We start from the raw sequence: 55918 nt of genomic DNA on the forward strand, positions 1-55918 counted from the left end.
CTTGCTGCAGCACTTCGTCGGCCAGCTGGAACGCTTCCTTGAAGGTGGTTTCCGCCTTGGCGACCAGGAACAGGTTCTGGTTGGGAATGACCAGCAGGGTGTCGACGTTCTTTTGCAGCTCGTCGATGCCCGACTCCGCGGAACGCATGCGGCGGGTGCCTTCGAACAGGAACGGCTTGGTCACCACACCGACGGTAAGGATGCCCTTGCCGCGCGCGATCTCCGCGATCACCGGCGCAGCGCCAGTGCCCGTGCCGCCGCCCATGCCGGCGGCGATGAAGACCATGTTCACGCCTTCGAGCGCGCGTTCGATCTCTTCGATCGTCTCTTCAGCGGCAGCGCGGCCGACTTCAGGCCGCGAGCCCGCACCAAGACCGCGGGTGATGTCCGGACCCAGCTGGATGCGGTGTTCCGCAATCGAGTTGTTGAGTGCCTGCGCGTCGGTATTGGCGACGATGAAGTCGACGCCTTCGATCTCCGCCTCGATCATGTTGGATATGGCGTTGCCGCCAGCGCCGCCGACACCGATCACGGTGATCCGCGGACGCAACTCCTCCACCGACGGAGGACCGATATTGATGCTCATTCCCTGCTCTCCTTGGGGAGGCGTTGATACAATCCCATGGCACGCTTGTGCCACAAAGCGATTCGGCGGTGCAAAAGGTATATGGAACTATCCACAGCCCCGCGAAAACCCCAGCAAACCCTTAAAAATACTCTCTCATCGCGCGCCAGACACGCTGTACCTGCGCGAAACCCGAGGCACGATGGCTTGTTTGGAAGCGCGAACCGACTGATCGAATATCGATCGGGTCCTCCGCCGCATAGAGTACCAATCCGGCCAGAGTGGCAAATCCGGGCACGGCGTGAGCCTCTGGAAGGGCCTTCATTTGCGGTGGCCGGCCAATCCTGACGGGCCGTCCGAGCGCTGACTGGGCATAGTCGGCAAGGCCCGCGAGCTCTGCACCGCCACCAGTGAACACCACTTGGCGGCCGTGACGGCCCGAATAGCCCATGGACTCTAGCGCGCGCCCGATGTCGCTCACCAGGCGGTCGAGCTCTCCGGTGATCACGCCGATCAGTTCCGCGCGCGGAATGCGGTTGTTCTCGTCGGCACCCCTGGCGACAGGCCCGGCGCGATCGTCGCCCGGACCGTTGACCGGGATCATCTCACGGTGATCGGCCGGGCTGGCGATGGCCGAACCATAAACACACTTGAGCCGTTCGGCCTGAAAGCGGCGGATGCCGAGCGCACTTGCGATGGAGTCGGTGATATCGGCCGATCCGCAAGGGATCGTCGTCAGCCCGACGAGCATGCCCGCCATGTAGACCGAGACGTTGGTCACCTGGGCGCCAAACTCGACCATCGCCACGCCCAGGTCCCGCTCTTCCGCGGTCAGGCAGGCGTATCCGGTAGCCAGCGGCGACGCGACGATGCCTTCGACCTCGAGGTGGGCGTTCTGCACCGCCTCGGTCAGGTTGCGCATGGCTGCGCCTTCGGCGAGCATCACGTGGATATCGACGCGCAACCGCTCGGCATGGAGGCCTTTCGGGTTGGCGATCCCTTCGGCCCCGTCGAGGAAGTAGCACGCCGGTTGCGCGTGGAGCACCATGCGGCCGTCGGGCTCGATGCTGCTGCGCGCCGAGACCAGCAAGTGCTCGATGTCTTCCTCTTCGATCCGGCGGCCGCCGATGTCGATGTCGACCGGCGTGATCTGGCTGGCGAGCCCGGCGCCGGTGCAGCCGATCCACACGCTGGCGACACTCGTCCCCGCGTGCTTTTCCGCCCGCTCGAGCGCATCGCGCACAGCATAAGTCGCCGCGGCCATGTCAGTGACATAGCCACGTCTAATGCCCTCTGAGGCACGGTGCCCGCTGCCGAGCACGACCATCTCGCCGCTCTCAGTGAGACCGGCGATCATGGCCGAAATGCGAAACGATCCAATGTTGACCGCGCCAAACACGCGCGCGATGCGCGGGCTGTTTCTAGGCTGGCTGGCCATTAAGTTCCCCCGGTGTTTGATGCCTCTTGCGCGCGCCCCGGCACCCGCATGTAAATGCGTTCCGGATTGCGCATATCGAACGCGGCCACTTTACCCCCGAGCAGCCGGTTCACTCCGTCTAATCTGGCGAAACTCATGAGTGCGCCGGCAGATTCTTCCTCGCCCTGCGGCAAGGCCAGCACCTGGCCGGTCTTGAACGTCAGGTTCCAGCGCCGGTTGCCGACCCATTCGGCGGCAGAGACCTGCGGACGCAAGGCCGGTGCCGCATCGAGCAGCGCGCTCAACTCTTCTACTCGTACCTGCGCGCCCGGACCCGAAATCTGGAGCATGCCCTTAGCCGCCGCGCGCGAGATTGGCTCCAACTCGTGCCCTTGCGGATCGATCAGTACCAGCCTGTCCGGCTTCTTGAGCACCGCGTGAGGCTGGCGCTCGACGATGTCGACCACGATCTTGTCGGGAAGCTGGCGCGAGACCCGCGCGTCCTTCACCCACGGCAGCTCGATCAGCTGGCTACGCAGCGCATGGAGGTCGACCAAGGGCATGGCCCGGTCCTTCTCTCCCAGCACCCGCTCGTAGACCTTGAGCTCGTTCATCCGCTCGACCCCGCGCACTTCCACGCGGTTGACCTCATAGCCCGCATCGCCCGCCGCGAGGGCCAATTGCTGACCGGCCAGTACCGTGAGCCCAGCGGTGCTGGCGACGATCCACGCGATCGCCACGGCGGCGGCAAGGATCAGGACCAGGAAGATCTTGTGCAGTTGCTCTTCGGTGAAGGGCAGGATGCGCATCAGCGCGTCGACCAGCGAATTGGTCTTCTGCCTGGCCTTGCGGACCTTGGTCTTGGAAGCCTGCGCTCGCGCCTGCCTGCGTACCGGCTTGGCATTGCGGCGGATGGTCTGGGCCATCAGGCAGGCCTTTCCAGCTTGCCGAAGTGGACCAGCGCATCCTCGATGACGATTTCGACCAACTCGGCATAGTCGATCCCGCAATGCCGCGCCTGTTCGGGCACCAGGCTAAGGGGAGTCATGCCGGGCTGCGTGTTGGTCTCTAGCAGGAACAAGCCCTCCTCGCCCTGCTCATCGTCCCAGCGGAAGTCCGACCGGCTAGTGCCGCGGCAGCCGAGCAAGCGATGGGCCTGAAGCGCGTATTCGAGGCACAGTTTCTCGATCTCCGGCGGGATCTGCGCGGGGCAGACGTGCTCGGTCATGCCGTCGGTGTACTTGGCGTCGAAATCGTAGAAGCCCGATTTCGGGACCAGCTCGGTCACCAGCAGCGCGCGGTCGCCGAGAACCGCCGTGGTCAGCTCACGACCGCGGATGTAGGGCTCGGCCAGCAATTGGTTGAACTCTTGCCACGGCCCCCTGACATCGCGCCGGATCGGGTTGCCGTAGTTGCTCTCGTCGGTAACAATGGCGACGCCAACCGACGATCCCTCGTTGACGGGCTTGAGCACGTAGGGCCGTGCCAGTGGGTCGGCCTGGTAAAGCTCCTCCGACTTGACGATGCGCCCACCCGGCATCGGAACACCGTGCGGTACGAGCGCGTGCTTCGTCAGCTCCTTGTCGATCGCGATCACCGAGGTCGCGAGGCCCGAGTGGGTATAGGGGATGCCCATCAGGTCCATCATGCCCTGCACCGTGCCATCTTCGCCTGGGACGCCGTGGAGCGCGTTGAACACGACATCGGGAGCAGCTTCGGCGAGCCGTGCGGCGACCTGGCGATCCATATCGATCCGCGTGACGCGATGCCCGCGCGATTCCAGCGCCTTGGCCACGCCCTCGCCGCTCATCAGCGAGACAGGCCGCTCGCTCGCCCATCCGCCCATCAGGACGGCCACGTGGAGTTTGGGTAGCCGGCTCATGCAATCCTCCCCGGCACGGGGAGGGGGACCATGCGAAGCATGGTGGAGGGGCACGGGCGGTTGATCATGACTTCGGACGTTGGGAACGCTCGCGCGTGCCCCTCCACCACCCTGCGGGTGGTCCCCCTCCCCATCCTGGGGAGGATCTTTTCTGCAGCTATTACCACCGGCCCACTCGCTTGATTTCCCATTCCAACGTCACGCCCTGGCTTTCCGAGACACGACGACGAACCTCTTCGCCAAGGGTTTCGATGTCGGCGCTAGTGGCCTCGCCGGTGTTGATGAGGAAATTGGCATGCTTCTCGCTGACTTGTGCCCCGCCGATCTTGAGCCCCCGGCATCCGGCCGCGTCGACCAGCCGCCAGGCCTTGTCGCCGGCTGGGTTCTTGAAGGTCGAGCCGCCCGTCTTGCTGCGCAGCGGCTGGCTCTCTTCGCGCGCCTGGGCGATGCGATCCATTTCGGCGCCGATGACTTTCGGATCGCCGGGCGTGCCTTTGAAGCGCGCCGAGACGACGATCGCGCCCTCCGGCAAGTCCGAATGGCGATAGGTGTAATGGAGATCTGCCGCTGGCACGGTGATCAGCGTGCCGTCAGGCAGCGCCACGTCGCAATCGATCAGGATATCCGCCACCTCTCGCCCGTAGGCGCCACCGTTCATGCGCACGAAGCCACCGACTGTGCCAGGGATACCGCGCAGGAACTCGAGCCCCGCAATACCCGCGTCGCGCGCAGTCGAGGATACGAGGATTCCACTAGCGCCGCCGCCGCACTCGAGGACCTGATCGCGCAGCACTTCGACGGTCGCGAAAGCCTTGCCCAGCCGCACGACCACGCCCGGGATGCCGCCGTCGCGTATGATCAGGTTAGAGCCAAGACCAAGCGCCATGACAGGCGTGCCTTCGTCGAGGCGGCACAAGAACGAGACCAGGTCGTCGGTGTCGGCCGGCTCGAACAACCAATCCGCCGCTCCACCGCTCTTGAACCACACGAGCTTGTCGAGCGGTGCGTCTTCGGAGAGCTTGCCGCGCACTTCGCTCGGCACCCAGCCGTCAAAGGTGCGGTCGGAATCGGAACCCGGCGCGGCACATTCGGAATGTTGGCTGTCGGGCTGGCGGGTCATACCGCCCCCTCGACCACCGCGCCGGCTTGGCGCGCGGAAACTTCCGCTGCCAGGCCTGCTGCCCACTTGGTGATGTCACCGGCACCGAGACAAACCACGATGTCACCGGGCTGGACCAGGCCTGCGAGGCGGTCGGCCAGGTCAGCGGGGCCGGAAACCTCGGCTGCCGAGCGATGGCCCAGATCCTTCAGGCCCTTGACCAGCGCCGAGGCATCGACACCCGCAATCGGTGCCTCGCCGGCCGTGTAGACCGGGGCGACGAAGACCACGTCGGCGTCATTGAAGCAGCTCTGAAACTCACCCATCAGGTCGCGCAGCCGCGTGAAGCGGTGCGGCTGTGCAACCGCGATCACACGCCCCTTCGCCGCCTCGCGCGCCGCCGAAAGCACGGCGCGGATTTCCACCGGATGGTGCGCATAATCGTCGATCACCGTCGCGCCGGAGACTTCACCGACACGGGTAAAGCGCCGCCGTACGCCCCCGAAGCGGGAGAAGCCGGTGCGAATGACTTCGTCATCGCAACCAAGTTCGTTGGCAACGGCGATGGCTGCCAACGCGTTCTGCACGTTGTGCCGCCCCGGCATCGGCAAGGCGATGTCGGCGATGCGCCGGCGATTGCCGTCACGGTCGGTGTGGATGGCGTCGAACAGGTTGCCGATGCCGGAGTCCTGCTGGCGAATGTTCTCGGCCGACCAGTCTGCCTGAGCCGAGAAGCCATAAGTCACGACGCGCCGGTCGCGAACGCGGGCAATGACCTTCTGCACTTCCGGATGATCGACGCACAGCACCGCGGCGCCGTAGAAGGGCACGTTCTCGATGAACTCGACGAACGCCTCTTTCACAGCGTCGAAGCTGCCGTAATGGTCGAGATGCTCGGGATCGATGTTGGTTACCACCGCGATCGTGCCGTCGAGGCGCAGGAAGCTGCCGTCGCTTTCGTCGGCTTCAACCACCATCCACTCGCTGTCGCCGAGCCGGGCGTTGGAGCCGTAGCTCTCGATGATCCCGCCGTTGATCACAGTCGGGTCGACACCGCCGGCATCAAGCAAGGCGGCGACCATGGAGGTTGTCGTGGTCTTGCCGTGCGTACCCGCGACGGCAACCGTACGCTTTAGGCGCATCAGTTCGGCCAGCATTTCCGCACGCCGCACGACTGGGACGCGCGCGTCGAGCGCCGCGGCGACTTCCGGATTGTCGCGCTTCACTGCGGTCGAGGTGACCACGACCGCCGCACCGCCGAGATTGGCGGCGTCATGGCCGATCATGACCTTGATCCCACGCGCGCGGAGCCGTTCGACCGAGGCGCTCTCCGAAATGTCCGAGCCCTGCACCGTGTAGCCGAGGTTGTTCATCACTTCGGCGATGCCGGACATGCCGATGCCGCCGATGCCGACGAAATGGATCGTGCCGATGTCGGTCGGCATCCGCCCGCCGCTGGACTGTCGGAGAGCGCGGTTCATGCCAGCGCCTCCCGCCCTTCGTGAACCCCTTCGCCGGCCGCGCGGATCACATCCTGGATCGGCGCCGCACCGAAGCTCTCGACCAGGTCGGCCAAGTCGCTCGCCGCCTTGGGACGGCCGCAGTTCCACGCCGCGTGCGCCGCGTTGGCCAGGGTTTCCGGATGCTGCGCCATGGCGTTGATCTGCTTGGCCAGTTCCTTGGCGGTGAAGTTGTGCTGCCGGATCGAGCGCGCGCCGCCGGCCTTGACGATCTCGCGCACGTTGGCGGCCTGATGGTCATCGGTCGCGATCGGCAGCGGGACCAGGATCGCGGGCCGGCCTACCGCTGTCAGTTCGGCAATGGTCGAGGCTCCGGCCCGGCCGATGAACAGATGCGCATCGGCAAGCCGCACGTGCATGTCTTCGAAATAGGTTCCAAGCTCTGCCGGGATGCCATGGTTGGCATAACGGTCACGCACAGCGTCGAGATCTTCGGCGCGGCATTGCTGGATGACCTGCAGGCGCGAACGCAGCGCGGGGGCGAGCATCGAGAGACCGTCAGGCACGATCTCCGACAGAACCCGCGCACCCTGGCTGCCGCCGGTCACCAGCACGCGCATCAGACCTTCGTCGGTGAAGGCCGGAAACGGCTCGTCGCGCAGGGCGAGAACCGCGGGCCGTACCGGATTGCCGACGAGGTGGACCTTCGGCAGGTACTTCGGCTTGAGCCGGTCGACGTCCGGATAGGCGGTAGCGATCGCGCTCACACGGCCGGCCAGCAGCCGGTTCACCCGGCCGAGGACCGCGTTCTGTTCGTGGATCACCGAGGGAATGCCTGCCGACCGCGCGGCCAGTAGCGCAGGCAACGCCGGATAGCCGCCGAAACCGACCACAGCGCTAGGCTCAAAGCTATCGTAAAGGCGCAGCGCCATGCGCCGCCCTTCGAGCACGGACGCAATCGCCGACGGCCAACGCAGCGGGTTCTTGCCGAACCGCCCTGCGGGCAGGACGTGCGCCGGCAGGAAATCGGGCTTGCCCGGAATCTCGGCGCCGCGCTCGTCGGTGATCAGCGCCACGTGGTGGCCGCGCCGTTCGAGCTCATGCGCAAGCGCGAAGGCGGGCGTCAGGTGCCCGCCGGTGCCTCCTGCTGCGAGAACATAGTGCCGCGAAACCGGGCTCATCGCCGAACCTCCCCATCGGCGCGACCGAGTGGGCTGATCTCGATAGCACCGCGCCAGTCAAACTTTTCACGGCTCAGATAGGGGTTGCGGCGAGTGATGGCTAGCAACAGTCCGACCAGGAAACACTGGGCGATCGTCGACGAGCCGCCATAGCTGACCAGCGGCAAAGTCAGGCCCTTCGAAGGAAACAGCTGCAGGTTGACCAGAATGTTGACGAACGCCTGTCCGCCGAACAGCGCGGTAAGGCCGGTGGCGGCCAACAGGATGAACAGGTTGTCCTCGTCCACCAGGCGGACGAGCACCCGAACCACGATCGCGAGATAGATCAACACCACAACGGCGCAGGTCAGCAGGCCGAATTCCTCACCGATGACCGAGAAGATGTAGTCGGTATGGGCTTCAGGCAGGATCATCTTGCGCGTGCCCAGCCACAGGCCGGAGCCGGTCCAGCCCCCAGCCATCAGAGTCCGGCTGGCGAGGTCTACCTGGTCGAACGCCGTACCGCCGCCGAGGAAGGAATCGATGCGGTGGCGCGCGTTGTCGTAGAACGTATAGGCCAGCGCGAGCCCGCCCACGCCCACGCCGAAGAGCACGCCAACGCGCTGCATCGGCAAGCCGGCCAGGACCACCAGCACGAACCAGCAGCCAACGAACAGGATCGCGTCGCCAAGGTTCGGCTGGATCATCAGCAGCACCACCACGGTGCCGACGAAAATCGCGCTAAGCGGGATGACCGGCAATTCCGCGTCGCGAGCGCGCCAGGACAACACCCAGGCGCATGCCACTGCGAAGGCCGGCTTGAGGAATTCGCTCGGCTGGAAGCGAATGCCGAGGTCGAGCCAGCGGCGCGCGCCATTCACCTCGGTGCCGATCATGGGCACGAGCAGCATGGCAAAGATCATTGCCGCGCTCATCAGGATCGAGCCCCGCCGCACAAGCTCGCGCGGCATGAGCGAGGTCCCGAGCAGCACGATAAGCCCGAGGAACTGCCAGCGCAGATGCAGCCAGAAGAAGTACAGATCGGGCAGGTGCGCCGTGCCCGAAAGGCGGCGCGCGCTGGCGGGTGACGCGGCAGCGACCGAGATCGCCCCGACCGTCATCAACGCCAGGACCAAGGCCAGCAGGACGCGGTCGACCTCGCGCCACCAAACCTTCAGCTGGCGCTTGCGGCTCTGCGGGAATTGCGCGGGAGGAGCGGACCTTTCGCCCGGCCGCGGAACGTAGGGACGTACCGGGGTCATGCCGGGGAATTCGCTGTGCAAGGCTCTCCGTCGGCTTCAGCGTCACCAGTCAGCTGAGCGACGAGTTTCCTGAAAGTGTCGCCGCGCGTCTCGTAGTCGCGAAACTGGTCGAAGCTGGCGCAGGCCGGAGAAAGCAGGATGACATCGCCAGGCCGTGCCGCGGCCATCGCACGAGTGGTGGCCTCGCACAGCATCTCGCAACGCTGGACCTGCATGAACGGTTCGAGAAGCTCGGCAAAGCGCGGCCCGGCCTCACCGATCGTGTAGGCAGCCGCGACATTGCCGAAGTTCGGGGCGCACTCGTCAAGATCGTCGCCCTTGGGCAGGCCGCCGCAAATCCAGTGCACGCGCCGGTCCGGATTGGGCGGGAATGCGGCGAGCGCCGGGGCGGTAGAGGCCGGATTGGTCGCCTTGCTGTCGTTGATGAATAGCACGCCATCGAATTCGCCCAGGCGCTCCATCCGGTGCGGCAGGCCGCGGAAGCTGGCGAGACCGGCCAGTATCTGCTCGAGACTGAGCCCCAGGTCGAGCGCCATGGCTCCGGCGATAGCGGCGTTCTGCAGGTTGTGCGGGCCTTGCAGCGAGGGCCAGTTGCTCTGGCCTTCCTTCCAGAACGGTATGCGCGCGCACACCGCCCGGCCCTGCGGCCGCCGAAGCACTTCCTGCCGCTGGATCGCGGTTGTCGGAGCATCCGCGCAACCGAAGATCGCGAAATTGCCCTCGCTCTGCATCGCAAACAGCTTGGCCTTTGACGCGGCGTAGGAGGCAAAGCCGTCATACCGGTCGAGATGGTCGGGCGTGATGTTGGTCAGCCCGGTGGCTTCGCAATCGAGCGAGAAGGTGATGTCGATCTGATAGCTCGACAGCTCGAGCACGTAGACGCCGCCTTCGGGCAGCGGATCCTGCGCCAGGATGGGCAGGCCGATGTTGCCGCCCATGCGCGCCGGCAGGCCAGCGGACTCGATCAGGTGATGGAGCAGCGCCGTCGTGGTCGACTTGCCGTTGGTTCCGGTGATTGCCGCTACGCGGTGCGGCGGCAGGTCGCCGCGCGCCTGCGCGAACAGCTCGACATCGCCGATCAACGGCACACCGGCCGCCTGGGCGCGAGCCACGATCGGGTGGGTGTTGAGTGGGACTCCAGGACTGACGACGACGCCGTCGAAGCCAGCAAGGTCGATCAGCAGCGGGTCGGCAATGGTCGCCCGGCCTGCCAGTTCGTCCCGCGGGCCCTCGCGGCGATCCCAGGCGGTTACCTCCGCCCCGCTCGCCAGCAGGCTCTCGACAGTCGCCATGCCCGAGCGCGCCAGCCCCAGCACGACATAGCGTTTGCCGCGGAAGGCGCTGCTGACGATCATCGGACTTTCAGCGTGGCGAGGCCCAGCACGGCGAGCACGATAGCGATGATCCAGAAGCGGATCACCACGGTCGACTCTTTCCAGCCGAGTTGTTCGAAATGGTGGTGGATCGGAGCCATGCGGAAGATCCGCTTGCCGGTGCGCTTGAACCAGAAGACCTGGATGATCACGCTGGCCGTCTCGATCACGAACAGCCCGCCGATGATGAGCAGCACGATCTCGTGCTGGGTCGCCACGGCGATTGCGCCGAGCGCGCCACCCAATGCGAGCGAGCCGGTATCACCCATGAACACCGCCGCTGGTGGCGCATTGAACCACAGGAAGGCGAGGCCCGCCCCCATGATCCCGGCGCAGAGTATCGCCAGTTCACCCGCACCAGGCACGTGCGGAATGCCGAGGTAGCTCGAATAGTCCACGCGGCCGACGAGGTAGCAGATCAGCATGAACGCGCCCGCGGCGATAACCACTGGCATGGTCGCCAGGCCATCGAGGCCGTCAGTCAAGTTCACCGCGTTGCCGAAGCCCACGATCACCGTCGCCGCGAAGACGTAGTAGAGCGGGCCGAGCGGGATGTACCGACCCGTCAGGAACGGGACGTAAAGGTTCGTGCTCACCTGATCGATGATGATCCAGGCCGCCACGCCGGCGACGATGAATTCCAGCAGCAGCCGGACTTTGCCCGAAACACCCTTGTGGCTGCGCTTGGTGACCTTGTCGAAATCGTCGAGGAACCCGATCAGGCCGAAACCGCCGGTTACCGCGAGGCACGCCCACACGAGCGGGTTGCGCGGATCCATCCAGATCAGCATCGAAACGACCAGTGAGGTCAGGATCATCAGCCCGCCCATCGTCGGCGTGCCGACCTTGGCGAGGTGCGTCTGCGGACCGTCGGTTCGGATCGGCTGGCCCTTGCCCTGGCGCACGCGCAGCAGGTTGATGAACCGCGGACCGATCAGCAGGCCCAGCGCCAGCGCGGTCAGCATCGTCGCCCCGGCACGGAACGACTGGTAACGAACCAGGTTAAGCAGACCTTCGAAATTGAGCCATTCAGCTAGCAGATACAGCATTCGAGCGGCTTAGCCCTCTCTGGCGGTGAAATGAGCAACGACCCTGCCCAGCCCCACTGAATTCGACCCCTTAACTAGCACTGCGTCGCCACTGGCAAGGCCGAATTCCTCGAGCGCGGCAATCGCTTCCCCGGGGTTTTCGCAATGAGCGTAGGTGATCGGATTGCCAAGCACTCCGTGCCCGCCTTTCCCCAACTCCCGCGCAAGGGCCTTCATTTCTTCGCCAACGAGCACGGCAAAGTCGACATTCGCGTGCAAAAGGGGTTCGACAAGCTGCGCATGGAAGCCGGCGGCGAAGTCGCCCAGTTCCTTCATGCTGCCGAGCACCGCGATCCTGCGGCTGGCCGGAGTGGCGCCAAGCTGGCCGAGCGTGGCCCGCATCGAGGCCGGGTTCGCGTTGTAGCTTTCGTCGATCAGCAGCGCATGACCGCCGGGTACGCGCAAACGATGGCGCGCGCCGCGGCCCTTGAGGCCACCCATCTCCGCCAGGGCGAGCCCGGCCGCGCCGAGGTCGCCGCCCGCAGCGTGGACCGCGGCCATGACGCAAAGCGAGTTGGACACCCAATGATCGCCCGGCTCGGCAACCGAGTAGCACAGCCGACGGTCGTCGATTGCAGCAGTGACCAGCGATCCGCCGTTCGCCGCTGGAATGGCGTCGAGCAGGCGAACCTGAGCCTCAGACGACTGTCCGAAGGCCAGGACCCGAGCACCGCGAGCCTCCGCTGCCGCGCGCAGCCGAGCGAAGTGCGGGCTGTCGGCGGGAATGACAGCAGTCCCTCCGGTTTCAAGTCCGCCGAAGATTTCCGCCTTGGCGTCGGCAATCGCTTCCTCGCTCCCGAGGTTCTCGATGTGGGCCGGGGCAATGGTGGTGATGACGGCAACATGGGGACGCACCTGAGCCGTCAGGCCAGCGATCTCGCCGGGGTGGTTCATGCCCATCTCGAACACGCCGAAGCGGCTGCGCGAAGACATGCGTGACAGGCTGAGAGGGACGCCGACATGGTTGTTGTAGCTGCGGACCGAACGGTGCGCCGCACCCTTGCTGGTACGCTCCAGCGACGCGAAGATCGCCTCCTTCACACCGGTCTTGCCGACCGAACCGGTGACCCCGATCACACAGGCCGACGCACGGTCTCGGGCCGTTTTTGCAAGAACCTCAAGCGCCCTTGAGGTGTCTTCCACAAGCACGTGCGGCTGCTCGATCGGACGGTCGACGATGGCGGCCGTCGCTCCGTTCGCGAAGGCCTTGTCGAGGTAGAGATGCCCGTCGAGGCTTTCGCCCTTGAGGGCAAAGAACAGGTCGCCCGAACGCACGTCGCGCGAATCCATTTCCACCCCGGCGACCTGGAAATCGCCGCTGGCCGTTCCGCCCGTTGCGTTGGCAATCTCCTCGGCAGTCCAGAGGGCGAGGCGCTGGCGGTCCCGCCCTTCGTTGGGCCAGCGAAGGGTCTTCAGCAACGCATTCATCCATTGGCTCCTGCCAGCGCGGCGGCACATTCACGCGCCACGGTAACGTCGTCGAACGGCAAGATCCGCATCGTCTCACCCGAGCCGATGATCTGCCCCTGTTCATGCCCCTTGCCCGCAATCAGGACGATGTCATCGCCCCGGGCTTCGTCGATAGCCGCGGCAATCGCATCGCGCCGATTGCCGATCTCGCGCGCAGCGGGTGCGCCGGCGAGGATCTGCAAACGGATCGCGGCGGGATCTTCGCCGCGCGGATTGTCGTCGGTCACGATAACCAGTTCAGAATGCCGCGCTGCGACTTCGCCCATCTGGGCGCGCTTGCCGATGTCGCGGTCACCACCGGCGCCGAAGACGGTAATCAGTCGCCCGGCCAGATGCGGGCGAAGCGCGTCAATAGCCGCGCCGAGCGCGTCAGGGGTATGGGCATAGTCGACATAGACCGGTGCGCCCGCTGCCGTGATCGCCGCCCGCTCAAGCCGCCCCCGCACAGGCTGCAACCGTCCGAGCGCATCGAACACGGCACCGGGTTCTCCACCCGTCGCCAGGACCAGTCCGGCGGCGACCAGCGCATTGGCCACCTGGTAGGCACCGATCAACGGCAGGGTGACCTTGCGGCGCACACCTTCATACTCAAGCTCAAGTTCCTGGCCTAACTGGCCGGGTAAGCGGGAGAGCAGGCGGATCCCCTCGCCTTGCTCTCCCACCATGAAGAGGCGCAACCCCCGGGTCCGCGCCGCTTCCTGAGCCTTTTGGCTCCACGCATCGTCTGCCCAGATGACCGCCGTCCCGCCTTCGTCCACGACTTCGGTGAACAGGCGCATTTTGGCGGAGAAGTAGTCGTCCATGTCCGCGTGGTAATCGAGGTGATCGCGGGACAGGTTGGTGAAGGCCCCGGCGACAACCGGGAGGCCCTCGTTGCGATATTGCGAGAGCCCGTGGCTCGAAGCTTCGTAGGCGACGTGAGTCACGCCTTCGCGCGCGAGGCCGGTCATGTTCGACAGGAAAGTGACGATGTCGGGAGTCGTCAATCCGGTCGAGACACTGCCGTCCGGGGTGGTCACGCCAAGCGTTCCGATCGACGCCGCGCGTTGGCCGCACATGCGCCAGATCTGCCGGGTCATCTCGACCGTGGAGGTCTTGCCGTTGGTGCCGGTCACAGCAATCACGGTTTCCGGCACGGGGCGGAAGAACTGCGCGGCTAGGCGAGCGAAGGCCTGGCGTGGCTGGGCGTCAGCGAAATGGGCCGCGCCGCTCACCTCGGCTTGCGGCCTCGCGACGACAGCAATTGCGCCGGCGGAAACCGCTGCCGGGATGAAATCTTCGCCGTTGACGACCGAGCCCTGGAAGGCGCCGAACACGGTACCAGGAGCGACTTTGCGGTGATCGATCGCAAAGCCGGTAACCTCAAATTCACCATAACCGCCCGCGTCGAAGCCGGCGGCGGCGGCTAGGCGGGCGAGTTTCATTCCTCGGACCCGATAAGCGGCTTGAGATCGGTGAGGTCGATGTCGCGGGTATCGTCAGGATACACCCCGAGGATCGGGCCGATCCGCGGCACCAAGCGCCTGATTACCGGCGCCGCGTTCCACGCTGCTGTGCGCTGGAACGAACTGGCCGCGACAGCTTTGGGCTCGTCCATCATGGAGATGATGACATAGCGCGGCTTGTCCATTGGAAAGGCCGCGGCAAACGTGGCAACCACCGAGGTACGGTTATAACCGCCCGAACCCGGCTTTTCGGCGCTTCCGGTTTTACCGCCTACCCGGAACCCCGGAGCATCTGCGTGCCGACCCGTGCCGTAGAGCGCGATCATCCGCAGCAGCTGGTTCATGCGAGCGCTGGTGCTTGCCTTGAACACGCGGCGGCCGCGGTTGGCTTGCCCGGGCTCGACCTTGTGCAGCGTGGCCGGGCGCCAGATACCGCCGTTGACCATCGCGGCATAAGCAGTCGCGAGGTGCAGCGGCGTGACCGCAATGCCGTGACCGTAGCCGACCGTCATCGCGCGTAGGCGCGGCCATTCGCCGCTTGCCCAGATCGGGAACCCGCGGGCGGGAAGCTCGATGTACGGACGCTCGTTGAAGCCCAGATCGGCCATGACCTGCTTGAGGCGGGCGGCGCCCAGGTCGTCGACGATGTGTGCGGTGACGATGTTTGACGAGTGGATCAGCGTCTCGGGCACGTTGAGCGTGGCACCAAGCGGGTGGCTGTCCTTGATCGTGAATCCGCCGATGTGGATCGGCGTGGCGGAATAGCGGCGCGACAGGTCGGTCACCGTGCCCGCATCAATGGCAGCTGCCACGGCCAGCGGCTTGAAAGTCGAACCCAGCTCGTAGACCTGGTTGGTGACCTTGTTGAAGACGAACTTCTGGCCGTCCTGGTCGACTTTGTTCGGGTCGAATTCCGGCAGCGAGGCCAGTGCCAGGACTTCGCCCGTGTCGACGTCAAGTACGATGCCCGCCGCGCCGACCGCGTTGACCGAGAGCATGCCACGGCGCAGCTCGTCTTCGAGCGCGCCCTGAACGCGCGCGTCGATCGAGAGCGCTACCGGCGCTGCGCGAAGCGCAGGGTCGAGCAAACGGTCGTTGAGCGCGGACTCCATGCCGACGTGGCCCTTGCCGTCTTCATCGACGTAGCCGAGCACGTGGGCCGCCATCGAGCCCTGCGGATAGTGGCGGTCGGTTTCACGCGGCAGCTCGAGCGCCAGCTCTCCGAGAGCCATCACCTTGTTGGCGTCTTCGGGCAGGATGCGCCGACGCAGGTAGCCGGACTTGCCGGAGGCCAGCTTGTGAGCGACCTCGGTTTCGTCGAGATCGGGGAAGATCTGCTTGAGCCGGTGAGCCACGGCCTTGGCGGACTGGACCAGCGGCGGTCCTCCGTCGTCCATCGCGGTCGGATTGAACCATAGCGCATAGGCCGGGAAGGCGCGGGCCAGCGGCACCCCGTTGCGGTCGGTAATCTCGCCGCGCGAAGGTAGCAGGGCATCGGCCATCGACCGCTGGCTTGGAGCCGGCTGGACCACACCGAGGTAGGCAATGCGCAACAGCGCGGCAGCGGCCAGGGCCAGGAACGCCGCGCCAATCAGCAGGACCCTCAGCTGAGCAAGGAGAAGAGCCTTGCGCCGGATATCGACCAGATGGATCCGGCCGGGTGCCTGGGGTGCGCTAATCGCGTAAGCGTTCATTCCCCGATGCTCGCGATCGTGGCGCGCAGCGGAATGCGCATCGCGCCGCCATCCGGCCTGGCATCAGCTAAGGTCTCGACGCGCTCGGGCTCGATCAAAGCCGGATCGACCGCCTTGCCGGTGATCGGCGAAACGAACTTGGGAAACTCGGGCGCATCGCCATCGACTCCGGCCACGCGGATCGGCTCGGGCGCGCCGATGCCCCGCGGGGTGCCAAAGCTGGCAAGCTGGCGCTCGCTCCCGATGAACTGGGCGGCGGTCGGGGCGGTATAGCCGAAGTCGACCTGGTTCCAGACGGCCAGTTGCAGCTGGTTGGAGCGTGTTTCGAACTCGGTTTCCAGCAGCAGCTTCTGCTGCTCGAGCGCGACAATCTGCCGCTCGGCCCTGACGACGTCGCTCACCACCGCGTGCACCTTCAGGTGCAGCGTCAGATAGAGCCCGGTGCAGATCGCCAGCGTCATCAACCAGCCGATCCGGCGCATGCGATCCTGCGGAGTCATGCTGCCTCCCTCGCTGGAGCAGAAGTCCGGACAGCGGCGCGCAAAGTCGCCGAGCGGGCCCTGGGATTGCGCAGGGTTTCGGCATCGGACGGGCGGATGCCCTTCGACACCTTCTCAAACGTCGGCACCTCGCCTGCGCCGACTTCGGGCAGATGGCGGCTAGCCCGCGCGGTCGCGCCGGCGGCTTCGCGCAGGAAGCGCTTTACGATCCGGTCTTCGAGGCTGTGGAAGCTGACCACTGCAAGCCGTCCGCCACTCTTGAGCAGTTGCTCGGCGCCCCGGAGCCCCTCGTCGAGCTCGTTGAGCTCCCCGTTCACGTGGATGCGGATCGCCTGGAAGCTGCGGGTCGCCGGATCCTTCGGCGCACCAGCGCGATAGCCGAGAGCCTTGCGGACCACTTGGGCCAGCTCGGCCGTGGTCGACAGCGGACGCGCTGCAACGATTGCGCGCGCGATGCGGCGGCTCTGACGCTCTTCGCCGTAATGCCACAGCACATCGGCGATCTCGGCTTCGTCTGCACCGTTGAGGAAGTCGGCGGCGGTCGGCCCCTCGCGGCTCATCGTCATGTCGAGCGGCCCGTCAGTCGAGAACGCGAACCCGCGCTCCGCCTGGTCGAGCTGCATCGAGGAAACGCCGATATCCATGGCGACGCCATCGACACGGGCGATTCCAGCCTCGGCGAGCGCGCTGACCATCTCGGAAAAGCGGCGCGGGTGCAGGATCAGCCGCGGCGGATTGTCGCGCGTCTCGGGAAAGTTAGCACCAGCGGCGATAGCATCCGGATCGCGGTCGAAGGCATGGACCGTCGCCCCGGCGTCGAGGATCGCACGCGTGTAGCCGCCGGCGCCAAACGTCGCATCGACGATCACGTCACCAGGCCCAGGAGCCAGGGCTTCCATCACCTCATCGAGGAGGACGGGAATGTGCGGGCCGAAGCTCACTTGCCCTTCCCCTTAGCCGCAGCGTCGGCTTCCAGCTTGCGGCACACGGCCTTCTGACCGTCCCAGGCCGGATCCATCGCGTAGAGCTGTTCGGGCGACCACAGGGTGAAGAACTGGCCGCCGCCGAGAACGCAGATACCCTTCTCGATCGAGCACAGTTCGGCGAGGTGGTCCGGCAGGACGAAACGGCCGCTGGCGTCGAACGGGACTTCGGAGAAGGTCCACAGCTGGATCGAGCGCAGTTCGCGGTCGAATTCCTTGCCGAGCTTGACGGCGTTGTCTTCCTCGCGCTCGAGCAGCGAGTCGAACGTGGCGGTGCGATCGAGCCCGAAACCAGTCAGGCAGTTCCAGCGATCGTGCTTGGCGAGGCAGAGGACGCGCGGGTCGGTGTCGGCAGGCGCGATGGCTTTGCGGAACGCAGGCGGCAGGACGTAGCGGCCCTTTTCGCCGCGGGGCGAGAAGCCCTGTCCACTATAGCCTGCAACCTTAAGCACCGTCCGAAATTCCCCCGCATGGCAAGCCCTGAGCCAAACCGGACACGCCTTCCCCGCGCAGCCACGCGTAAGTGCGCGAGACCGTCATCCCCTTTCAGGAATGCAACACGGGTGGTTTGTCCGATGGATTCACTATGTAACGCGGGGAGATGCGGGAGAAAAGGGGAAATTGCGGGATTACGTGGGCAAACTCGCTTTTTTCCGCGCAGGATTCGGGGGTTATCGGGCGCATTGCACACGGATGCGAAGCGTAAGGGCTCTCTGATACCCCTCTTAATACCTTGATTTATATCTATTTTATCAGATTTGCAGAGCTGTCCCGCTATTTCCCGCTTTCGGGAAATGCCTCGCCCGCCAACCACCCGAGCGCCGCGGCCGCTTGAGGGTGCGGATCGTACAGATCGAGCACTGCTGCGTCCGCCAGCAGAACGACTCGGCCTGCCCCGATGCTGCAACTGGCAAGCACGGCCTCCGCAGCAAGGGTACAATTGGCTGCGGATTCAGCCGTGACGATGGATCCGGGGCGGTTGATCGGAATGGGCGGGCCGGCTGCCTCGACCAATGCAAAGCCTTCCGGTCGTTCGACATCGAACTGCAGCTCGAGGCCCCAGTGGCGCAGAATGGGGGACAGCAGGATAACGTCCTGGGGGCGACGGCGGTCGCCTATGGGGAACTTGGATTCGCCGGTCAGCATCGGATCGGCGAAGAGCAGCAGATGCCCCCCGCCACGGACCCAGTTGTCCAGCGCGACGTTCTCCGAGCCGCTGAGGGCTCTGGGCTGAGCGAGCAGCAGGAACTTGATTTCGGTGAGACTCTCGGGAGTGAGGGCATCGAGCGGGTGCAGGCGGTAGGACTTTTCGAGCTCAGCCCGCGCCCAGTGCGACGCGCCGTCTCCGCCGAGCAATTCATTCACATTGCCGGCCTCGCCCCAATAGATCGGGATCGAGCCCATCAGACCAAGGTTGGGAAGCTCCGAAGCAGCAGGCGGCGCCTGCTGGGCGCTGCACCCACCAGGCAGCCACGACAACGCGACTGCCAGCGCGAGGCTACGGTACGTCAGGCGCGGTCCCGCCCTGCGCCCCGTCGGCTTGTGCCTTCTGGACGGGTTCCTGCACGGACGGCATGTCCGGGACAACACCGGCTTCGGCCAGCGGATCGCTCGCTTGTTCGACCTTCGGCTGTGTGGCTGTCGTCGGCGCTGCCTCGGGAACCACGCGCGCCTGATTGCGGTCGGCGTTGTTGATGAGAATGTTGGCCAGGCCAACCAGCAGCACCATGGCGGCAAGGCCGAACAGGCCGATCTGCAAGCGCTGTACCGCCTGCGAGCGGCCATTGCCCAAAGGTGCGAACGCCACGGGATCAGCGCCCTGCGCGGGCCGGAGTATCTGGGTCGGATCGAGCGACATGGTGCCAGTCTAGTCCCGCAAGATTAACGCAGCCAGTCGAAAACCGGCAGACCCTTCGCCTCAAGCCATTCGCGGTTGTAGAGCGAAGACAGGTAGCGGAAGCCGGTGTCGCACAGGATCGTGGCCACGCGCTTGCCCGGCCCAAGCTGCTTGCCGAGCGCCACTGCGCCCGCAACGTTGATGCCCGACGACAGCCCCAGGCACAGCCCCTCTTCCTTGAGCAGGCGGGCGACCCAGTAGAGGCCTTCCTCGTCGGAGATGCGGAACTGGGTGTCGATCGGCGCGCCTTCGAGATTGGCGGTGATCCGGCCCTGGCCGATGCCTTCAGCGACCGAGTTGCCCTCGGCCTTGAGTTCGCCATTGGCGTAGTAGTTGTAAAGCGCCGCGCCGTGCGGATCGGTCAGTGCGATTGTGCAGTTCTCGTCAAACGCCTTCAAACCCATCGCCACGCCGGCCAGAGTGCCGCCAGTGCCGACCGCGCAAGTGAAGCCGTCGACGCGGCCTTCCATCTGTTCCCAGATTTCCGGCGCCGTGGCTTCGATATGGGCCTTGCGGTTGGCGATGTTGTCGAACTGGTTGGCCCAGACCGCGCCCTCAGTCTCTTCCGCGAGACGGCGGGAGGTGTGCACGAAGTGGTTGGGATCGGCGAACTTGGTCGGCGGAACCAGAACCAGCTCCGCGCCGAGCGCGCGCAGCGTGTCCATCTTCTCCTTCGACTGGTTGTCCGGCATCACGATGATCGTGCGATAGCCAAGGGCATTGGCCACCAGCGCGATGCCGATGCCGGTATTGCCGGCGGTGCCTTCGACGACAGTGCCGCCCTGCTTGAGTTCGCCACGCGCTTCGGCGTCACGAATGATCCACAGCGCCGCGCGATCTTTTACCGAGGCGCCGGGGTTGTCGAATTCGCATTTGCCCCAGATTTCACAGCCGGCCGCCTCGCTCGGTCCCTTGAGCAGGACCAGGGGCGTGTTGCCAATGAGATCGAGAGTGCTTCCGAGGGCGGCAGGAGCGGTCATTCGCGGGGAGTTAAGGCGACGAGCGGTTCGGCGCAACACAATCCTCCCAGCGGTGGGGAGGAGTTAATCTTCCTCGGCGATACGGACGCGCAGCCCATCGAGCTCGTCGGTGAGTGGGAGCTGGCACGACAGGCGCGAGTTCGCATCGCGATCATCGCTCGAATCGAGCAGGTCGTCCTCGTCCTCGGTCATCTTGGGAAGCAGGCCCAGGAACTCGTCATCGACGTGCACATGGCAAGTCGCGCAAGAACAGCAGCCGCCGCACAGCGCCAGCAGCTCGTCGAAGCCGTTGTCGCGGATCGCCTCCATCACGGTGAGGCCCGCCTGGGCTTCGACTTCGCGTGTTTCGCCTGAGCGAGTGGTGACGATCAATCTGGGCATCGATGGGCGTTCCTTTCCGGCGCCGGGCTGCTACGGACTGGCGCCCGATTTGGCAAGCTGACGGTGACTTGGAGCAGACAATGGGTTTGACGGCAGAGCAATTGACGCAAGGCCTCGACAGCGTTGCCGCCGGCGAGCCCGCCATCGCCTCCGCCCTCGCCCGCGCCGGCTATCCCGAGCCGCGTATCCGCGAGACCGGCTATCGCACCCTGCTCCGCACGATCGTCGGTCAGCAAGTCAGCGTCGCGGCCGCGTCGAGCATGTGGCGCAAGCTGGAGGCTCAGCTGGGCGAGGACATCCCGCCTCTACTGCTGCTGGAACAGGACTTCGACACGCTGCGCGCCTGCGGCCTGTCGCGCCAGAAGCAGGGCTATGCCCGCTCGCTGTGCGAGCTCGTCGTCAGTGGCGAACTGGACCTGTCGAATCTGCCGGCCGATGACGAGGAGGCGATCGCCCTGCTTACCCGGATCAAGGGGATCGGTCGCTGGTCGGCGGAGATTTACCTGCTGTTCGCCGAGGGTCGGGCAGACATCTGGCCAGCGGGCGATCTGGCGGTGCAAGTCGGCATCGGTCGCATCCTCGGAATGGAGGAACGGCCATCCGAAAAGGCCACTCGCGAATTGGCCGAAGCCTGGCGCCCGCATCGTGGGGCCGTCGCCATCCTGACATGGCATTGCTACAACAACCCGGCGCTTTGACCGGTCGGAAAATACCATTTTCCTACACGCCCTCTTGTGGGCATGGTGAGCCAGAATCATATTCTTGAACTAGCTCGATAAGACCCCCCACATCTCGCCTTGCCGGACTTGCCGCTTGTGCCCGGCCCAATGGCGAGTGTATTGCAAGACTAATACAGCTGAGGATGCCCCGATGACCGATGCCGCCACCGCCCTCCCCTCTGCCGCCGAGCGCGTCCGCGAAACGCCGCTGATCCCGCGAGAGGCGCTGTTCGGCAACCCTACTCGCTCGGGTGGGCAGATCAGCCCGGACGGACAATGGTTGGGGTGGATGGCTCCGCAGGACGGCGTGATGAACGTCTGGCTCGCCCCCGCGAGCGATCCTGCCGCCGGGCGACTGATGACGCATTCGACCGATCGGCCGATCCCGACTTACTTCTTTGCCCCGGATTCGCAGAGCCTGCTCTACATCCAGGACAAGGCCGGCGATGAGAACTTCCTGCTCTATCAGGTCAACCTCGCCAGCGGCGAAGAGCGCTGCCTGACTCCGTTCGAGAACACCCGCGCCCGCCTGATGGGTTCTTCTCACGCGATCAAGGACAAGGTGCTGGTCGGCCTGAACAACCGCGATGCGCGGTTCCACGACGTCTACCTGCTCGATCTCAATTCGGCCGAACTGACCCTGGTCATGCAGAACGATGCCTATGCGGGCTTCGTCGCCGATGACACCCTGACACTGCGTTGGGCGATCCAGCAGAATGCCGGGGGCGGCACCGACATGTTCGAGATCGTGGACGGCAAGGTCGCCACGGACCCGAGCGAAAGCACCGGGCTGGAGGACGCGCTGACCACCGGCGTCGCCGGCTACACCGCCGACGGCAAGACCCTGTACTGGTACGACAGCCGGGGCCGCGACACTGCTGCGCTAATCGCCCAGGACACCGCCACGGGAGAGCGCAAGGTCCTCGCCACCAGCGACAAGGCCGACATCGGCGGCACCTACCGGCATCCCGTTACCGGCCTGGTTCAGGGCTACACCGTCAACTACCTCAAGACCGAGAAGATCGTCTTCGATCCCAAGGTGAAAGCCTCTATCGATTGGCTGGCCGCACGCCTGCCAGGCGAGTTCGGCTTGAGCGGCCGGACTGAGGACGACAGCAAGTGGGTGGTCTGGAACGACCCGCTGACCGGCCCGTCAGTTGCCTATCTCTATGACCGGGCAGCGCAGGAACTGACCGAGTTCTACGTCACCCGGCCAGAGCTTGAAGGCGCTCCGCTGCTGCCGATGCATGCCCTCGAACTGCGCTCTCGCGATGGGCTGGTGCTGCCGAGCTACTTGACGCTGCCGCCCGAGAGCGACCCCGAAGAAAGCGGTGTGCCGCTTGGGCCGGTCCCGATGGTCCTGCTGGTTCACGGTGGCCCCTGGGCACGCGACGGGTTCGGCTTCAACCGGGCCCATCAATGGCTCGCCAATCGCGGCTATGCCGTGCTCAGCGTCAATTTCCGTGGCTCCACCGGGTTCGGCAAGGCCTTCGTCAACGCCGCCAACCTCGAATGGGGCGCGAAGATGCATGACGACCTGATCGACGCGGTCGAATGGGCGGTGCAGCAGGGCGTGGCCGAGCGCGACAAGGTCGCGATCATGGGCGGGTCCTATGGCGGCTATGCCACGCTCGCCGGGCTCGCATTCACACCAGAGGTGTTCGCCTGTGGTGTCGACATCGTCGGCCCGTCCAACCTGGAAACGCTGCTCGAGACGATCCCTCCCTACTGGGAACCGGTGGTGAAGCAGTTCCACGAGCGCATGGGCAATCCGGGCACGCCCGAAGGCAAGGCCATGCTGGTCGAGCGCAGCCCGTTGCACCAGGCCGACAAGATCTGCCGCCCACTGCTGATCGGCCAGGGCGCCAACGACCCGCGCGTCAAGCAGTCGGAAAGCGACCAGATCGTCGGGGCGATGCAGAAGCACGGCATCCCGGTGACTTACGTGGTGTTCCCCGACGAAGGTCACGGCTTCGCCAAGCCAACCAACAACATCGCCTTCAATGCGATCGTGGAGAATTTCCTCTCGACGATCCTGGGTGGCCGGGCGGAAGCGATCGGTGGAGAGGTTGAAGCCTCGACAGCGCAGATCGTGACCGGGGCGGAACTGCTTTAACGGGTGTTGCGCCCAGGAAGCCCTCTCCCCTTGGGAGAGGGTTGGGTGAGGGTGAGAAGCACAGAGTAGCGGACCCTCACCCTCCGCGCCTGACGGCGCTCCCCCCTCTCCCACGGGGAGAGGGTAAAGTGTCTACTCCCCCACCACGTTCCCCGCCGTCGCCTCAAGCGAGATCGGCCCCACCAACGAAGCGACGATCCCCGGCCCAGCCTGATCCGGCCGACGGGCGTCCATCCGCATCTCGTTCATGGCAATGTTCGCCTTCACGTGGCGGTTGAACGGCAGCACGGTCCCATCGCCCCAATCCTGGTGGACGATGTCGAACTCCAGCGTATCCCCGCTGATCTTGAAGTTCTCCAGCGCACCAAAGGTATAAGGATTGTCGCATCGTCCGCAGGCCAGGCCGAACAAGCGATCGCCGTCCTTGCGGATGACGAAGTACTGCTTCTCCATCCCAACCCCGAAGCCAAGCCACACGCCGACCACGTCGTTCGCGGAGATGCGCCTCCAGTGCGCCGGCTGAACATAAGGCGCAGGCGGCGGACCGGCCGGACCAGCGGCCCTGGGCAGGATCGGAACAGGCGGGGCGTTCGGCGGCAGGATCGACTGCTGATACGGTCCTGGCGTCGGCCCGCGCGGGTCCTTGATCGTGGTGTGTTCGAAGTTCAGGCCCCCGGTCCCGCCGCGCTTGCCGCTGACCACCAGCTTGCCATCGACGAGTTTGGCCTGGAGCCGGTCCGTCGAAGCGGGCGAGCCGTCGAGCTTCAGGTGTCGGATCTTGAACGTCAGCCCGTCGGTTTCGCTGAACGTCCCCTCGATCGGGGCGAGCGTGGTGCCGTCGGCGCAGTGCGTGCAGTAGACGCCGGTAACCTCGCTACCCTTGATGACGAACTGATAGACATGCGGCTCCCCGCCATCGGTCCGCCACCCGCCGCGATAGTAATCGGCATCCTCGGCGCTCGCGCTCGAAGCCAAAGCCAGCGACGCGCCCGCCAGGGCCGCCCATGCAAACGATCGAAAGGTCATCCCCAAGCTCTCTCCCCGTTCCGCCTTTTGGCGGGACCTTGATGCTAGCATCAGCGCGGCGGTTCACAACCGGCTCTATCTGCGCTAGCTGCGCCGCGATGCGCCGCGCCTTGCACCTCCTGCTCCTTCTGGCCGTGCTGTGGTGCGGTATCCATGTCGGTGAGCCGGCCATGGCGCATGACGAGACGCTCCACCACCAGTTGGCCGCCGCGGACGACAGTTCGCGCGACGCCGGTGGCGAGAAGCAGGACGGCGTGTTCGATGCCGCCCATGTTGGCCACCACCATTGCCCTATGGCCCCGGCCTGCAATGACGGCGCGGCATCGTCGACCGGCCTGACCGATGGTGCGCCCGTGTTCGCGGCCGCCGTTGCGCCGCTAGCCTCGCTGTCACAGGCTCCCCCGCTGGAGCCGCCAGCCGCCTGAACCTTCGCACACCGTGCGGGCCCAAGCGCCCGCCTTGGCGATCGATTGTGTTCAGGAGCATTTCTACATGTCATTCAAGTCGCGTGCGGCCCTCCTTGCGGGGGCTGCCTTCCTTATGCCGAGTCCGGCGCTCGCTCAGGCTGAGCAGCCCGAGCCGGAAACCACCGTCTCCACCGTAGAGGACGAAGAGGGCGAGCCCATCATCGTCCAGTCCACCCGCTCGGGCCGCCGTGTTCAGGACGAGCCCGTGCGGGTCGAGGTGATCAACCAGGAGGAGATTGAGGAAAAGATCCTCATGCGCCCCGGGAATATTGCCACGATCCTCAGCGAGACTGGCGGTCTGCGCGTGCAGGTCACTGCGCCGGCGCTCGGGTCAGCCAACATCCGCGTGCAGGGGATGGACGGACGGTTCACCCAGCTGCTCGCCGACGGGCTACCGCTCTATGGCGGGCAGGCCTCTTCGCTGGGCCTGCTGCAGATCCCGCCCACCGATCTCGGCCAGGTCGAAGTGATCAAGGGCGCTGCCTCGGCGCTTTACGGCCCTTCCGCCCTGGGCGGGGTCATCAACCTCGTCTCCCGCCGACCGCGCGATGAGGCAGAGGCCGAAGTCCTGCTCAACGCCACGACCCGCAACGGACAGGACGTGACCGGCTACGCCGCCACGCCGCTGGGCCCGGACTGGGGCGGTTCGCTCACCGGTGGGTACCACCGCCAGAGCACTCAGGACCTCGACGACGATGGCTGGATCGACATGCCGGGCTACGAACGCTGGACCCTGCGCCCGCGCCTGTTCTGGGAGAACGCCGACGGCGCCTCGCTGTTCGTCACCCTCGGCGCCATGGCCGAAGAGCGCGTTGGCGGCACCCTGCCAGGCGCGACAGTTCCCGACGGCACGCTCTTCCCGCAGACCCAGGACACCGAGCGGTTCGACATGGGCCTGGTCGCCGCAATGCCGGTCGAAGGTCTCGGCACGCTTCACCTCCGCGGCTCGGGCATGACGCAGGACCACCAACACCTCTACGGCGAAGTGCTGGAGGACGACACGCACGACACCCTGTTCGCCGAGGCCTCGATCTCCGGTGAAAGCGGCGCGACGACCTGGGTCGGCGGGGTGGCGTACCAGGAGGACGGCTTCCGCTCGGACACCTTCCCCGTGTTCGACTACACCTACCGCGTGCCCGGTCTCTTCGGTCAGGTCGAGCACGAACTCTCGCCCGACCTGACGCTTGCCGGCAGTGCGCGGGTGGACTTTCACAACGAGTTCGGGACGCAATTCAGTCCGCGCCTGTCGCTGCTCTACAAGCCCGGCCGCTGGACCATCCGCGCTTCCGGCGGGCGCGGGTTCTATGCCCCGACACCGTTCGTGGAGGAGATCGAGGCGGCGGGCCTGTCTCAACTCGAACCCCTCGGCGACCTGGAAGCCGAGACGGCCACCACGGGGTCACTCGACGTTGGTTACTCGCGTGGGCCGATTGAAACGAACGTGACGCTGTTCGGGTCCGACCTGCAAGACACGACCCGGCTCGATCCCGTCGCTCCGGATCGCGTGCAGCTAGTCAACGTCCCGGGGAAGACCCGCATCCGGGGCTCGGAGCTGCTCCTGCGCTATCGTTGGGAGGCGTTCGTGGTGACCGGTAGTTACGTCTTCGTCGATGCCACCGAGCCCGATCCCTCGGGCACCGGCCGGCGGACCAAGCCGCTGACGCCCAAGCACTCGGCCAGCCTGGTGGCGATGTGGGAGAAGCACGACAAGGGCCGCCTGGGCCTGGAGATCTACTACACCGGCGAGCAGGCGCTCGACGACAATCCCTATCGGACAGAGGGCAAGCCCTACTTCGAAGTAGGGCTGCTGGGCGAGATCGTCCTCGGCAAGGCCCGGCTGTTCCTCAATGCCGAGAACATCTTCAACACCCGGCAGACGAAGTACGATCCGCTGATCCGCCCGACTCGCGCGCCCGATGGCCGCTGGACCGTCGACGTCTGGGCACCGACCGAGGGCTTCGTTCTCAACGGCGGCGTGCGCTTCAAGTTCGGAGGAGCGCACCAAAGTCCTTCGACAAGCTCAGGACGAACGGAAATGGAGTAATCGGTCCAGAGCCCCTCCCCGTTCGTGGTGAGCCTGTCGAACCACCTACTAAGCGTAGCGTGATGCGGGGCGGACAGTGGCAATTCCGTCCCGCATCATGTGCTTGCGAAACCGCTGGCCTGAAACCGGACAAAGTCATAGAGAATGACGCAAAATATGCTGGAAGAGAGGAAACCGGCCTGATGACCTGCAATCGTTTCGCTTCACGACTGTTCACTGCAGCCACTGCCCTTGCGGCGGTGCTTGCGACGCCGACCGGTGTCGCCGCGCAGGAACGGCCGGCCGACCTGACCGAGCTTCCGCCGGTGCCGACCGACTACACCCCGGAAAAGACCGCGTGGGGCGATTACAACTTCAGCCACACCTACCAGATCGAATACCTCAACAACGCCCGCATCCTGTTCCAGCGGCCCAAGGTGTTCGGCAACCGCGTGTGGATCAATGACGAGGAATTCGCCCGCCGCGTGTCCGCGGCTGAGCGTTCGGACTCGAACTACGCACCGGCTTCCGAAAACGGCGTCGGCACGCCGGGCACCGAAGGACTGAGCGAATGGGTCAAGACCTCCTCGTTCGGCAAGCGCACCTCGATGCTGGTGAGCCCGGCCGACGGTCAGCTTCCCGCGCTGACCCCGCAGGCCCAGGCGCTCTACAAGGCCGGCCGTTCGGGCTGGGTGCCGCTGCAGGAATACGACTGGGTCGACGATTTCGACAGCTGGGACCGCTGCGTCAGCCGCGGCTATCCCGCGTCGATGTACCCGTTCCGTTACAACAACGGCATCCGCATCTTCCAGGCGCCGGGCTACGTCATCATCAACCTGGAGATGCTTGGCACCCGCGTGGTCCCGATCGGCGACCAGCCGCATTGGCCGAGCGAAGTCGAAGCGTGGATGGGCAACAGCCGCGGTCACTGGGAAGGCAAGACGCTGGTCATCGAGACGACCAACATCAAGTCCGGCGACAGTGTGACGCATGACATCTACGCCCGCGCCGCATCGCCGCTGAACATGGCGACGCAGCACGTGCCCCCGTTCAACACGATCCCGACCAGCGCCAAGGCCAAGACGGTCGAGCGCCTGACGATGACCGGCCCGAACACGCTCGTCCACGAGCTTACCTATTCGGATCCCGAGGTCTTCACTCAGCCCTGGACCACCCGCGTCGAGTGGATCCGCGACGATGACTACAACTTCTTCGAATACGCCTGCCACGAAGGCAACGTGCAGGTGAGGAACTACATCACCGCCTCGCGCGCCCATCGCCAACAGATCGCCGCAGGTGCCGAAGCGCCTTCGATCGAGGGCGATGACCGTTCGCGGTTCGCGAACCAGTTCGACTACGATCCGGCCGCCAATGACCGGCCGGCCCCTCCGGGACCGCCGCCGGCCGCCGCCGCGCAACCGGCTCGCAGCGGAGCGCGCTAACGAAGTGAGACGCGGGCGGTAGCGGACCAATTTTGGTCCCTGCCGCCCCTCTCCGGCCCATTAATCCACAAAAATCAGCGTTTGATGCCGAGAAGTTACTGATCCCTGTCACGGTAATTCGTTACAGTAGCTTCACGAAAGAGGGACTCAGTCCTTCGGGTCGTATAAAAAGAGCGCGCGAACAGTCGTGCAGAGATGGGGGAAATGAGAGATATCGCCAGCCTGGCGTCGCGCCTTCGTCGCCTCTCGCGTGCATGCACCCGACCAATTCCTGCGGGCCTTCAGACTTCAGCACTGGACGGCGCAATGATTGGGGGTGCCGATTGAACATGCCCCTCATTCGGGTCGTAATCGTCGATGATCACGACATGGTTCGCAGGGGACTTCGCGGACTGATCGAATCCAGGCTCCGCTACGAAGTAGTGGGCGAGGCCTCAGACGGTCGGGAGGCGCTTACAGTTGTCGGCGATGCCCTGCCCGACATCGTCGTGCTCGACTACTCGCTCCCTCTCCAGGACGGCCTCTCGGTAGCGAGGAAGCTCAAGGAGCTTCATCCGCGGGTCGAGATCGTGATGTTTACCCTGTTCGAACAGGAACGGGTCGTCACCGAAGCGATCGAGATCGGTGTCCTCGGTTTCGTGCTGAAGTCCGAAGACGAGAGGTTCATGCTCGAGGCGCTGGAATTCGTGGCGCTCGGACGGCAGTATTTCACACCGACCCTGGCGAAAGCCCGCAAGGAAACGCCCCACATCTCGAGCGCCTCGATCGGTCTATCCGCTCGCGAGCAGGAGATCGTCCAGCTGATCGCAGAGGGCCTGGTCCAAAAGAATATAGCTTACAAGCTAGGCATCAGCATCAAGACGGTCGAAACCCATCGCACCAACGCCTTGAACAAGCTGGGACTTGCCACGACGGCCGATCTCGTCCGCTATGCTATGCGGAACAATCTCGTCTCCGAATGACGGGCATCTGCCGCTGATTTTGCCCCGTTTATCGGAACTCAAGCGGGGTTAGAGTCATTATGGGTCTGTAGAGACCCTTAACATACGGCAATCACAATGAAGCACATCGCCCTCGCCCTTGCGCTTGGGGGAGCACTGACGCTCGCGGTCCCGTCCGCCCCAGCCTTTGCGACCATAGAAACAGCTGAAGCCAGGCTAGCCGCCGTCGAGGCGGCCGAGCAGGCGCGCGACGACATGCGCGACGTCTTCGGCAAGGAGTCCCTCAAGAACGGCCAGTTCGTCTGGAAAGACGGCAAGCAAACCGGCGCGGTAACTCGCGTGGTAATCAGCCTGTCCGATCAGATGGCCTACGCCTATCGCGGAGACGAACTGGTGGGGATCTCGACGATCTCCAGCGGTAACAACAAGAAGCCGACGCCAACCGGTATCTTCCCGATCCTTGAGAAGAAGCGGTTCCACCGTTCGATCAAGTACGAGAACGCCCCGATGCCGTTCATGCAGCGCCTCGACAGCTACGGCATCGCGATGCACGCGGGCCATCTGCCGGGTTACCCTGCATCACACGGCTGCGTCCGGCTTCCCTCCCAGTTCGCTTCGCGGCTGTTCGCCTCGACCGAAGTGGGCACCGAAGTCCTGATCGGCGCTTGAGCTGGGTTCGCCCGCCCCCTCGTCATCCTCGCCCTACCCCTTCGTCATCCCCGCGAACGCGGGGACCCAGTCGGCTCTCTTGCGCTGTTCCGCTCTGGGTTCCCGCGTTCGCGGGAATGACGAAAATGAGAGGACAGGGGGCACGCTCTTGCTTCGGCCAGCGCTCCAATGTCCCAGCTCGATTCAGCCACCTCGCAAAAGAGCGAGCCCCGCCCTGCCCTCGGCGTCGAGGAACGGGGCGAGGGCGCTCCACTCTACCAGCACCGGGACGATGCACGGCGTCGCCACGTGCGGTAGGTCCGGCCTGAACACCAGGCCGCCCCCCGCCAGGCCGATCGACCAGTAACTCGCCTCCGCCACATATTCGCGGCATTCGGAGGCGTCTTCGTCTTTAGGCCAGTTCGCCATGACGAGGTCACGCAGCGCGTCGGGGATGACCGAGTCCTCGCCGTCGATGCGTTCGTCGCCGATCCAGCCGAACAGGTCGACTTCCTCGCCCGATTGCCGATCGAACGTGTGGACGATGGTGTAGTAGTTCGGGTGAGCGCCGCCGCAGAATGAGCCGGACTCCTGTTCGGCCACCAGGAAAGCCTTGTTGACCAAGGTCGGCTTCACCGAGAGCGAGTAGTCTCCGTCGATCCCCAGTGAGGCGATCGACCCGGCCAGGCACTCCATGAAGTCGTCCTCGACTGTTTCGCGCGGAAGGTCGGCCGCAAGCACTTCGAGGATCGCCTTGTCGCCTGGCCGTTGCGGGACAAAATCGAACGTCTCGATCGAGACATCCTCCGCGAAGAACTTGGCTGGCCGATAGGTCTTGCGGGTGTACTTCCAGCCCTCAAGCTCGGCGGCGTCGGATGCGATCGATCCCTTGCCGGTCCTCGGCCCCAGAAACGCTGCGGAGCTGCACGGGCCGCCCCACTCTCCCTCGGTCCAGGCCACCGGCTTCAAGTCGATCGGCAAGCTGCGGCTGCCCTGGCGCCAAGTCCCACGCACGCGGTTCGACGTAAGCTCGGCCAGCTCCCAAGTCGCCTCCGCATCACCGCCGGGCGCGCGTTCGACCCACCCGCCCTCGCCGTCCTCTTCGCTGATCGAAATCGGCTCGAGCGCCGACAGGTAGTAGTACGACCCCCGCCCGGGTCCGTCGCCAAAGCTCTCCAGGCAAGCGCGAACCGGGTACGTCCCGATCTGGCCCTCCCACACGCTCACCCATGCCGGCTCATCCTGCGCAAACGCCGGCTGCGCGACGATCCCGAGCGTGAGCAAAGCAGCCAAGCTCAACAAAAATGATCGTGCGGATGTCATCGTGTCCAATGCTCCTGGCGGCCCAAATCGCCATGCCAAGAACTCGGCGAAATCCTACTTATCAATACGTAGATTCCCGCGTTCGAACCCGTCCAACTCACGCGACCAGCTTGTCAATCGCTCGGGCCAGCTTCGTGTCCCGCTCTGAGAGACCACCGGCATCGTGCGTCGTCAGCGTGATCGCCACCCGGTTGTAGACGTTGGACCACTCCGGATGGTGGTCCTGCTTTTCCGCCAGCAGCGCCACGCGCGCCATGAAGCCCCAGGCTTCGCTGAAGGTGCGGAACTTGAATTCGCGCTCGATCGCCAGGCCATCGGCCCGCAGTGTCCATTCGGGCAGCACGGCCAGCGCCTCAGCGCGTTCGGCTTCGGTGAGTTGCGGCACGGGCATAGGCTCGCTCCCTCGCTTGTCGGCCCGTGCCTTCTGCCCTAACCCGCGCATCCATGGAAGCCGCCCGGCCCCTAGATTCACGACTGGCCGCGACGGACCTTGCCTGCCGCCGCGGCGAACGGCTGTTGTTCCGCGGGCTTTCGTTCGAGTTGAAGTCCGGAGAGGCGCTGCAAATCTTCGGCCAGAACGGAACGGGCAAGTCGAGCCTGTTGCGAATTCTCGCCGGACTGATGCGCCCCTTGGCGGGAACGGTCGAACGCAACGTCGCCGTGGCACTGCTCGACGAACGCCTGCCGCTTGATGGACACCTGCCGCTGGGCCGAGCGGTGGCCTTCTGGAGCCGCCTCGAAAGCGGGCGCAGCGACCCGCAGCTCCTCGAGGCCAACGGGCTCGACAGGTTAGCCGACGTGCCAGTGCGCTATCTCTCGACCGGCCAGCGCAAGCGCGCGGCCATCTTGGCTTCGAATACGCACAACGCCGGTCTGTGGCTGCTCGACGAGCCCCTCAATGGCCTCGACGTCAACGCGGCCGCCGATTTTCAGCGGCATGTGGCGGACTATCTCGCCCAGGGCGGAATGGCCGTGATCGCCTCGCACCAGCCGTTCGACGTGCCGGGCCTGTGCGGGATCGCGCTCGAGGATTTCGCCCCGTGAGCCTGTTCAGCGCCCTACTCCTGCGCGATCTCGGCCAGATGTTCGGCGGGGGGCGGCGTGGCGCGACCATGCTGCCGGTTCTGTTCTTCATCGCCGTCGCCATGCTCTTCCCGTTCGCCGTCGGACCGGCCCCGGAGCTGCTTGCCCGAACCGGCGGCGGAGTAATCTGGGTCGCGGCCCTGCTCGCCTCGATCCTGCCGCTCGACCGACTGTTGCAGAGCGACGTCGAGGGTGGGTTCTTCGACCAGCTCTATTTGCGCGACATCTCGGAGGAGCTGGTGGTCATGGTGCGCCTGCTCGCCCACTGGCTAAGCTTCGGCCCGCCTTTGATGGTCGCCGCAATTCCTGCGTCTGCCCTGCTCGGGATCGACGGCCAGACCCTGCGCACTGTCGAGCTCGGCTTGCTTGCGGGCACGCCCGGCCTCGCCGCGATCGGCCTGATCATCGCCGCCCTGACCGTGGGAATGCGCGGCGGCGCGGCGCTCTCGGGCCTGCTCCTGATCCCCCTCGCCGTGCCGCTGCTGGTCTTCGGTGCCGGAGCGCTCTCGACCGGCGGCGACAGCGGCATCGCCCTTACCGCTGCGATCAGCCTGCTATTGGTAGCCATCACCCCGTTCGCCGGCGGCGCGGCCATAAGGGCAGCACGGGAAGGCTGAGGCCAACAACTGACCGTCTCCCTCTACCTTGCCCCCGAAGCCCGCGTTACATCAGTTCAGAATTCTGGCCTTTTGCGTCGCGAATTCCTCGTCGGTCAAAATGCCGGCTTGATTCAATTCCGCCAGCTTCTGAAGCTGCTCGATCGCTTCGTTGGACAAGCTTGCCGGCGCTTCAGGCTGGCCCGGTGCTGCCGGGGCCGCCGGTTCGCCCTGCCGGCCCGCAACTTTGTTGGAAACCGCGGTGGCAGTCCCCGCGATTAGGGCGGTGCGAGCTGCCGTGTTCACCGCGCGTCCGAGCAGGCCGGAACTGCTTCGCCTTCTGACCATCTGATCTCTCCTTGTTCGAGACTTGCCGGCACAGGCCGCCATCACGTCGAGCCGCTCAACCGCCGAGCGCTCGCTTCGCTGATTCCAAGCATCGATCATTCGCCTAGAATCGCAATCAGGCGACATACCCATGCCAATGCGGGTTTACCCGAATGGTCGCCCGGTGTGGGGCCAGCTTGAACGTCAGCCGGGGCGCAGGGATCACGATGTCACGCTGGCTGAAGATAGTCCTAGGCTCGATCGTCGCGCTTGCTGTCGCGGCTTACGGCGGGCTTTGGCTTTACGCTCAGCGCACGACGCCTTTGTCGGTCTCTTTGACCGATCGAGCCGCGGCAGTCGCCAACGCCGATCGCGTCATCGAACTGGGTCCAGAACCTGAAAGGTGGCCCGTGCGCCTGTTCGTCCCTGCAAGGACGCTGCAGGACGTGGCCGACACCGTCATCGGCACCAAATACCGGATCCCGTTCGGTGGCGCGGGCACGGAAGGGCCTGACGGTTTCCTGGTCGCAGAGATCGAAAAGATCACGTTTGTCCCAAGCGACTTCCTGCTCCGCGCAAAGGCGGAGATGAAGGTGACCTATGCTCCCGTCACCCGAACCCCCTGGTGGGGTGGCGCGACAGTGCGGTTTGTGGCGGAGGCCGACATGCTGCCGGTTCGCGGCGTGAACGATGATCCGGGTGCGCTCTATTTCCGTCTTGTTCCGACGAGCTTTTCGCCTCGCGTCCGCTGGGGGCCGCTCAACTACGCGGCATCGGAGCTAATGTCGCAGGTCGCGGCGTCGCGTCTGCTCGAAGACTTCGGGCAGAATCTGCTGATCCCCCTTCCGCCGCTCAAGGCGTCGATCGACCTCGAACCCGGCCTTCTCACGACGCAAGAAGGCGAATTTCCGGTGGACGGCAGCTACAAGATGACCGCCAACTTCGAGGGCCGGCCCGTTCGCGGAGAGATTTCAACCGATCACCTGCTGATCGTTTCAAGCGGCGTGTGGCTTCTCGGCGGATTGCCGGACGCGTCCGATCCTTCGCTCGGGCCAGAGACTACTTCCCGCCCCTCGCGTCGCGAGGACAACGACCAGGCCGCACTCGACGCCCGCATTGCCGCCACGGCAGCTAGGCTCAAGCCTTTCGAGCGGAAGTCCAGCGAGGCCGAAGGGCATCTTCCGATCGCCCCGGTCCTGGACCTCGTAAGCGGGAATTCGCCGCCCAACACCGACAGCCCGCCAGCGGGCGAATATCGCGGTGTCAGTGCGGTAATCACCGAAGCGACAGGCACTTTGTTCAGGACGAAACTGGCCAGCAATCCCCTTGCCGGTGACATCAACCTGGCCGTTTCTCCCGCGTCGCAGGACTTTGCCACCGGCAGGCTGACTTTTGCGCCGCCCGTATTGCAGTGGGTAAAGGGGGTTGGTCTCACGGGCAGCCTCGACGCAACGGCTCAAGGCGACGCTCGTCTCCGCGCGGACATATCCTCTTCGCGTATCGGCCGTTCGCTCGGCGCCGAACTGGAAGTGGCTGGATCGACCAGGGCTGAGTTTCCCTTCACCCTTGGCCTCCAGCTCGTCAGAAATGGGGCGGGAAGCGCGATCTTCCTGGTTCCGGAGATCGGCTGCACGCGCATGGCGATCGATCTTCTTCAAGTGGGGAACACGGGTCCGCTTTTCGCGACACCGTGGTTTACGCTGCAGTCGGTTGGCGTGCGGTTCGAACGCAATTTCGGCGGGGTTCCCGCGACGCTCCCACTGATCGACAGCAACCCGCGTTACCTGCCGTTTCCGGTTGGCGATCCACTGGCGCAGGGTGTTGTCTATCCCGCTGACGGTTTCGCCATCACGACGGTGCCCACAAAGCTCGTCATCGGGGCGGATGGCATAGAGATCGCGCTGTCGCTTACCGCACGATCCGCGTCGAGCGCAGAGCAGGCCCGGTTCAAATCTGAACGCGAGACTTCACTCGCAAAACTCAGACAGGACCTGCCCGCTGAGCTGTGCGCCGCCAATCCGGGATTTAGGCTGTTAACGACGCCCGGTCCTGCGACCGGCGTCCGTTAGCTATCGGACGAAGCGAGCATCGCCGCTTCGGCAGCGCGACGCTCGGCACGGACTTCTTCGGCCTTCACGCGATCGCGTTCGACCTTCTTCGCCTGGGCGGCGAGGCCGCGCCAGGTCTTCTCCGCGCGTAGTGCGCGTTCGCGCACCATAACCAAGTCGGCGCGCTCCGCCTCTGCAGCAGCCTCACGAGCCCGAGAATCGTAGAATTCGAATGTCTGGCTCATGCTTTGAGTTTCCCCATTGGATGCTGGCAGCAGGGCGCAGCGCGCCGATGGAGTCGTTAGACTGCGGTCAGGTTGACGGCAGATTCCTTGCCGTTGCGGCCACGCTCGACTTCGTACGACAGGCGCTGATCCTTGTTCAGCGTCTGCATGCCAGCAGCCTGCACGGCACTGATGTGGACGAAGCTGTCCGCGCCACCGTCTTCAGGAGCGATGAAACCATAGCCCTTGTCGGTGTTGAAAAATTTGACTGTGCCGATCGGCATTGTGCATTCCCTTCGAAAATCGGGGCTGCCAAAACGCTTCTTGCGTGCAGACAGTCCCTGGTAGTTCAGCCGCGACATGCGGCAGTCGTGCGTCGGGTCGTCAATCGAAAGGAAGTCGCCGTCAGAGAGAGACCCCGCCTGTAAAGGGTCGGGTCTTAGTCTTAGCGCCGAAGTCCGTCGTAAATTCGACGTCAGCCTGGGTGTCCTAGCACAGGTACGGCGAATAACCTACGAAGCAATCAGGCTACCCAAATCGCCCGTCCCTCACCCCACACGCTTCATCCGCACAAGCGCCGTGTCGAGCGCTTGCAGGAAGCGTGAGCGGTCAGCTTTTGCGAATGGCGGGGGACCGCCTTGAATGCCGTCGGCGCCTGCGCGCAAGTCGGCCATGATCGCCCGAGTGGCCACAGCGCCGCCAATCGAGGCCTGCGTGAAGGCCTTGCCGGTGGGTGCCAGGACCGTGGCCCCGGCCTTCACGCACCGATCGGCTAGGAGGATGTCGGCGGTTACCACTACGCTCCACCCATCGGCGCGTTCGGCGATCCAGTCGTCGGCGGCATCGAAGCCTTCGCTGACCACCACGCGGCTGATCAGCGGGCCCACCGGCACGCGAAACGGGCTGTTGCTGACCACGCTGACGGGCACGGCGTGCCGCTCGGCCACGCGGTAGATCTCGTCCTTCACCGGGCAGGCGTCGGCATCGACGAGAACGCAGAGTTCACCCATTAGGCTCAGGTGTTCTTCATGTTCTCGAGACCTTTCACCGCACCGAACTTCTGCGTCGGCTGGGAGGCGTTGGTCTTGGGCTTCTCCGCCTTGGGTTTGCGGGCTTCCCTATTCGATTTCTTCTGGCCTTTGGCCATGGTCTTTCTCCGTTGGGCTACAGGCCCAACGCTGTCCTAGGCCTTCCGGCGAGGAATAGCGAATGCGGTGTCCGTCCAGGGGGCGAGTCGGTCGCCCGACAGGGGCGACCCTTACCTAGGCGTAAGGCGGCTGATGCAGCCCCTTCGGGCTTAGCGTGAAGATCTCGCAGCCGTCCTCGGTAATGCCGATCGAATGTTCGAACTGGGCCGAAAGGCTCTTGTCGCGGGTGACCGCCGTCCAGCCATCGTTGAGGACTTTGACCGCCGCCTTGCCGAGATTGATCATCGGTTCGATGGTCATGAACATGCCTGCGCGCAGTTCCGGCCCCGTGCCCGCGCGGGCAGCGTGAACGACTTCGGGCGCATCGTGGAACAGGCGGCCAAGGCCATGGCCGCAGAAATCGCGCACCACGCCATAGCGGTACTGCTCGGCATGGGCCTGGATCGCCGCGCCGATGTCACCCAAACGCGCGCCGGGCTTGGCCTGCTCGATACCGAGCATGAGGCATTCGTAAGTCACGTCGATCAGTCGCTTTGCCTTTAGCGAAACGTCGCCGACCAGGTACATGCGGCTCGAGTCTCCATGCCAGCCGTCGAGCAGCGGAGTTACGTCGATATTGACGATGTCCCCGTCCTTGATCGTCTTGGAAGAGGGGATACCGTGGCACACCACGTGGTTGATCGAGATGCAGCAGCTATGCGTATAGCCGCGATAGCCGAGCGTCGCCGGCACGCCGCCGCCATCGAGCGTCATCTCGCGGACGACGCGGTCGATTTCTTCGGTAGAGATGCCAGGGCGGACGACCGAGGCCATCTCATCGAGAATCTGCGCCGCAAGGCGACCGGCCTTGCGCATGCCTTCGAACCCGTCGGGTCCATGGAGCTTGATGGTTCCGTCGCGATAGACCGCGGTATCGCCGGTGACGTGCTGGTATTCGATCATTTCGCGAATGTAGTCATTCCGCCGATCAATTGCGAGCGCTGAAGGCTTCGCGGAATTCCGGCTTTACCGTGTCGAGGATCGCGCGATTGATCGAAAGGTTCACCTTGTAGGCGCCTTCGGCATAGGGGCCGGCCACGTAGGGCCCGGCGTAAAGCGTCAGACGGTTGAAAGTCCGTCCATTGTTAGAGCCCACCAGAACCGTCAGCTCCTTGATACCCGGGCAATCGGAGAACGGATCGTCCCCGCCCTTCACCACCGGCGCCCCGCGGCGCTTGGCGCGCTGCCGGTTCAATTCGTCACAGAAGCGGTCGCCGAGCGCCTTCTCCAACGCCTCAGGAGAGACGAACAGGTCAATCGCCTTCCTCGATTCGCCCTTGGTCTTGTCCCAGACAAGCGACTGCAAATCGTAGTTCCCGTGCGCCCCGCCGCTATAGGTCGCCACGTCGTTGGACAGGCTCAGCCAGCCCGGCAGCGCGGCCACGACCTTCCATTCCGAGGTGTAGCTGTGCTTGTTGTAAGGGAACCCGTCCGCCCTCGCGGCGCGGCGTGCGTCCTGCGATTCTTCCGCCAATTGCCCACGCTGCTGTTCGAGCATGACGTCGAGCTGGCTCGCCAGTTCGGCAATCCGACCGGCTTCGGCCGGATAGGAATATTCGAACAGGAAATCGTCGGTCTCTTCCGACACCGAACGCGCGCCATTGCTCGTGGCCCGCGCGGTTGCCGTTGGGGTCGGAGTCGCGGTCGCCGCTGGGCTCGGCGTTGCGGTGCCGTCAGGCGAATCCCCACCGCCAAGGTTGCAGGCGGAGATCGTTGCGGCCAGCGCCAGAACCGAAAGCATGCGCATCATCGTGACTGCCTTTCCAAAACCTGCGCAAACGGGCAAGCGTGAATTCTATGAAAGACGATTTGATCCAGCCGGACCGCGGACAGCAGGCCATCACGATCCACCTCGTCAGCAAAGACGGCTTCCCCGAATTTGCAAAAACTCTCAGCGGGCCACAACGTGCCGGGCTTGCCGGACAAAAGTTTGTCGGAACAGCATTCCAGGTCGGGATCGTGCCCGATGGGGACGCGTGGTTTGCTATCGGCGGGGTGCGCAATCCCGCCGAGCTTTCGAGCTGGTGCCTGGCCAAGCTGGCTGAGGAATTGCCGGCGGGCATTTATCGCCTGGCGCAGGACGATGCCGGCAAAGGCCTGCACGGCTGGCAGACCGCGCAGTACCGCTTTACCCGGTATCGCGAGGACAAGGACTCCGAAGGACCGCGCGTCCTGCTGAGCAAGGAAGCCAAGGCGATCGGCCCGGCACTGGCCGAGGCGGAAGCAGTCGAGTTGGTTCGCACGCTCGTCAACACGCCGGCCGAGGACATGGGCCCGGCAGAGCTTGAGGTAGAGGCCGAACGGCTAGCCAAGTCGCATGGCGCCAAGCTCTCGGTCACCAAGGGAGAAACGCTGGAGCGCGAATACCCGATGGTCCACGCCGTCGGCCGCGCCGCCGCGCGCAGCCACGCGCCGCGGATGCTGCACCTCACCTGGGGCGACGAGAAGGCTCCCGTCGTGGCGATCATCGGCAAAGGCGTGTGCTTCGACTCTGGTGGCCTGGACCTCAAACCGGCGGCCGGGATGCTGCTGATGAAGAAGGACATGGGCGGCGCGGCGCATGCCCTGGCGCTGGCTGGGCTCATCATGGGTGCCGGGCTGAAAGTTCGGCTGCACTGCCTGGTACCGGCGGTGGAGAACGCTGTCGCCGGAAACGCCTTCCGTCCGGGCGACGTGCTCCGCAGCCGCAAGGGGCTGACGGTCGAGATCGGCAATACCGATGCCGAAGGCCGGCTGATCCTGGCGGACGCGCTGGCGCGGGCCTGCGAAGAGCAGCCTGAGCTGGTGATCGACTTCGCCACGCTGACGGGCGCGGCGCGCGTCGCCGTCGGGCCTGACTTGCCGGCACTATTCACCCGGCGCGACGAAACCGCCGATGCGCTGCTAGCCGCGGGTAAGGCACACGAGGATCCCTGCTGGCGCCTGCCGCTTTACGAAGGCTACAGCGAATGGCTCAAGTCCGACATTGCCGACGCCAACAACGCCCACAGCAACGGCTTTGCAGGGGCGAGCGTGGCGGCGCTGTTCCTCGACAAGTTCGTGGCCGATGGCGTCGATTGGGCGCATTTCGACACCTTTGCCTGGCGCCCCACACCTAAGCCCGGACGGCCAAAAGGCGGCGATGCGCTCGGCCTGCGGGCTGCCTGGCACATGCTTCAGGCGCGATTCGCTTGACGGCGGTGCTTGCCCCAGTGCGCTGTGACGTCTAACCGCGCCCCAACGATGAACCCCGCGAGCTTTTTCGAGTGCCTGGTTACGCCCCTTACGATCCTACTGACATGACCGGCCACATATCTTACGCCCTAACGGGCCCGCAGCCGAAGGCCGTACCAGGCCGCACGCCTTTGCGCGGTGATCTCGCGCACATCGGCCTCGCCGGGCGCTACTTCGTGCCGCACTACGCCGTACCTCAGCCGCGCACGGTCATGCCGGGCGGCGCCCCCCTGCTTTCGAGCAATGGCGAAGGCGGGCAGGAGCTCTGCACGCTGATGGAAGGCGAAAGCTTCGAGGTGCTGGACGTGACCGGTGGCTGGGCCTGGGGCTGCCTCTCGATGGATGGACCTGTCGGCTATATCCGCGTCGACCGGCTCGAACAGCTGCCCGGATGACCCGGACGATTTTCATCGACGGGGCCGTCGGCACGACGGGCCTCGAGATCGGCGAGCGGCTGGCTGGCCGGACGGAGTTCGAGCTGATCAGGCTCGACGAAGCCCGGCGCAAGGACCCGGTAGCCCGGCGGGAAGCGCTCAACGACGCCGAGTTCGTGATCCTGTGCCTGCCGGACGATGCGGCTCGCGAATCCGCGGCCATGATCGACAACCCGCGCACCCGGGTGATCGACGCCTCCACCGCCCACCGCGTGAGCCCGGGCTGGGTCTACGGGTTTCCCGAGGTCAGTGGGCACAAGGCTGTCGCCACGGCGATGCGCGTATCCAATCCGGGTTGCTATTCGACCGGCTTCATCGCGCTTGTCGCGCCGCTGGTGCGCGCTGGACTCCTGCCCGCCGACTGGCCCTACACCTGCAACGCCGTCTCGGGATATTCGGGCGGCGGCAAGTCGCTGATCGAACGCTTCGAAGCCGATCAGGACATCGCCTGGCGCGGTTACGCGCTGGCGCTCGGACACAAGCACGTGCCGGAGATGCAGGAGCGCTGCGGCCTCTCGGTCAAGCCGCTGTTCACCCCCGCGGTGATTCCGGCCCATCGTGGAATGGTAGTGGAAGTTCCGCTTCCGCTGTCCGCGATGAAGGGTGTCGGCACCCCGCAAGCTATGCGGGAGTGGCTGGCGAACTTCTACGGCGCCAGCAAGATCGTCGGCATGGGCACGCCGCCCGCTGACGGTGAACTCCTGATACGTGGCTCGAACGCCGGAAACGACCGGATGGACCTGTTCGTGTTCGACAGCGCCGACGGTAGCCAGGCCCGCCTGGTGGCCGTGCTCGACAACCTCGGCAAGGGAGCCAGCGGCGCCGCCGTGCAGTCGTTGAACCTCATGGCAGGTCTCGACGAAATGGCCGGCCTGAGGCTCTGACGCTTATTTTTTAGGCACGACCTGCCTGAAATTTAGACATAGCCACACCACAACGCACGATTCGATAGTTCCATAGGATGCGCCCCCGACTTTCGGGTCGAGTGATTTCGGCCCTTTCCCGTGCGAACGCGAACGTCTAGGCCGGAGGCAGCGCCTTGGCACGATTCTTGAAGATCAGTTGCCGAGGGATGGTGAGAGCCGTCCGTTGGCCGTGTGCCCGGACTTAGCCCCAGGGGGTGTCGTGAAGAAGATTGAGGCCATCATCAAACCGTTCAAGTTGGATGAAGTGAAGGAAGCGCTGCACGAAGTCGGAGTATCCGGCATCACGGTGACGGAAGCCAAGGGCTTCGGCCGGCAAAAGGGCCATACTGAGCTCTATCGCGGCGCCGAATATGTCGTCGACTTCCTCCCGAAGGTGAAGCTCGAGGTGATCGTGCCCGACGCGCAGGCCAATGCCGTGGTGGAAGCCATCGCAGCCGCCGCGCAGACCGGACGCATCGGTGACGGCAAGATCTTCGTTTCCACGATCGATTCCGCGCTGCGCATCCGCACCGGGGAAAAGGACGAAGACGCGATCTAGGTTCATTGCTCTCCCATCCGGGAGGGCAAAATCCCAAATTTGCACCCTTCCCCTCTCGGGGGACAAATTAAGTGAAACTCCGCCGGACGGGCGGGACCAACAAGGAAGACGAGAATGGCCAGTGCATCGGATATCGTGAAGCGGATCAAGGATGAGGAGATCGAGTGGGTCGACCTTCGCTTCACCGATCCCAAGGGCAAGTGGCAGCACCTGACCATGGTCTCCTCGGTCATTGGCGAAGACGAGCTGGAAGAAGGCCTGATGTTCGACGGTTCGTCGATCGAAGGCTGGAAGACCATCAACGAATCCGACATGATCCTGAAGCCGGACCTCGATGCCGTGTGGATCGATCCGTTCTCCGCCACTCCGATGATGATCGTGGTCTGCGACATCGTCGAGCCTTCGACGGGCGAGCTCTACTCGCGTGACCCGCGCTCGACTGCCAAGCGCGCCGAGGCCTTCCTCAAGACCACCGGCATCGGCGACACCGTCTACGTCGGTCCGGAAGCCGAGTTCTTCATGTTCGACGATGTGCGCTTCGAAGACGGCTATGCCGGCTCGGGCTACCAGATCGACGATATCGAGCTGCCGACCAACACCGGTGCGGAACTCGAAGGCGGCAACCTGGCGCACCGTCCGCGTGCCAAGGGCGGCTACTTCCCGGTCGCACCGGTCGACAGCGCTGTCGACATCCGTGGCGAGATGGTCTCGACCATGCTCGAAATGGGCCTGCCGTGCGACAAGCACCACCACGAAGTGGCGGCCGCCCAGCACGAGCTCGGCCTGACCTTCGGCACGCTGGTCACCACTGCCGACCGCATGCAGATCTACAAGTACGTCGTGCACATGGTCGCGCAGGCCTATGGCAAGACGGCCACGTTCATGCCGAAGCCGATCGCCAAGGATAACGGCAGCGGCATGCACACCCACATCTCGATCTGGGAAAAGGGCAAGCCAACCTTCGCTGGCAACGGCTATGCCGGCCTGTCGGACAACTGCCTGTACTTCATCGGTGGTGTCATCAAGCACGCGAAGGCCCTCAACGCCTTCACCAACCCGACCACCAACAGCTACAAGCGCCTGGTCCCGGGTTACGAAGCTCCGGTGCTGCTGGCCTATTCGGCCCGCAACCGTTCGGCTTCGTGCCGCATTCCGTACGGCACCGGCGAGAAGGCCAAGCGCGTGGAATTCCGCTTCCCCGACGCGATGGCCAACCCGTACCTGTGCTACGCCGCGCTGCTGATGGCCGGCCTCGACGGTATCCAGAACAAGATCCATCCGGGCGAGCCGATGGACAAGAACCTGTACGATCTGCCGCCGGCCGAACTGGCCGAAGTGCCGACCGTCTGCGGTTCGCTGCGTGAAGCCCTGGAAGCCCTGCAGGCCGACTACGAGTTCCTGCTCAAGGGTGACGTGTTCTCGAAGGACCAGATCGACGCTTACTGCGAGATCAAGTGGGCTGACGTGATGCGTTGGGAAACCACGCCGAGCCCGGTCGAATTCGACATGTACTACAGCTACTGATTCCTCTGGTCAGAGCTGTTCGAAAGGGGCGTCCGGAGCAATCCGGGCGCCCTTTTTCATATCTGCCCTGGTGCCGTTCCCTTTCGGGACGAGGGGGTAGAAGGCCATGGACCTGACCCGGTCACCTGGCGCAGATTGCGGTCTGCAACATCGCCATCAGGACCCCACGTGCTGGCCACCTTCACCATCGTGACCGCGCTGATCGTGGTCCTCGCGATCCTTGCAGCAGCAGTGCTGTGGCTCGCCCGCTCGTGGGAAGTGATCGATGACGACCGCAAGATCCATCGGCTCTTTCGCGAAGCCGGCCTGCGCGGCTGGTTCCGCCGCGCACCGCGCCTCCTGACTTATCGCCGCGACGGCCGCGGCCGCTTCCGGCGGCACAAGCGCTAGAACCCTCGCAACTTTCGTCAGTAGTCGTGGCTGACCACACCGGCGATGCTGCCGCGGCCAATCGTGTTGATGGTGGCCAGCAGCGACAGCCAGTTGGTCAGGCGGAACTCAAGCGAAGTGGCGTTGTAGCCCTGGCCGTCGGTCACGATCTCACCATAGAAGCGGCGGCCGATATTCTTGCCGAGCGCGATCGCCGTGCCGCGGTTCATCGCCGGATCCGCCGCCACGATGCGCAGCCTGTCGAGCCCGATCGACTTCCGCAGCTGGTTGATCGGATCCATCCCTCCGCCACCCTGCAGCGAGGCGATTGCGGCACCGAGTTGGAGCGCGTCGGTCGCCGAAAGGTTGGTGATCGAATCCCCGAACAGTAGCCGCGACAACAGCTCTTCCTCGGGCAATGCCGGTACCGAATTGAACGCAATCTCCGGCCTGCTGGCGTTGCCCTTGATGGTCACGGTCACCGATAGATTGTCGACGTTGGTTTCGGCGACGATGTCGATCAGTGGGTCGATCGGCCCGTTCACGTCGAAGTCGATCACGCCGCGCGTCAGTTCGAAGCGGTTTCCGGCGAACGAATAGAAGCCCTGCCGCGGAACAACGCGCGCCACCCCGCCAATGCGCGGATCCTCGGTGGTACCGCGCAGCTGGATGTTGGCGCTCCATTCGCTGTCGAGACCCATGCTGTCGACCTCGATCCCGCCAGGGGCGTTGACGTCGATCAGGAAACGCCACGGTGCAGCCGGGCCAGTAGGTGCGCGGCGGTCGGGCGGGAAGTTGATCTCACGCGTGGTGATGTTGGGCAGGCGCTCGGTCGACTCTGCCGCGCCGAACGCCCAGCGAGCCTCTTCAACGCTGAGCCGGCCGGCAATCGTCCCGCCCACGCCGCTCGAAACGATCCGCATTGGGCCGGTGATCGTTGCGCCCATGTTGGGCAAGTTGACCACTTCGGCCCGGCGCATCGCCAGACGCACATCGATCTGAGGGCCGCGTGAAGCGGATATCCGCGCCAAGTCGACATAGCCGCTTCCGCTGACCGCACCGCCATTGGGCGCGGTACCGGAGAAGCTCGTAAGCTGGAGTCTCGGTCCCGAGAAGCGGCCGCGAGCACGGACGTTGCGGATGTCGGACCCCGTCATGGCGACCTGAATCCGCAGATCGTCACCCGCCAGCGACCCGCGCAGCAACGGATTTCCCAGGCTCCCGGTCACATCGGCCGCCACTTGGATCCTACCGGTGAGGTCGAGCAGCTCAATCGTCGACAGACGCCAGAGCGCGTCGGCTGGCCCGTCGTAGCGCAGCTGGGCGAACAGATCGCCGTTGTAGAGCCGTTCGTTCAGGCTTCCGGTTTCGGGTAGGTTGGCGATGCGGCCCTGCAGTCGACCGCGGACCACTCCGTCCTCCTTAACCACGGCCCGCGCCTGCATCAGTGTTGGCGAGAGCCGCGCGACCAGTGCGAGGTCGATCGGACGCGAGGACATGACCAGGCCCGAGCGCGTGAGGTTGTCGACCATGACTCGCATCTCGCCGGTCGGCACACCGTTGGGTCCGCTGCCGAAGTCGATGATGCCCGACGCGGTCCCGCCAAGGCCGAGCTCGGTGCCTGCGAGATCGATCACGGACAGCGGCATGTCAGCAACCGCCAGCCTGCCGTGCATCGGCTCAGTGCCGCCGAAATGCCCTTCGACGATGGCAAAGCCCCGGCCGAAGCTGAGCTGCGTCTGCTGCAGGTCCCAGCCGCCATCGCGCGAGGCGATCAACACCGCGCGGCGCGGCATGACGATGTCACGGCCAGCGTAGTTGCCGCGAGCCGCCACCATGATCCGCTCGGGCGAGACGGTCCCGGTCATCTGCAAGTCGAAACGTCGGTCCCGCCGACCGGTAATCGCCGCGTCGAACTGGCCCTGGCCGTTGACGATCTCCGCCCTGGCGCCGAGCCGGCCGATGAACAGCGTGCCGTAGCTGACCCCAGCGGCGCGGACGTTGCCGTTTACGGTCCAGCCACCTCCGCCGATCACGCCGCTCGCCTGGATGCTCGCCTGATTGATCGAGATTGGGGTCGCGCCCGAGAACGTCGCGTTGTTGGCCGCCAGGTTGACGTCGAAGCCTTGCCCGCCTTCCCGCGGAGCGAGAGCAAGCGTCCCGTCGAGCCCGCCACCCATTAGCGTGAGATCGCCGCTCACGCCGCCAGAGCCGAGTGCGAGGGTGCCGGCCAGAGTGGTCTGGGCGACAGTGAAGTGCTCGATACCGATCTGCGTCGGCCCACGCGCCGGCATCGTCAGGTTGAGCAGGCCATCGAACGCGCCGAGCGTCGACTGGCCGTCGGTCTCGATGCGGAAGCCGTTCGGCGTGGGCGACAGCGCCACGCGAACGTCCTTTAGCCCGGCGGGCGGGAACGGGCTGGCGAAGACCAGCGTCGCGTGCGGCCCATCGCCTTCGAGCCGCGCCTCTACCGTGAAGGGCCCGTACTCGACGTGCCGGCCACTACCGGCAAGCGTAGTGCGGCCCGCTTCGACGCGACCGTCGAGCGTGAGTGTGAGCTTGCTCGCCGTCAGGGTCGTACGATCGAAGTCGATCGGCCGCCCCGCACCGAGTTGCACCCCGCCGCTGAAGCGAATGTTGGTGCCCGCGATGTTCGCCAGCGTTGCGTTGGTCACGCGCGGCATCCGCCCGGTAAAGTTCGCCGCCAGCCGCCATGGCACGCCCTTGCAGATCGAGAAGCGGATCTGCGCGCCGGCGTCGATCGTGCCGAGGTTCTGCAGCGTGATGCCCCGCGCCTCGACTGGCCCCGCCAGGGCGTATCCGCCGCGGGCAATGTCACCGCGAAGCGTGAGGTCCGCCGTCAAGCCGGGGAAGCGCAGCGCGAGGTTGTCTGACCTGAGGTCGCTTCCGGCCAGCGTCACCGTGCCCCGCAGAGTGCCGTTGACCAGGCGTGGATCGATCATCGCGTTGCCGCTGGTGATCCGCTGGACCGAGGCATCGAGCGGCAGCAGCCAGCGCGTCCCGTCGTAGGCCACGATGCCGTTCTGGACGAGCCCGGTGAACACGGTGCCGCCCACGTCCATCTTGCCCACGCGCAGCTCGAGTGGGGACGCGAGGGGCCGGAAGGGACCGTCGAATGTCGCCACTGCCGTCGCATCGTCGAGCGTCAGGCCTGGGCCGAACAGTTGCGAGTCCAGCAGCGCAGCGCTCACCTTGAGCTGGTTGAACTCGTTCTCGCCAAGGTCGATGCCGCCTTCGCCGTCGATGCTGACGCCCTTGCCTCGCAGTGCCACGCTGCCGTCGAGCACGCTGTTCTCAAGCGTGCCCACCGCGGCGAGCGAAACCACCTCGCCGAGCGCCGCGGCGGGAAGGCCGGTGACGAACCCGCCCGGCCTCGCCTGGCCGACAACTTTGTATCGGCCGCTGTGGTTGTGAATGCGCAGCGCCGTGATGATGTCGCCGCCGTGGTTGACCACGAAAGCGCCGGTCCAGGCGGTCCAGGTGCCATCCCCGACGATCCGAGCCCGCACATCCTCCTCGGCCCCGACCATTGTAGCGAGCAAGCCGCCTGCTGGAGCACGATAGTCGAGGTCGAGGTCGAACCGGTTGCCGTCAGGCTCGGCGTCGACCAGTAGCTTGAACTTGTCTCCGCCGCCCAGCTCTCCATCGGAATCAAGCAAGACTCGGCCATTGCGGATGTCGGCTCGGGCGCGGAAGTCGACGGTTCGCTCATCCCCAAGAAGCCCTTTGGACACCTTGAGGTCGTCGATGACGAAGCGATCGACGCGAATGTTGAAGTTGGGCAGGATCGGCGCGTCGGGATCGCCCGGGAGCAGCTTCGGCACCGCGTAGAGTGTGCCGCGATGAAGCACGAGATGGCGCACGTCGAGGCCGCTGAACAGGAACCGGTGCGGTCGCCAGTTGAGGTCGACTTCGGGGACCTGGAGGAACAGGGTGCCGTTGGCGTCGCGGAACTTCACGTCATAGAGCGTGGAGCTCCACAGGACCGAGCCTTCTATTCGCCCAACCTCGATCCGAAGGCCCGAGGCCGGGGCCACTCGCGACAGCCGATCGACAATGAACTGCCGGCCCGAACCGGTGTGGAGCCAGGCGATTGCGACAGCCAGCAACAGCAGCAGCACCAGCACACCGCCGAACAACCAGCGCGCAAGTCGCACAAACCAGTTCCTGCGGCGCACCGGAACGGGCTCGGCCGGTCCTTCGGGAAGGATCTCGCCGTCGCTCATCAGAACGCCTGCCCCAGGGCGACGTAGACGCCGATCCAGCCGTCGTTCGGTCCGGGGTTGAGCGGGGTGGCCACGTCGATACGCAGCGGGCCGAAGCCCGTGTTGTAACGAACGCCAACGCCCACGCCGACCTTGATCTCGTCGAAGCTCGGCACTGGGTCTTCGCCCACCGTGCCGGCATCGATGAAGGGCACGACGCCCAGCGCCCCACCGAGAAGGCCGGTCTGGATGCGCGCCTCTGCGGACAGTTCGAGCAACGAGCGGCCTCCGCTCGGGTCGCCTTCGCTGTTGCGCGGTCCGATGCCGCGGTAGTCGTAGCCGCGCACCGATCCGCCACCGCCGGCATAGAGACGCCGTGACGGAGCGATCGCCGACAGCGAGGCGCCGGGGATGCTGGCGACGCGCACCCTGCCCGCCAACACCAGGTTCTCGCTCGTCTGGAGGTAGTAAGTCGCGTCGACTTGGCCGCGCAGGTAGTAGCTCTCGACGCCGTTCGTGCGCGAAGCCTCGGGCGACATCCTCACCCCTACCCGGTAGCCCTTCCTCGGATCGAGCAGATCGTCCGACGCATCGAACTGCGCAAACAGCGGTACCGCCGCGATGAAGAAGGTCTCCGGCGGGCCTAGATCGCCGTTCGCATCCTTCTCCTGCTCGCGCGTCGCGACCAGTTCGAGGCCGGCTGAATAGCTGAATGACTTCTGGAACAAGAGCGTGCTGATGCGCTCGAATGTCCCGACCAACGATACCGTCTCTGCCTCGTAGGCGTCGTAATCTTGCGTGTTGGCGTAGGCGTCGACCGTCAGGATACGGTCGCGACCGCCGAAGTTGTTCTTGCGGAAGGTGACGCCGGCGAACTGTTCGCGCGTACCCAGGGTACCGCGGAACCGCAGCATACCCTCGGGCGGGAACATGTTGCGGTGTTCCCAGGCACCTTCGACCTTGAACCCTTCACCTGAACCATAGCCGATCCGCCCCGAGATCGTGCGCAGCTTGGCCGGTGTCATGTCGACGGCGATGTCGACCGTGCCCGGTTCGCCGTTAGCCGGCGCAGCGGTTTCGACCGGAGTCATGGTCACGCTGCCAACCAGGCCGGTCGCCAGGATCGCACGCCGCAAGTCGAGCTCGAGGCTGCGCTGGTAGACATCGCCCGGCTCGAAGCGGGCGATGTCGGCCAGGTGCTTGCCCGACATGAGCCGCGGCACGTTGCTAGTGACCGTACCGAAGCGATACTTCCCGCCCGGCGTGACCAACATCGTCAGGTCGCCTTCGGTCCGCGCGTGGTCGACCAGCAGTTCGGGGTCCTTGATCGCGGCGAACGGATAGCCGCCCTCGCCCAGGGCTTCGTCGAGGTCGAAGCGTTCCTCGACGATCTTGTCGGACAACAGCGGATCGCCGGTCACAACCTCGAACGTGTCGCGCAAGACCTGATAATCGGTCCCGGCCTGGGCCAGGTTGCCGAGGTCGACTGCACCGACGCGGTATTGCGTGCCGGGCGCAATCTCGAAGCGAACCGTCGGACGGCTCTCGGCGGTTTCCGCTCCGGGCTCGATGTCGCCGATCGAACGCAGAACCACAGCGTCGTAGTATCCGTAGATCCGCAGCATCCGGTTCAGCAGAGCTTCGTCTTCGCGGGCCTGGGCCGCCAGGCGACCTACGTTGTTGTCATCATCGAGCCGCTCGATCGTCGACAGCGCGTCGAACCGTTCGACGAATTCCTTGCGTTCGGGGAACAGCATGGGATCGACGGGGAACACCAGCACGACCTCGGATGAGATGCGTTCCTCCAGCCCCATGGCGACTTGCGTGCCATCCTTGTTGAGGTCGGGAAGCAGGTCGGTGAAATCTACGAACTGGATATCCTCTTCCGGCTCAAGCGGGGCGATCTCGACCGGTTCCGCGTCCTCGGGCCACGGCACGTCGACCAGCGGCATTTCGGCCAGCGGGGAATCGGCCTGGAGTTCCGGCGCATCCTCGACGACCGTCTCATCCGGCGGCACACCCTGCTGCGCCCAGGCCTCGGGGTTGGCGACCGCTTCGTCTGGAATCAGCGTTTCGAGTTCGGGACTGGCGTTGGTGTTCTGCGCCAGGGACGGCGAACAGATCAGCGATGCAGATGCAGCAAGGGCCGTAAGCGCCCGGCGAAGAGCGCGGCCTTCCTTATGCGAGCTTGTACTGGTCCTGGCCGCCAGGCGTACCATCCTTGCTGCCGCCTTCCACGCATTCGGCATCTTCGCGCCGTGAAGTGGCGACAGCGTCGATGAGGGCTGATTGCTCGCCTTCGGAGAACCGCAGCCAACCCGCTGGTCCGAGGCGTTCGAGCGGGCGGTAGCGGATCTTGTATTGCATCCGCTGCGATCCCTCGACCCAATAACCGAGGTACACGTAAGCGAGGCTTTCTTCCTTCGCGCGGCGGATGTGATCGAGGATGATGTAGTTCCCAAGCCCCGTCCGTACCTCATGCTCTGGGTCGTAGAAGCTGTAGATCATCGACAACCCGTCCCCTTGCCGGTCCGTGAGGCAGGCACCGATCAAGCGGCCTTGCCCTCCGTCCGGCGAAGGTTCCCTGTATTCAATGATAAAGCTGGAAACGGCCGTATGTTCCACCATGTCGGCGTAATCGACCTCGTCCATCGTCGCCATGCCGCCGCCGGGGTGGCGGCTGGAGAGATAACGCTGCAGCAGTTCAAACTGTTCGGACGTGGCCCACGGGCGGCATTCGGTGATGACCAGGTCATCGTTGTCACGCATGTTGCGGCGCTGTGCGCTCGCCGGCTCGAATTCCTGCGCCACCACTCGCACCGACACACAGGCCTGGCAGTCGAGGCAACTCGGCCGGTAGGCGACAGTCTGGCTGCGGCGGAAGCCGATGCGGCCGAGCGCATCGTTGAGCGCTTCAGCGTGCGGGCCCTTGAGCTCGGTGAAGACCTTCCGCTCGGTCTTGCCGGGCAGGTACGGGCACGGCGCGGGGCTCGTGACAAAAAACCTAGGAAAGCGAACTGGGGCCGTCACGGCAGACGCGGTCCTCTTCCAAGCAAGAGTTGCGGGTAGCTGCAGCGGACTATGATCTGCAACAGATTCGCAAGGAAGACCATTAACCACAAAATTCGGTGGAATGCAGGACAAATGTGTCCAGCCCCCCGCTTTGAGGGGCTGCCCGCCCCGATATGGGTCAGTTCAGTTCGACGTGACTAACGGAATAGCCGCGCGCCCGTAAAGCGCCGACCAGCTTGTCGAGCTGTTCGCGATCGCGAGCCTCGCATTCGATGTCGGTGACGAGGCCCTTGGCCGGCAGATTGGTAAAGATCCGCTGGTGGTAAATCTCGAGAATGTTAACGTGATGCGCGTCGAATTCCTGCATCACCTTAAGCAGCGCACCAGGGCGATCCTGCAGCGAGATCCTCAGCCGCGCGAGGCGACCTGAGCGGGCCAGGTCACGCAGCAAGACGTTCGCGAGCAGGCGCGTGTCGATGTTGCCACCGCACAGCACCAGGCCGACCTTCTTGCCGGCGAACCGTTCCCGATGGGCGAGCACCGCGGCAAGGCCAGCGGCACCGGCGCCTTCGACGACGGTCTTTTCTATTTGCAGCAGCAGGGCGACGGCTTGCTCCAGGTTGGACTCTTTGACGAGGACGATGTCGTCCACGACCTTCTCGATGATCCGCGAGGTGAAGACGCCCGGTTCCTTGACCGCGATGCCTTCGGCCAGCGTGTCACCACCGCATTCGAGCTCTTCGCCTTTGAAGCGGCTGTAGGCCGAGGGATAGAGTTCGGCCTGGACGCCGATGACTTCGATCGGTCGGCCCTGCGCCTTGGCGACAGTGCCCATGCCGGAGATCAGCCCGCCCCCGCCAATCGGCACGACGAGCGTCTCGATCTCGGGAGCGTCTTCGAGCAATTCGAGAGCCACTGTGCCCTGCCCGGCCGCCACGTTCGGTTCGTCGAACGGATGGACGAAGGTCAGGCCGAGCTGCTTTTCCATGCTCCGCGCGTAGGCGTTGGCTTCGTCGAACGTCTCACCTTCGAGCACGACGTTGCCGCCAACGCTCTCGGTCTGCATGACTTTGACGGTCGGCGTGGTGCGCGGCATGACGATCGTCACCGGCACGCCGAGGCGCGAGCCGTGGTAGGACAGGCCCTGCGAGTGATTGCCGGCCGAAGCCGCAATCACGCCCCGCGCGCGCTGTTCCGGATCCATCAGCAGCAGCGCATTGAGCGCGCCGCGTTCCTTATAAGCCGCGGTGAACTGCTGGTTCTCGAACTTCAGCCAGATCTCGGCGCCGGTAATCTTGGACAGCGTCTTGCTGTGCATGGTCGGCGTGCGCACGACTGCTCCAACGATCCGCTCTGCTGCGGCGCGTACATCGGCGATATCGAGGTTCGCCTCGAGCGTTTCCGTCCCGGTCATAGGCGGCGGGCACTAACCGAATTTCTGCGCCTTGGGAACGCCACCCGCAGCAAAGATTGCTTTGCGTCGGCGAAGTCGGCACTTGAGCGGCCATGACTACAAGCAAGCGCATCGCCTTTCTCGGCCTGGGCGTCATGGGCGCGCCGATGGCTGGACACCTCGCACGGGCAGGCCATCGGGTGACGGTGTACAACCGCACTGGCGCGCGGGCCGAGGCCTGGGTGGAGCGGCACGAGGGGCTCGATGTCCACCTCGCGCCGACCCCGGCCGAAGCTGCGACGGGACAGGACGTGGTGCTGACCTGCGTCGGCAACGACAACGACCTGACGGAGGTCGTGCTCGGCGAACGAGGCGTGCTGGTCGCGATGACGCCCGGCACCTTGTTCGTCGACCACACCACCGTCTCGCCAGCGACGGCGCGCTCTATTGCCACCGCCGCCGTCGAACGCGGTCTGCTCGCGCTCGACGCGCCGGTATCGGGCGGACAGGCCGGGGCGGAGAACGGCAAGCTGGCGATCATGTGCGGCGGTTCGGCCGAGGCGATGGAGGCGGCGCGCCCTGTGATCGAAAGCTACGCGGCGCGGATCGTGCACGTCGGCGAAGCTGGGGCCGGCCAGGCGACCAAGGCGGTCAACCAGATCTGCATTGCCGGTGTCCTCGGCGGGCTCTCCGAAGGACTGCGCTTTGCCCAGGCGGCCGATCTCGACCTGGATAAGGTGCTTGAAGCCATCTCCGGCGGCGCGGCGCAAAGCTGGCAGATGGTGAACCGCTGGAAGACCATGGCGGACGACGAGTTCGACTTCGGCTTCGCGATCGACTGGATGCGCAAGGATCTCGCGATCGCCTTGGCCGAAGCGAAAGCGCACGGCCTCGACTTGCCGCTGACCTCGCAGGTCGACAGCTTCTACGCGCAGGTCCAGGCGATGGGCGGCGCCAGACAGGATACGAGCGCGCTAGTGCGTCATTTGCCCAAGGCCACCGCATGATCGCTCGCCTGCTTGCCGCCGTCGCCCTGGCGGCGCTTCCCGCTGCTGCGCTTGCCGATACGCTGATCGACAACATCAACGGCATCTCGGTCGACCGCGACGGCAAGGTCACCCACTTCTCGGCCATGGTGATCGACGACCGTGGCCGCATCGCCCAGGTGATCGGCCAGGGCGAGCGCCCGCCCCAGGGGATCGACTATCGCGAGAACGGCCGGGGCAAGACGGTCATTCCGGGCATGATCGACGCCCATCTGCACATCATGGCCCTCGGCCTCGCTCAGTTGACGGTCGATCTCTCCGACACCCGCTCGCTGGCCGAAGCGCAGGCCAAGATCGCCGCCTATGCCGCCGCGAACCCGGAGCGTCCGTGGATCGTTGGACGCGGCTGGAACCAGGAGCAATGGGGCCTAGGCCGCTTCCCGACCGCTGCGGAACTCGACGCCGCCGTGCCCGACCGGCCCGTCTGGCTCGAGCGTGTGGACGGCCATGCTGGCTGGGCCAACAGTGTCGCCATCAGCGTGTCTGGAGTGACCGCCAGCACAGCCGACCCAACCAGCGGAAGGGTTGAGCGCCTGCCCGGTGGCAAGCAGCCTGCGGGCGTGTTCGTCGATACCGCGATGGAGCTTGTCGGCAAGAACGTCCCCCCACCCCGCGCCACCGACCGCGACGTGGCCTTGCACAAGGCCCAGGAACTGCTCGTCCAGCACGGCGTCACCGCGGTGGCCGACATGGGCACGAGCATCGAAGATTGGATGACCTTCCGCCGCGCCGGCGACGAGGGGCGGCTGCGGGTTCGCATCATGGCCTACGCCGGCAGCGTGCCGGACATGGTGCTGATCGGCGGCTCGGGGCCGACCCAGTGGCTCTATGACGACCGGCTGCGGCTCAACGGCCTCAAGCTCTACCTCGACGGCGCACTCGGCTCGCGCGGGGCCATGCTCAAGGCCCCTTATGCCGACGATCCGGGCAACAAGGGCCTGCCGGTCATCAACGGCACCCAGCTGCGCAACAACATGAGCCGCGCGGCGATGGAGGGCTACCAGGTGGCGATCCACGCCATCGGCGACGCCGCCAATGCCGAGGCGTTGGATGCGATCGAGGAACTTGCCGACGACTACACCGGCGACAGGCGCTGGCGCATCGAACACGCGCAGATCGTCGATCCGGTGGATATCCCGCGTTTCGGCCAGCACGGCGTGATCGCCTCGATGCAGCCGGTCCACCAGACCTCCGATCGGCTCATGGCCGAGGCGCGGCTCGGGCCGGATCGGTTAGCCGGCGCCTATGCGTGGCGCTCGATCCATGACGCCGGCGCGCCGCTTGCTTTTGGCTCGGACGCGCCGGTCGAAGTGCCCGATCCCTTTACCGGCATCGCGGCTGCGATCACCCGCGAGGACGCGCAGGGCCAGCCCCTAGGTGGATGGCACGCCGAACAGCGCGTGACACGCGAGGAAGCGCTGGCCGCCTATACCTCGGGCGCCGCCTACGCTGGATTTGCCGAGGGCCGTTTCGGCAGGCTGGCGGCAGGGGAGCGCGCCGATTTCCTGGTGCTCGACACCGATCCGCTGACGGCAGATCCAAGCGACCTCAGGACTATCCGCGTGCTCGAGACCTGGATCGGCGGGGAGAAGGTCTACGATGCGAGCCCGGAGGAACGCCGGGAGGCTGACGCGCCGGGGCGTTAGGGACGCGCGGGCCAGTCATGGACCCACGTCCCGTTCGTGGTGAGCTTGTCGAACCACCACACCTAGCGCTCGCGTCCTTCGACAGGCTCAGGACGAACGGAGAATTGGGCGGCCTTAGCGAAGGGAGAACGTAACTACGCTCCCGGCAACGCCAACGAGAACGATAGCACCGACAACCCACGACAAACGTCCGCTTCCGCGAAGCCTTGCAACGTATCGCGAAATAACTGCGTCGTCCCGCTTGTCCGAAGCCGCCCACACGATCAACGCCACCCAAAGAATGAACGAGAAAATCGTCAGCGGTGTGAGCTTGTAGATGAGCTTCCGTTCCGGATGCTTCCGTACCAACGCAATGAGGGGCGGCGCGGCTAGGAACGCGGCAAACAGGGCCAGCATTGCAACCAGCGCTACGATTTTGTCCGACATGCTAGACACCCCCGCCCAACCGCACGTGCTTATACATCTGAAAATGTGTTGTTGCAGGTGTCGCTATTCAAGCGGCTACTCGGCAGGAGCTGGCGGCGTCTCAGCCGCAACGCGGGCCGCCTCTTCAGCCGCAGCCGCCCGCTTCGCTTCTTCCGCCGCCTCCTGAGCGGCCTCTTCAGCTTCAGCCTTGGCCTTTTCCTCGGCAATCTTGGCCTCGGACTTCATCAGCAGCAGCGAGCCTTCGAACAACAGCATCAACGGGATCGCCAGGATCAGCTGCGAAACCACGTCCGGCGGTGTCGCCACGGCGGCGACGACGAAGATGCCGACGATCACGTA

General features: G+C 65.1%; 54 protein-coding genes (2 of these 54 only partly in view). 18 read left to right on the top strand and 36 right to left on the bottom strand.

Going from position 1 to position 55918, the window contains the following annotated elements; all coding sequences use genetic code 11:
* From ftsZ to ASD76_RS09890, 20 genes are all read right to left on the bottom strand, one after another.
* On the bottom strand, positions 1-586 hold the beginning of the coding sequence (gene ftsZ / locus ASD76_RS09795; RefSeq protein ID WP_055921839.1) for a cell division protein FtsZ. It extends 1064 nt beyond the left edge of the window; the window shows 586 of its 1650 coding nt (coding positions 1-586); the start codon lies at positions 584-586; the stop codon falls past the left edge of the window.
* A 121-nt stretch (positions 587-707) separates the two neighbouring features.
* The gene (ftsA, locus tag ASD76_RS09800; RefSeq protein ID WP_055921842.1) at positions 708-2003 is read right to left on the bottom strand and encodes a cell division protein FtsA; all 1296 of its coding nucleotides are present in this window, start codon (positions 2001-2003) and stop codon (positions 708-710) included.
* The gene (locus ASD76_RS09805) at positions 2003-2908 is read right to left on the bottom strand and encodes a cell division protein FtsQ/DivIB (protein WP_055921846.1); all 906 of its coding nucleotides are present in this window, start codon (positions 2906-2908) and stop codon (positions 2003-2005) included. Before ASD76_RS09805 ends, ftsA begins: the two co-directional genes overlap by 1 nt.
* On the bottom strand, positions 2908-3864 hold the full coding sequence (locus ASD76_RS09810) for a D-alanine--D-alanine ligase (RefSeq protein ID WP_055921849.1): 957 nt from the start codon (positions 3862-3864) through the stop codon (positions 2908-2910). The genes ASD76_RS09805 and ASD76_RS09810 overlap by 1 nt, the downstream gene beginning before the upstream one ends.
* Positions 3865-4024: 160 nt before the next feature.
* Positions 4025-4984 (bottom strand): UDP-N-acetylmuramate dehydrogenase, encoded by a 960-nt coding sequence (gene murB, locus ASD76_RS09815; protein ID WP_082553712.1) that lies wholly within the window; start codon positions 4982-4984, stop codon positions 4025-4027.
* Positions 4981-6444, bottom strand: a complete 1464-nt coding sequence (gene murC, locus ASD76_RS09820) for a UDP-N-acetylmuramate--L-alanine ligase (protein WP_235506605.1) — start codon at positions 6442-6444, stop codon at positions 4981-4983. Before murC ends, murB begins: the two co-directional genes overlap by 4 nt.
* Entirely contained in the window at positions 6441-7604 is a 1164-nt protein-coding gene (gene murG / locus ASD76_RS09825) for an undecaprenyldiphospho-muramoylpentapeptide beta-N-acetylglucosaminyltransferase (protein WP_055921855.1), read from the bottom strand. Before murG ends, murC begins: the two co-directional genes overlap by 4 nt.
* Positions 7601-8845, bottom strand: coding sequence for an FtsW/RodA/SpoVE family cell cycle protein (locus ASD76_RS09830; RefSeq protein WP_055921859.1), 1245 nt, complete (start codon positions 8843-8845; stop codon positions 7601-7603). Before ASD76_RS09830 ends, murG begins: the two co-directional genes overlap by 4 nt.
* Positions 8842-10200 carry a UDP-N-acetylmuramoyl-L-alanine--D-glutamate ligase gene (gene murD, locus ASD76_RS09835; RefSeq protein WP_055921862.1) on the bottom strand — a complete coding sequence of 453 codons (1359 nt, stop codon included), beginning with the start codon at positions 10198-10200 and terminating at the stop codon, positions 8842-8844. The genes ASD76_RS09830 and murD overlap by 4 nt, the downstream gene beginning before the upstream one ends.
* Positions 10197-11267 (bottom strand): phospho-N-acetylmuramoyl-pentapeptide-transferase, encoded by a 1071-nt coding sequence (gene mraY, locus ASD76_RS09840; protein ID WP_055921864.1) that lies wholly within the window; start codon positions 11265-11267, stop codon positions 10197-10199. Before mraY ends, murD begins: the two co-directional genes overlap by 4 nt.
* 9 nt (positions 11268-11276) lie before the next feature.
* On the bottom strand, positions 11277-12734 hold the full coding sequence (locus ASD76_RS09845; RefSeq protein WP_055921867.1) for a UDP-N-acetylmuramoyl-tripeptide--D-alanyl-D-alanine ligase: 1458 nt from the start codon (positions 12732-12734) through the stop codon (positions 11277-11279).
* The gene (locus tag ASD76_RS09850) at positions 12731-14200 is read right to left on the bottom strand and encodes a UDP-N-acetylmuramoyl-L-alanyl-D-glutamate--2,6-diaminopimelate ligase (RefSeq protein WP_055921870.1); all 1470 of its coding nucleotides are present in this window, start codon (positions 14198-14200) and stop codon (positions 12731-12733) included. Before ASD76_RS09850 ends, ASD76_RS09845 begins: the two co-directional genes overlap by 4 nt.
* On the bottom strand, positions 14197-15915 hold the full coding sequence (locus ASD76_RS09855; protein ID WP_055921873.1) for a peptidoglycan D,D-transpeptidase FtsI family protein: 1719 nt from the start codon (positions 15913-15915) through the stop codon (positions 14197-14199). The genes ASD76_RS09850 and ASD76_RS09855 overlap by 4 nt, the downstream gene beginning before the upstream one ends.
* A complete protein-coding gene (locus ASD76_RS09860) occupies positions 15912-16415 on the bottom strand; it encodes a hypothetical protein (RefSeq protein WP_055921875.1) in 504 nt (167 codons plus the stop codon). The genes ASD76_RS09855 and ASD76_RS09860 overlap by 4 nt, the downstream gene beginning before the upstream one ends.
* Positions 16412-17314, bottom strand: coding sequence for a 16S rRNA (cytosine(1402)-N(4))-methyltransferase RsmH (rsmH, locus tag ASD76_RS09865; RefSeq protein ID WP_055921879.1), 903 nt, complete (start codon positions 17312-17314; stop codon positions 16412-16414). The genes ASD76_RS09860 and rsmH overlap by 4 nt, the downstream gene beginning before the upstream one ends.
* 38 nt (positions 17315-17352) lie before the next feature.
* Positions 17353-17850 carry a division/cell wall cluster transcriptional repressor MraZ gene (locus ASD76_RS09870; protein WP_055921882.1) on the bottom strand — a complete coding sequence of 166 codons (498 nt, stop codon included), beginning with the start codon at positions 17848-17850 and terminating at the stop codon, positions 17353-17355.
* A gap of 322 nt (positions 17851-18172) precedes the next feature.
* Positions 18173-18877: a Gldg family protein gene (locus ASD76_RS09875; RefSeq protein WP_156457632.1), complete on the bottom strand. Its 705-nt coding sequence runs from the start codon at positions 18875-18877 to the stop codon at positions 18173-18175.
* Between the two features lie 19 nt (positions 18878-18896).
* Positions 18897-19256: a hypothetical protein gene (locus tag ASD76_RS09880; protein WP_055921889.1), complete on the bottom strand. Its 360-nt coding sequence runs from the start codon at positions 19254-19256 to the stop codon at positions 18897-18899.
* Positions 19257-19279: 23 nt separating this feature from the next.
* The gene (locus ASD76_RS09885; protein ID WP_055921892.1) at positions 19280-20275 is read right to left on the bottom strand and encodes a cysteine synthase A; all 996 of its coding nucleotides are present in this window, start codon (positions 20273-20275) and stop codon (positions 19280-19282) included.
* Positions 20276-20338: 63 nt separating this feature from the next.
* A complete protein-coding gene (locus tag ASD76_RS09890; RefSeq protein ID WP_055921894.1) occupies positions 20339-20656 on the bottom strand; it encodes a 2Fe-2S iron-sulfur cluster-binding protein in 318 nt (105 codons plus the stop codon).
* Positions 20657-20736: 80 nt separating this feature from the next.
* On the opposite strand from ASD76_RS09890, the gene ASD76_RS09895 reads away from it, so the two are divergent.
* Entirely contained in the window at positions 20737-21354 is a 618-nt protein-coding gene (locus tag ASD76_RS09895) for a DNA-3-methyladenine glycosylase family protein (RefSeq protein WP_055921897.1), read from the top strand.
* A gap of 172 nt (positions 21355-21526) precedes the next feature.
* Positions 21527-23491: a S9 family peptidase gene (locus ASD76_RS09900; RefSeq protein ID WP_055921899.1), complete on the top strand. Its 1965-nt coding sequence runs from the start codon at positions 21527-21529 to the stop codon at positions 23489-23491.
* A gap of 132 nt (positions 23492-23623) precedes the next feature.
* Here ASD76_RS09900 and ASD76_RS09905 read toward each other — a convergent pair whose 3' ends face one another.
* Positions 23624-24517: a hypothetical protein gene (locus ASD76_RS09905; protein WP_055921902.1), complete on the bottom strand. Its 894-nt coding sequence runs from the start codon at positions 24515-24517 to the stop codon at positions 23624-23626.
* 98 nt (positions 24518-24615) lie between these two features.
* On the opposite strand from ASD76_RS09905, the gene ASD76_RS09910 reads away from it, so the two are divergent.
* The 5 genes from ASD76_RS09910 to ASD76_RS09930 all read left to right on the top strand — a co-directional run bounded on the left by ASD76_RS09910 (position 24616) and on the right by ASD76_RS09930 (position 30059).
* The gene (locus ASD76_RS09910; protein WP_055921908.1) at positions 24616-24942 is read left to right on the top strand and encodes a hypothetical protein; all 327 of its coding nucleotides are present in this window, start codon (positions 24616-24618) and stop codon (positions 24940-24942) included.
* A 67-nt stretch (positions 24943-25009) separates the two neighbouring features.
* Positions 25010-27028 (top strand): TonB-dependent receptor plug domain-containing protein, encoded by a 2019-nt coding sequence (locus ASD76_RS09915; RefSeq protein ID WP_055921911.1) that lies wholly within the window; start codon positions 25010-25012, stop codon positions 27026-27028.
* Positions 27029-27210: 182 nt separating this feature from the next.
* A complete protein-coding gene (locus ASD76_RS09920; RefSeq protein ID WP_055921913.1) occupies positions 27211-28449 on the top strand; it encodes a hypothetical protein in 1239 nt (412 codons plus the stop codon).
* Positions 28450-28778: 329 nt separating this feature from the next.
* Positions 28779-29411, top strand: a complete 633-nt coding sequence (locus ASD76_RS09925) for a response regulator (protein ID WP_055921916.1) — start codon at positions 28779-28781, stop codon at positions 29409-29411.
* Positions 29412-29507: 96 nt separating this feature from the next.
* Positions 29508-30059: a L,D-transpeptidase family protein gene (locus tag ASD76_RS09930; protein WP_055921919.1), complete on the top strand. Its 552-nt coding sequence runs from the start codon at positions 29508-29510 to the stop codon at positions 30057-30059.
* Between the two features lie 183 nt (positions 30060-30242).
* Here ASD76_RS09930 and ASD76_RS09935 read toward each other — a convergent pair whose 3' ends face one another.
* Positions 30243-31331: a hypothetical protein gene (locus ASD76_RS09935; protein ID WP_055921922.1), complete on the bottom strand. Its 1089-nt coding sequence runs from the start codon at positions 31329-31331 to the stop codon at positions 30243-30245.
* Between the two features lie 127 nt (positions 31332-31458).
* Complete coding sequence (locus tag ASD76_RS09940; protein ID WP_055923144.1) at positions 31459-31752, bottom strand: 4a-hydroxytetrahydrobiopterin dehydratase; 294 nt, start codon at positions 31750-31752, stop codon at positions 31459-31461.
* 53 nt (positions 31753-31805) lie between these two features.
* Between ASD76_RS09940 and ccmA the strand changes: the two genes are divergently transcribed.
* A complete protein-coding gene (ccmA, locus tag ASD76_RS09945; protein ID WP_055921924.1) occupies positions 31806-32405 on the top strand; it encodes a heme ABC exporter ATP-binding protein CcmA in 600 nt (199 codons plus the stop codon).
* On the top strand, positions 32402-33061 hold the full coding sequence (locus ASD76_RS09950) for a heme exporter protein CcmB (protein WP_082553715.1): 660 nt from the start codon (positions 32402-32404) through the stop codon (positions 33059-33061). The genes ccmA and ASD76_RS09950 overlap by 4 nt, the downstream gene beginning before the upstream one ends.
* 51 nt (positions 33062-33112) lie before the next feature.
* Here the strand turns inward: ASD76_RS09950 and ASD76_RS09955 are convergent, their stop codons facing one another.
* A complete protein-coding gene (locus tag ASD76_RS09955) occupies positions 33113-33487 on the bottom strand; it encodes an SHOCT domain-containing protein (RefSeq protein ID WP_235506606.1) in 375 nt (124 codons plus the stop codon).
* Between the two features lie 107 nt (positions 33488-33594).
* Between ASD76_RS09955 and ASD76_RS09960 the strand changes: the two genes are divergently transcribed.
* Positions 33595-35436, top strand: a complete 1842-nt coding sequence (locus ASD76_RS09960; protein ID WP_055921927.1) for a hypothetical protein — start codon at positions 33595-33597, stop codon at positions 35434-35436.
* On the opposite strand, the gene ASD76_RS09965 is transcribed toward ASD76_RS09960, so the two are convergent.
* The 6 genes from ASD76_RS09965 to ASD76_RS09985 all read right to left on the bottom strand — a co-directional run bounded on the left by ASD76_RS09965 (position 35433) and on the right by ASD76_RS09985 (position 38576).
* A complete protein-coding gene (locus ASD76_RS09965; RefSeq protein WP_055921930.1) occupies positions 35433-35660 on the bottom strand; it encodes a hypothetical protein in 228 nt (75 codons plus the stop codon). The two genes, ASD76_RS09960 and ASD76_RS09965, sit on opposite strands and share 4 nt — an antisense overlap.
* A gap of 56 nt (positions 35661-35716) precedes the next feature.
* On the bottom strand, positions 35717-35923 hold the full coding sequence (locus tag ASD76_RS09970) for a cold-shock protein (protein WP_055921933.1): 207 nt from the start codon (positions 35921-35923) through the stop codon (positions 35717-35719).
* A gap of 264 nt (positions 35924-36187) precedes the next feature.
* On the bottom strand, positions 36188-36649 hold the full coding sequence (locus ASD76_RS09975; protein ID WP_055921936.1) for a YaiI/YqxD family protein: 462 nt from the start codon (positions 36647-36649) through the stop codon (positions 36188-36190).
* Positions 36650-36654: 5 nt separating this feature from the next.
* Positions 36655-36786: a hypothetical protein gene (locus tag ASD76_RS18755; protein WP_268760321.1), complete on the bottom strand. Its 132-nt coding sequence runs from the start codon at positions 36784-36786 to the stop codon at positions 36655-36657.
* Positions 36787-36901: 115 nt separating this feature from the next.
* Positions 36902-37729, bottom strand: coding sequence for a type I methionyl aminopeptidase (gene map, locus ASD76_RS09980; RefSeq protein ID WP_055921939.1), 828 nt, complete (start codon positions 37727-37729; stop codon positions 36902-36904).
* A gap of 25 nt (positions 37730-37754) precedes the next feature.
* On the bottom strand, positions 37755-38576 hold the full coding sequence (locus ASD76_RS09985; RefSeq protein WP_055921941.1) for a DUF4163 domain-containing protein: 822 nt from the start codon (positions 38574-38576) through the stop codon (positions 37755-37757).
* 47 nt (positions 38577-38623) lie between these two features.
* Between ASD76_RS09985 and ASD76_RS09990 the strand changes: the two genes are divergently transcribed.
* The 6 genes from ASD76_RS09990 to ASD76_RS10015 all read left to right on the top strand — a co-directional run bounded on the left by ASD76_RS09990 (position 38624) and on the right by ASD76_RS10015 (position 43851).
* Positions 38624-40000 (top strand): leucyl aminopeptidase family protein, encoded by a 1377-nt coding sequence (locus tag ASD76_RS09990; RefSeq protein WP_055921944.1) that lies wholly within the window; start codon positions 38624-38626, stop codon positions 39998-40000.
* Positions 40001-40104: 104 nt separating this feature from the next.
* Complete coding sequence (locus tag ASD76_RS09995) at positions 40105-40434, top strand: hypothetical protein (RefSeq protein ID WP_055921946.1); 330 nt, start codon at positions 40105-40107, stop codon at positions 40432-40434.
* Complete coding sequence (gene argC / locus ASD76_RS10000; protein ID WP_055921949.1) at positions 40431-41357, top strand: N-acetyl-gamma-glutamyl-phosphate reductase; 927 nt, start codon at positions 40431-40433, stop codon at positions 41355-41357. Before ASD76_RS09995 ends, argC begins: the two co-directional genes overlap by 4 nt.
* 241 nt (positions 41358-41598) lie before the next feature.
* Positions 41599-41937 carry a P-II family nitrogen regulator gene (locus ASD76_RS10005; RefSeq protein WP_055921951.1) on the top strand — a complete coding sequence of 113 codons (339 nt, stop codon included), beginning with the start codon at positions 41599-41601 and terminating at the stop codon, positions 41935-41937.
* A 114-nt stretch (positions 41938-42051) separates the two neighbouring features.
* Complete coding sequence (glnA, locus tag ASD76_RS10010; RefSeq protein WP_055921955.1) at positions 42052-43461, top strand: type I glutamate--ammonia ligase; 1410 nt, start codon at positions 42052-42054, stop codon at positions 43459-43461.
* 168 nt (positions 43462-43629) lie between these two features.
* The gene (locus ASD76_RS10015) at positions 43630-43851 is read left to right on the top strand and encodes a hypothetical protein (protein ID WP_055921958.1); all 222 of its coding nucleotides are present in this window, start codon (positions 43630-43632) and stop codon (positions 43849-43851) included.
* 17 nt (positions 43852-43868) lie between these two features.
* Here ASD76_RS10015 and ASD76_RS10020 read toward each other — a convergent pair whose 3' ends face one another.
* The 4 genes from ASD76_RS10020 to ASD76_RS10035 all read right to left on the bottom strand — a co-directional run bounded on the left by ASD76_RS10020 (position 43869) and on the right by ASD76_RS10035 (position 52482).
* Entirely contained in the window at positions 43869-48077 is a 4209-nt protein-coding gene (locus ASD76_RS10020) for a translocation/assembly module TamB domain-containing protein (RefSeq protein WP_055921960.1), read from the bottom strand.
* Positions 48077-50275: an autotransporter assembly complex protein TamA gene (locus tag ASD76_RS10025; RefSeq protein WP_082553716.1), complete on the bottom strand. Its 2199-nt coding sequence runs from the start codon at positions 50273-50275 to the stop codon at positions 48077-48079. The genes ASD76_RS10020 and ASD76_RS10025 overlap by 1 nt, the downstream gene beginning before the upstream one ends.
* Positions 50235-51086 carry an arginyltransferase gene (locus tag ASD76_RS10030; RefSeq protein WP_055921963.1) on the bottom strand — a complete coding sequence of 284 codons (852 nt, stop codon included), beginning with the start codon at positions 51084-51086 and terminating at the stop codon, positions 50235-50237. Before ASD76_RS10030 ends, ASD76_RS10025 begins: the two co-directional genes overlap by 41 nt.
* A 160-nt stretch (positions 51087-51246) precedes the next feature.
* Positions 51247-52482: a threonine ammonia-lyase gene (locus tag ASD76_RS10035; RefSeq protein WP_055921966.1), complete on the bottom strand. Its 1236-nt coding sequence runs from the start codon at positions 52480-52482 to the stop codon at positions 51247-51249.
* Positions 52483-52574: 92 nt separating this feature from the next.
* Here ASD76_RS10035 and ASD76_RS10040 point away from each other — a divergent pair, with 92 nt between their 5' ends.
* The gene (locus ASD76_RS10040) at positions 52575-53468 is read left to right on the top strand and encodes an NAD(P)-dependent oxidoreductase (RefSeq protein WP_055921969.1); all 894 of its coding nucleotides are present in this window, start codon (positions 52575-52577) and stop codon (positions 53466-53468) included.
* The gene (locus ASD76_RS10045; RefSeq protein ID WP_156457633.1) at positions 53465-55153 is read left to right on the top strand and encodes an amidohydrolase; all 1689 of its coding nucleotides are present in this window, start codon (positions 53465-53467) and stop codon (positions 55151-55153) included. The genes ASD76_RS10040 and ASD76_RS10045 overlap by 4 nt, the downstream gene beginning before the upstream one ends.
* Before the next feature lie 114 nt (positions 55154-55267).
* Here ASD76_RS10045 and ASD76_RS10050 read toward each other — a convergent pair whose 3' ends face one another.
* Together ASD76_RS10050 and tatC are read right to left on the bottom strand one after the other, a co-directional pair.
* On the bottom strand, positions 55268-55579 hold the full coding sequence (locus tag ASD76_RS10050; protein ID WP_156457634.1) for a hypothetical protein: 312 nt from the start codon (positions 55577-55579) through the stop codon (positions 55268-55270).
* A gap of 75 nt (positions 55580-55654) precedes the next feature.
* Positions 55655-55918: the final stretch of a twin-arginine translocase subunit TatC gene (gene tatC, locus ASD76_RS10055; protein ID WP_055921975.1), read on the bottom strand. The gene runs 615 nt beyond the window's last position; only the last 264 of its 879 coding nucleotides appear in the window; its start codon lies beyond the right edge, outside the window; its stop codon occupies positions 55655-55657.

It is taken from the genome of Altererythrobacter sp. Root672 (genome assembly GCF_001427865.1).
GTDB lineage: Bacteria > Pseudomonadota > Alphaproteobacteria > Sphingomonadales > Sphingomonadaceae > Croceibacterium_A.

Excerpts from the sequence above, each read along its gene's own strand:
- murC (WP_235506605.1), bottom strand. The coding sequence starts at position 6,444 with ATGAACCGCGCTCTCCGACAGTCCAGCGGCGGGCGGATGCCGACCGAC.
- ASD76_RS09805 (WP_055921846.1), bottom strand. The coding sequence starts at position 2,908 with ATGGCCCAGACCATCCGCCGCAATGCCAAGCCGGTACGCAGGCAGGCG.
- mraY (WP_055921864.1), bottom strand. The coding sequence starts at position 11,267 with ATGCTGTATCTGCTAGCTGAATGGCTCAATTTCGAAGGTCTGCTTAAC.
- ASD76_RS09955 (WP_235506606.1), bottom strand. The coding sequence starts at position 33,487 with ATGATCGATGCTTGGAATCAGCGAAGCGAGCGCTCGGCGGTTGAGCGG.
- ASD76_RS09925 (WP_055921916.1), top strand. The coding sequence starts at position 28,779 with ATGCCCCTCATTCGGGTCGTAATCGTCGATGATCACGACATGGTTCGC.
- ASD76_RS09920 (WP_055921913.1), top strand. The coding sequence starts at position 27,211 with ATGACCTGCAATCGTTTCGCTTCACGACTGTTCACTGCAGCCACTGCC.
- ASD76_RS09995 (WP_055921946.1), top strand. The coding sequence starts at position 40,105 with ATGACCGGCCACATATCTTACGCCCTAACGGGCCCGCAGCCGAAGGCC.
- ASD76_RS09960 (WP_055921927.1), top strand. The coding sequence starts at position 33,595 with ATGTCACGCTGGCTGAAGATAGTCCTAGGCTCGATCGTCGCGCTTGCT.
- ASD76_RS09885 (WP_055921892.1), bottom strand. The coding sequence starts at position 20,275 with ATGACCGCTCCTGCCGCCCTCGGAAGCACTCTCGATCTCATTGGCAAC.
- ASD76_RS10050 (WP_156457634.1), bottom strand. The coding sequence starts at position 55,579 with ATGTCGGACAAAATCGTAGCGCTGGTTGCAATGCTGGCCCTGTTTGCC.
- ASD76_RS09900 (WP_055921899.1), top strand. The coding sequence starts at position 21,527 with ATGACCGATGCCGCCACCGCCCTCCCCTCTGCCGCCGAGCGCGTCCGC.
- ASD76_RS09975 (WP_055921936.1), bottom strand. The coding sequence starts at position 36,649 with ATGGGTGAACTCTGCGTTCTCGTCGATGCCGACGCCTGCCCGGTGAAG.
- ASD76_RS09965 (WP_055921930.1), bottom strand. The coding sequence starts at position 35,660 with ATGAGCCAGACATTCGAATTCTACGATTCTCGGGCTCGTGAGGCTGCT.
- ASD76_RS09850 (WP_055921870.1), bottom strand. The coding sequence starts at position 14,200 with ATGAAACTCGCCCGCCTAGCCGCCGCCGCCGGCTTCGACGCGGGCGGT.
- ASD76_RS10020 (WP_055921960.1), bottom strand. The coding sequence starts at position 48,077 with ATGAGCGACGGCGAGATCCTTCCCGAAGGACCGGCCGAGCCCGTTCCG.
- ASD76_RS10035 (WP_055921966.1), bottom strand. The coding sequence starts at position 52,482 with ATGACCGGGACGGAAACGCTCGAGGCGAACCTCGATATCGCCGATGTA.
- ASD76_RS09855 (WP_055921873.1), bottom strand. The coding sequence starts at position 15,915 with ATGAACGCTTACGCGATTAGCGCACCCCAGGCACCCGGCCGGATCCAT.
- ftsA (WP_055921842.1), bottom strand. The coding sequence starts at position 2,003 with ATGGCCAGCCAGCCTAGAAACAGCCCGCGCATCGCGCGCGTGTTTGGC.
- ASD76_RS09890 (WP_055921894.1), bottom strand. The coding sequence starts at position 20,656 with ATGCCCAGATTGATCGTCACCACTCGCTCAGGCGAAACACGCGAAGTC.
- ASD76_RS09990 (WP_055921944.1), top strand. The coding sequence starts at position 38,624 with ATGAAAGACGATTTGATCCAGCCGGACCGCGGACAGCAGGCCATCACG.
- ASD76_RS09970 (WP_055921933.1), bottom strand. The coding sequence starts at position 35,923 with ATGCCGATCGGCACAGTCAAATTTTTCAACACCGACAAGGGCTATGGT.
- argC (WP_055921949.1), top strand. The coding sequence starts at position 40,431 with ATGACCCGGACGATTTTCATCGACGGGGCCGTCGGCACGACGGGCCTC.
- ASD76_RS10045 (WP_156457633.1), top strand. The coding sequence starts at position 53,465 with ATGATCGCTCGCCTGCTTGCCGCCGTCGCCCTGGCGGCGCTTCCCGCT.
- ASD76_RS10040 (WP_055921969.1), top strand. The coding sequence starts at position 52,575 with ATGACTACAAGCAAGCGCATCGCCTTTCTCGGCCTGGGCGTCATGGGC.
- ASD76_RS09915 (WP_055921911.1), top strand. The coding sequence starts at position 25,010 with ATGTCATTCAAGTCGCGTGCGGCCCTCCTTGCGGGGGCTGCCTTCCTT.
- ASD76_RS09940 (WP_055923144.1), bottom strand. The coding sequence starts at position 31,752 with ATGCCCGTGCCGCAACTCACCGAAGCCGAACGCGCTGAGGCGCTGGCC.
- murG (WP_055921855.1), bottom strand. The coding sequence starts at position 7,604 with ATGAGCCCGGTTTCGCGGCACTATGTTCTCGCAGCAGGAGGCACCGGC.
- glnA (WP_055921955.1), top strand. The coding sequence starts at position 42,052 with ATGGCCAGTGCATCGGATATCGTGAAGCGGATCAAGGATGAGGAGATC.
- ASD76_RS09830 (WP_055921859.1), bottom strand. The coding sequence starts at position 8,845 with ATGACCCCGGTACGTCCCTACGTTCCGCGGCCGGGCGAAAGGTCCGCT.
- ASD76_RS09895 (WP_055921897.1), top strand. The coding sequence starts at position 20,737 with ATGGGTTTGACGGCAGAGCAATTGACGCAAGGCCTCGACAGCGTTGCC.
- ASD76_RS18755 (WP_268760321.1), bottom strand. The coding sequence starts at position 36,786 with ATGGCCAAAGGCCAGAAGAAATCGAATAGGGAAGCCCGCAAACCCAAG.
- ccmA (WP_055921924.1), top strand. The coding sequence starts at position 31,806 with ATGGAAGCCGCCCGGCCCCTAGATTCACGACTGGCCGCGACGGACCTT.
- ASD76_RS09845 (WP_055921867.1), bottom strand. The coding sequence starts at position 12,734 with ATGAATGCGTTGCTGAAGACCCTTCGCTGGCCCAACGAAGGGCGGGAC.
- murD (WP_055921862.1), bottom strand. The coding sequence starts at position 10,200 with ATGATCGTCAGCAGCGCCTTCCGCGGCAAACGCTATGTCGTGCTGGGG.
- ASD76_RS09985 (WP_055921941.1), bottom strand. The coding sequence starts at position 38,576 with ATGATGCGCATGCTTTCGGTTCTGGCGCTGGCCGCAACGATCTCCGCC.
- ASD76_RS09810 (WP_055921849.1), bottom strand. The coding sequence starts at position 3,864 with ATGAGCCGGCTACCCAAACTCCACGTGGCCGTCCTGATGGGCGGATGG.
- ASD76_RS10025 (WP_082553716.1), bottom strand. The coding sequence starts at position 50,275 with ATGGTACGCCTGGCGGCCAGGACCAGTACAAGCTCGCATAAGGAAGGC.
- ASD76_RS09880 (WP_055921889.1), bottom strand. The coding sequence starts at position 19,256 with ATGTCGCTCGATCCGACCCAGATACTCCGGCCCGCGCAGGGCGCTGAT.
- ASD76_RS09910 (WP_055921908.1), top strand. The coding sequence starts at position 24,616 with ATGCGCCGCGCCTTGCACCTCCTGCTCCTTCTGGCCGTGCTGTGGTGC.
- ASD76_RS09860 (WP_055921875.1), bottom strand. The coding sequence starts at position 16,415 with ATGACTCCGCAGGATCGCATGCGCCGGATCGGCTGGTTGATGACGCTG.
- murB (WP_082553712.1), bottom strand. The coding sequence starts at position 4,984 with ATGACCCGCCAGCCCGACAGCCAACATTCCGAATGTGCCGCGCCGGGT.
- map (WP_055921939.1), bottom strand. The coding sequence starts at position 37,729 with ATGATCGAATACCAGCACGTCACCGGCGATACCGCGGTCTATCGCGAC.
- rsmH (WP_055921879.1), bottom strand. The coding sequence starts at position 17,314 with ATGGAAGCCCTGGCTCCTGGGCCTGGTGACGTGATCGTCGATGCGACG.
- ASD76_RS09930 (WP_055921919.1), top strand. The coding sequence starts at position 29,508 with ATGAAGCACATCGCCCTCGCCCTTGCGCTTGGGGGAGCACTGACGCTC.
- ASD76_RS09905 (WP_055921902.1), bottom strand. The coding sequence starts at position 24,517 with ATGACCTTTCGATCGTTTGCATGGGCGGCCCTGGCGGGCGCGTCGCTG.